We start from the raw sequence: 57671 nt of genomic DNA on the forward strand, positions 1-57671 counted from the left end.
CGATCGGCAACAGCTCCGGTACCTGGACGATACCCGCCGCGCCAAACATGGCCGTCAGGGCTGCAAGTACCGCATTGACGGTCAGCAGCGTGACCAGACTGGGTGACCCCGTGAGCCACAGGAACAGTGGGACGATCAGCAAGGTCAGCGCGACCCGAGGTAAAATGTTGGTCAGGCGCCGTCCGTAACGATCACTCAGATGCCCGCCAATCAGGGAAAAGACAAAGGTGACGATCCCGCCGATCAGCACACTGCTTTGCGCGACCGCTGCCGGCAGCTTCAGCACCTGTACCGCGTAGCTCACCATGTAGTTGCCGATCTGCGATGCGACCGCGATCGAGGCGAACAACATCATGCCCAGGATCAGAATCTTTTTGTGGTTGCGCAGCACTTCGCCGACTATCGCGCTACCGCTGCGTTCATCGGTGCCCTCGTGGGTCTCGGGCAGGGACTTGCGCATGTACACCACCAGAGGAATCAGCACCAGGCTCAGCAGGAACGGAATCCGCCAGCCCCAACTGGCCAGTTGCTCAGTGCTCAGACTCAGGGACAGCACCACCCCGAGCATGCCGCCAACGGCAACGGCCAAGCCTTGGCTGGCGACTTGCCAACTGGCGTAGAAGCCACGGCGGCCGGGAGGTGCAGCTTCAATCAGCAACGAGGTGGCAGGACCCAGTTCACCGCCCAGGGCCAGGCCCTGCAGCAGGCGGCAAAAAACCACGAAGATGGGGGCCGCGATACCAATTGACTCGTAGCTCGGCGTGATGGCCACGCCCAGCGTGCCAAGGGTGATCAGGGCCGCGGTCAGGATCATTGCCGGTTTGCGCCCGGCCTTGTCGGCAAAGGTGCCGATCAACACACCGCCCAGTGGCCGCGCGAGAAAGCCGACGCCAAAGGTCGCTGCCGCAGCCATCAGGCTGCCGTATTCGCCTGATACCGGAAAAAAGGCTTTGCCGATGTAGATGGCGAAATACGCGTAGATGACAAAGTCATAGAACTCGAGCGCATTACCTGCCACCGCGGCGGCGACTGATTTCTTGCTGATGGTGGGGTGTGGAATTGCCCCTTCAGGGCTTTCCTCACTTGGGTTTTCAGTGATCGACATTGTCGAGTAGTTCATGGATCAAGATCTCTGTATTTATTAGAATTTATCTTAAACAGGTCCCTGTTTTCCGAGGTATGCCCTTACCAGTTTTCCAGTCCTTGCAGTGCCTGAGCCACGACATGGCTGGCTTGCGTCCAAACGGGTGTTTTCCAGTCCGCGTGGTTGGGGTAGAACAAATCCTTGAGTCGCTGGGTGATCTCGCTGCTTTGCGCCGTGTTCTGCTTGCCGTGGCGGAAAACCCAGTGGTCGGCCCGCAGCGTCGTGATCACTTTCTCGATCGGGTACGTGCCGAACTCCAGGCAAATGCCAATGTGTTTGGCCGACGGGCATTCCTGCGAAATGGCCACCTGAATCGGGCCGCTCATCGGCACGCTGGTAGAGCTGCCGGCATGTACATCGGTGATCTCACCCCACCAATTCCTGGCTGTCTCCAGGGTGCAGATGTCACGGGTGGCGAAGATTTTTTCCCCGTAGCCGTAGGGGCCAAGTCCAGTATGGACGTCGACAGAAGCGATGACCGTAGCGTTTGCGGCATAGGTACGCAGGATCTGCCGGAAGGTGGTGTTGCTCCAGGTCGGCGTCTGTCCACCAAAGAACATGCCGTCCGGGTAGTGGTATTGGCCCAGGGAAATGGCGCACTGGAACTTCTTGTCACCATGGGTCATTCGGTATTGCTGCAATACCTGATCATCCTTGGGGGGCCATTGCGCAGGCAGCAGTGCCTCATGGATTTCGTGATAACCCTCGTTTTGAGGGAGCGGACCGTCGAACTGAATGAAGTTACGGTTCAGGTCGACGTTTTCCTGGGTCACTCGCCGCAGGTGGGAAAAGCCGTGCGGGTTGATCGCGTGAACATAGAGAATCGCCGTATCGTCCGGCTTCGGCGTATCGAGCCGCAGCGTGCCTGTCTGCACGGCCGAACCAGGAAAGCCTTCCACGCCATGCACGCCGCTGAGCACGATCAGCACTTTGGAAGCGTCCCTCGGACCGTCGAACACGACATCCGTTGCCAGCGTTTCGTCATTGGCACCTTTGAGATTCAGCTCATAGCTGTCGATCGACAGCCCTCGCTGGTGGGCAGCCGCAAAAAACTTTTCGCGTGCTTGTGCATACGAATCACTGAAAAGATCGTCGATGTGTTCTGCGTTCATCATGAAATCGAGGTCTCGGCGTCTGCAGCTTGTACGATCGAACGCAGGCGCGTTTCGCGGCGTCGTCGGCAGGCATCACCAAATGCCTTGAATATGACGCGGGACAACGGGTCATCGTGCACGCGCATCTCCGGATGCCACTGCACCGCGAGGGCGAAGCTGCTGGCGCCCGTGACTGAAAACGCCTCAATCAACCCGTCCGGTGCGGTGGCCTCGACCGTCAGGCCGGTCCCGAGCCTTGCGATGCCTTGATGGTGCAGGGAGTTGACTTGCGCATCATCCGTGCCTCGCAGCCGGGACAGCAGCCCACCCGCAGCAACCTTGATGCCGTGACTGTATTGGTACCACTCGACGATGGGGCGGGAATGGTCACCTTCGCGGTGGTCAATGGCCCCGGGGCGCTGATGAACGGCACTGTCCAGCGTGCCACCCCAGGCGACGTTCATCTCCTGGAAACCGCGGCATACCCCCAATACCGGGACCCCCGCTTCGACCAGCCTTCTGACGAGCGGTAGAACCGTTGCGTCTCTGGCCAGGTCCAGCGTCGAGACGTCCGGCGTGGCGGTGTCGCCGTAACGCAGCGGCGAAATATTTGACGGGCTGCCAGTGAGCACCAGCCCATCGATATTGGCCAGCAGGCTCTCGAAGTCGATGGCATCGGGGTCAGCGGGCAGCGCCAGGGGCAGTGCACATGCCGTGCTCGCCACTGCGTCCACGTAACCGTGCAGCAAGGTATGCGCGGGATGGCCATAGCGATCCACGCGATCGGTGGCGATGGCAACAAGGGGTCTGGCGCCGTCCGCTGACAGTGGCGATCTGGTCATGGTCAAGTCCCGTAGGGGTAAACGAAAACCCAGTCTATGAGATCGTTTAATCATGGTAAATTGCATAATAAATTCTAATTTCATGCATTAACTGCAAGTGAGAAATCCATGAACACTCGACAGTTGCAGCACTTTCTCGCCCTGATGAACACCGGATCGCTCAGCGCTGCGGCCGATGCGGTGCACCTGAGTCAACCGGCGCTCTCCAGAAGTATCAAGGCACTGGAAGACGAACTGCGGGTGTCGCTCTTTGACCGGACTAATCGTCGATTGCACCCCACGCCATTCGCGATGGAATACCTCGAGCGGGCAAAGCGCATCGTTTTCGAGGAGCGTGAAGGGGCGCGAACGCTAAGCCTGATGAAGAATGGGGCTTATGGCCCGCTCGTGTTCGGCCTGGGCTCGTCGGTGGCCCATGACTTCCTGGCCTCGCTGATCCGGCAGCTGCTTGCCACGGGCCCGGGCCTGAAGATCCAGGCCCAGGTGCACAGTACCGATGTGCTGCTAGATGCCCTGCAAAAGGAAAGGCTCGACTTCTTCATTGGTGACGTGGGTGCGGCCGCCCGCTACCCGGAGCTAATGGTCGAGCCTTTGTACACCTGCAGTTTTGGCTGGTTCGCCCGGGCCGGGCACCCGCTGGCCGGGCGCAAGGGCCTGACCATGGATGACCTGAAAGAGCACCCGTTGATTGGCTCCGGATACATCAATGAGATGTTGGCAATGAAAATGGCCCATCTCTATGGCATGCAAATGCCCATCGAGACCAACTTTGCCGCGAGCATCAATAACATCGAGACGGCGCACGACCTCATTCTGAGTACCAACGCGCTTTTCCCCACCACGTTCCTCGCCATGATCAAACTGCTGAGGGAAAAGTCCGTCGCGATCCTTGATGTCCAGCCACCCTTTGAGCTGGACCTGACCCTGGGCATCGTGACGATCCGGCATCGAACACAGACGCCCGCCGCGAAGCAGTCGTTCAACATCATCCGGTCGTATTTCCAGGAGGCGGAGCAGGAGATCGCGGCGTATCTATAGTCGTGCCTGACGGGGCGCATTACCCACCACGGGTCCATACTGGTTGATTGCATCGACCCAAAAAGTGACTCAGACAGTCACTCGATCAACTGGACAGGGAATGGGAAGCGCTACAGAAATACTGAGGAAACGAAAATGAAAAAGCCATTGTGTTTCGTCATGCTGTTGCTGACGACAGGTCCCGTGCTGACCGCCAGCGCGTCATCTGTCGCCGATACTCAGTACAAGTATGGGATGCACCTGGATATCGCCGAGGTGGTCTCGGTGACGGCAACGCCCGTTGAGGACGCAGTGTATCCGGCGACCATGGAGTACATCGACCATCAAGGCCAGACGCAACGGCTTGCGTACATCCTGACGGACACCACTTGGGGCGGTCAGTAGTTCTGGTCAGGTCGCGCGTCGCGATTGATGCGGGTGCATGGAGTTGACCGGCAAGGTCGCGGCCGCCTTTGCTGCGCCACCTGAATCAATGGGGAGTTGCGGTTACGCAACGCGACGTTGCGACCCGTATCAGAAATGAGCATCGAGAAAGTGAGTTTCAAGAAGGGTCAACACTCAGACCTTTGGCTATTCAGGCACCGCCCTCCAGAACTTTTCTCTGTTTATCGGTCTATGTGGATAGGCACATCCGCTCAGTCAGCACGCCCCCACAGGCTGACCTCTGTCAGATGGCCACATGCCCAATTGTCAATCAGAGGTTGTCTTCGCTCATGAAATTCCATGTCCCCCGGATGGTGCTCCTCGGCCTGTTCGCGTTCGCGGCAGTGGGCTCGGCATCAGCCACACAGTTGAAGACGTCAACCCCTGTTTTCGCCACTGAGGTCGCAGCCGTTCAGGCTCCGCTCCAGCCCGCCAGCAATCCTTGGCCGACCTTGGCCAGTATGGCTGGCACGCAACAAGCGCCTTTACTTGCCCATGACGACCGCCGGTACTGGCATGACGGCCACTGGCATGATCGCAGAGACGATTGGCGCCGGGACGACTGGCGTAGAGATAAATGGCGTAGAGAACAAGCCCGTCGAGAAGCCGAACGCCATCGTGATTGGGAGCGCCACCAGGATCGGGCCATGCGGCACCGTTACGAGGACGACCGCCGTTACTATCGCCGCTAGTGCAAAGTGCCGCTCTCTTTCCAAGCCGATGCTCAACTGCGAAAGGCCTTATCTAAGCAGGGTCTATTGCTGCTCTTCATGCAGGACAGCAATCGGCCAAAATGGCCGGTGGTCGTTGCATTACGATTGTCGCCGGTGTTTGGCTAAGCTTAATAAATCAGGGTGAAATCAAAACTTAATCAAGAGCGGCCATCAACGGATCTGGATTGGCATCCAGGCGGCACTCCAAAGGGAGACGGCTATGTATGCAGTGATAAGAACCTACCTGGGTACCGGAGCAAAAGAGCTTTTCCAGCGGTTGGAAGAGCGCCATGTCGACGTCGAAGCGACCCTGCGCACAGTGCCTGGCCTCGTCAGCTACACACTGTTGAATACGGGTGATGGCGGCACGTCGGTAACGGTTTGCACGGACAAGGCCGGCAGCGATGCGAGCCTGAAAGTCGCGCGTGAATGGGTTCAGAAAAATGCATCGAACATCCACGCAAACCCGCCGATCGTAACGGAAGGTCCGGTCATTGTGCAGATCAGCTAGCGGCCAATCCGCAGGGTGGTGAGTGCTATACTTTTTTCAGATTGCATGAGGTGTGCAACTACGTTCCCCACAGTACAGCTACCGACTGCTGCAGGACAGAGGAGGTCTACAGCAAACCCGAAACGGGAGGTGTGGCATGAACCGACACTATTACATCAGTGACAATCTCAACGATCTTGAAACCGTGGAATATGAACTGGAAGCCAGCGGCATCAATTCCGAACAGATCCATGTACTCAGTGAAAAAGTTGCTGATGTAGAAGACCATCACCTCCACGAGATCAGCTCTTTAATGGAACAGGATGCGGTTCACTCGGGTGAGATTGGTGCGGTGATCGGTGTTCCGCTCGCGGCGCTGGTCCTGGGTGGCGCCTATTGGATGGGCTGGACCGAATCCGCCGCAGGCTGGATGCCCTTTATCTTCCTTGCCATTGTTGTATTGGGCTTCTGCGTCTGGGAAGGCGGTTTTTTTGGCTTCCAGGTGCCGAACACTCACTTCCGCAATTTCAAACAGGCCGTAAAAGACGGCAAACATATCTTCTTCGTGGATGTTGAACCGTGTCAGGAATCGGTACTGGACCAAGTCATCAAACAGCATCCGAAGCTGAAGATCGCCGGCACCGGTACGGCTGCCCCCCACTGGACAGTGGCCTGGCAGCACAAATGGCATCAGTTCAAGCGAGTGATATCGGGTTAGCATCTGGAGACAAGGTCATCCGAACGTTGCTCACTGGCCAAAGAAAATGCCCCGGCTGAGGAAAATATAGTCTGCCTCGGTGGCCATCAGCCCGATGAGCACCAGTAAACACAACGGTGGCACCAGTATGGCGTAGACCAAGGCCAGGCGCTCCCATGCCATGTGCATGAAGATGGAGACAATCAAACCTGCCTTCAACAACATGAAAGTGATAATAAGGGACCACCGAAGGTAGCCTTGGAAGTGGAAGTAATCGACCAGGTACGACAGCGTACTGAGGACGAATAACAACCCCCAGATCTTGAGGTACAAACTGATTGGATGTTGCTGGCCCTGAGCAAGTGCCATCACTCGTGCTCCTCTACCATAAATAGAAGAATGCAAAAATAAATACCCACACCAAATCCACGAAGTGCCAGTAAAGCCCGGCTATCTCGACGTTCTGATAGTTTCCGGAGCGCTCATAATCTCCACGCCATACCTTCAGCGCCACAATGCTGAGGTAGAGAGCGCCGATTGACACATGCAGTCCGTGAAAACCGGTAATCATGAAAAAGCAGGCACCAAACTGCGCCGCGCCCATGGGGTTCCCCCAGGGACGCACCCCTTCTGCGATGAGCTTGGTCCATTCAAACGCCTGCATGCCGACGAAAGTCACCCCCAGGGCAGCGGTTGCCAGCATCAGCGCCGTGGTTTTCGCGCGATCACGCCGATAGGCGAAATTGACGGCCATGGCCATGGTGCCGCTGCTACTGATCAGCACAAAGGTCATGATGGCGATCAGAATAAGCGGGATTTCCTTGCCGCCGATCGTCAATGCGAACACTTCACTGGGGTTCGGCCAGGCGCTGGTGATGGTCATGCGTACCGACATGTAGCCGGTCAGAAAACAGGTAAATATAAACGTATCGCTGAGCAGGAATATCCACATCATCGCCTTGCCCCAAGACACCTGCTTGAAGGCCTCTTTATCCGAGGACCAATCGCTGGCGATGCCCTGCCATCCCGGTGCAGGCGGCGTACCTGATGGACTGGATGAACTGGACTCGGCTTGGGCTTGTGGGTGCAATGCCATGGCTGTTCACCTCAGGCCGCAGAATCTGGCGATGGCTTCATAGGTTTGCGGCGTGCTGGTCAGCAGCGCGAAGAGCACGAACCAAAGGCCCAGCAAGTAATGCCAATAGATGGCACAGAGCTCTACGCTGGCGCTGAGTTGTGCCAGTGGCACATGCCGCAAAAATTTAGCGACGGTCCAGCACCAGACGATCAGCCCGCCCAGCACATGGAGCCCATGCAGACCGGTCAACAGGTAGAAGAAACTGTTGGCCGGATTGCTGGCGACAACGTAGCCCCAGGCGACAAACTGCTGCCAGACCCAGAGTTGCCCCGCCAGAAAGGCAATGGCAAACACGCCCCCCAATGTAAAACCAATGACCGTTGCGCCCCGCCTTGCCTGTCGGGCGGCCACGCGCGAGCACTGCAGTGCGATGCAACTCAATACCAGGAAAGCCGAATTCAACCAGAGCGGCCACAGATCGCCTAACGGCGCCCAAGGCTCTGTCAGGGGGCGCCAGTCGGTCATTTGTGAACGGGCAATAAAGGCAATCAGGAAGAGGAAAAATAACGAACTCACCACCACCAGAAACAAGCGCAGGCCTACCTTCGCGGTTTGCCTTCTATCGGCAACCTCGGCGCCCTGAATACCCTCAGGGTCGCGACTCCAACTGGCGCCGGGATCAGCGCCGCCGATGTTTCTCAATAGCAGCCTGTTCATGTCTTGATGTCCGCTATTTTAGGTCCGGCACTGAGTTGCCGCATGTGCTCCAGCGCCTCGGCGGAGACCGTTTGCGGCACAAAATCCTGCTCGATCCCCGGCACACTGTAGTCATAGGCCCAGCGATGCACGACCGGCAATTTCTCTCCCCAGTTACCGTGTTTCGGCGGGGTGTCCGGTGTTTGCCATTCCAGGCTGGCCGCGCCCCAGGGATTACTGCCTGCGGGTTTGCCCTTGAATGCACTCCAGGTCAGGTTGAACAGAAACAGCAGCTGAGAAACGCCGACCGTCAATGCGACCACCGTAATGAAAGCATTCAAGTCTTGCGCGGACTGCGGGATGAAGGCGTAGTTTTCATAGGCGTAATAGCGACGTGGCATGCCCTGGAATCCCAGGTAGTGCATGGGGAAGAAGATGGCGTAGGTGCCCAGAAAGGTAATCCAGAAATGCAGCTTGCCCAGGGTGTCATTCCACATGCGCCCGGTGACTTTCGGGAACCAGTGATAAATGGCGCCGAACACCACCAGGACCGGGGCGACCCCCATGACCATATGAAAATGGGCCACGACGAAATAGGTGTCCGAGAGCGGGATGTCCACGATCACATTGCCGAGAAACAACCCGGTCAGACCACCGACCAGGAAGGTGACGATAAAGGCCAGGGCAAACAGCATCGGTACGGTCAGATGGATGTCGCCGCGCCACAAGGTCAGTACCCAGTTATAGACTTTCAGCGCGGTCGGCACTGCGATGATCAACGTGGTGACGGCGAAGAAGAAGCCAAAGTACGGGTTCATTCCGCTGACATACATATGGTGCGCCCAGACCACAAAGCTCAGTACGCCAATCGCAATAATGGCCCACACCATCATTCGGTAGCCGAAGATGTTTTTACGCGCATGGGTACTGATCAAGTCGGAGACCAGACCAAACGCAGGGAGCGCAACGATGTAGACCTCCGGGTGGCCGAAGAACCAGAACAGGTGCTGGAACAATATCGGGCTGCCACCCTGGTGATCGAGCTGCTGCCCCAGCGAAATCATCGCCGGCATGAAGAAACTGGTGCCCAACAGCTTGTCGAACAGCATCATCACCGCACTGACAAACAACGCCGGGAACGCCAGCAAGGCCATGATCGAGGCCATGAAGATGCCCCATACCGAGAGCGGCATGCGAAACAAGGTCATGCCGTGCGTGCGCGCCTGCAACACCGTGGTGACGTAGTTCAACCCGCCCATGGTGGCCGCGACAATGAAAATCGCCAGTGAGACAAGCATCAGGACAATGCCCCACTCCACCCCCGGTGTGCCCTGGGTAATGGACTGTGGCGGATAGAGCGTCCAACCGGAACCGGTCGGGCCGCCAGGGACAAAAAAACTGCTGAGCAACACCACTACCGCCACCAGGTAAAACCAGTAGCTGAGCATGTTGACGTAGGGGAAGACCATGTCGCGGGCGCCCACCATCAGCGGGATCAGGTAGTTGCCGAAGCCCCCCAGAAACAACGCCGTGAGCAAGTAAATGACCATGATCATGCCGTGCATGGTCATCGCCTGATAGTAAGTACTGGCATCCATGAACGCCAAACTGCCGGGGAAGCCAATCTGCATGCGCATCAAGCCGGACAACACCAGAGCGATGAGCCCCACGAAGATCGCCGTCAACGAATATTGAATGGCTATGACCTTGTGGTCCTGACTCCAGATGTACTTGGTCAGGAAACTCTTGGGCTCGTGCAGTGCTTCTGTTTCAGCTTGCTCCGCATAGGCCATCACGTCATCCTCCTGCCGAAGTTTCAGTGTATTTCTGGCTGCTTTACGGCTACTTCCCTGGCTCCGCCTTGTTTGCGTCAGCGTCAGCATTCGCTTTGGATTTGATAAAAATTATTAGGGCTTTCAGCTCCTAGTCACTCGGAGCCGCCGCACCCAGTGACTTGATCAGGGCGATGACAGCACCCAGTTCATCGTCTTTGAGAGTATAGGCCACCATGACCGGCGGGTAGCCCTGTACCAGTCGGGCTTTCGGATCGAGAATCGACTCTTTCAGGTAGGCCTCGTCGACCACCGCACGGGTGCCATCGGCAAACTGTTCAGTGCGGCCGTACAGCCCTTTCCATCCCGGGCCGAGACTGGCACTGCCATCCTGGCTATGGCAGGCCTTGCAGCCGAGTTGTTCGGCTAGCTGGCGGCCTTTTTCCAGCACGCTGTCGCGACCGGGTTTGGCCGCTGTCGTCAATGTCTGCGCAAAAGTCGGTTGGCCTTTGAGCCATTGATCGAAGTCGCCCTGCTCTTCCACGATCATATGGCCGCGCATGTTGTAGTGACCTACGCCACAGTATTCAGCGCAAAGGACTTCGTATTTTCCGGTTTTAGTCGGCGTAAACCAAAAGTACGACACCATCCCTGGCACCATATCCATCTTGCTGCGAATTTGCGGCACATAGAAATCGTGCAGGACATCTTTAGCGCGCAGCAAGACTTTCACCGACCGATCAAGCGGAAGGCGAACTTCATTATTCATGACAAGCACATCGTCCTGCCCTGCAGGATCCTTGGGATCAAGGCCGAAGGGATTGGCGGAATCAATAAACCTGATATCCGATTTGCCCAGCTTTGCGTCCTGGCCGGGAAAGCGAAAAGCCCACTGCCACTGCTGGGCGACCACTTCAAGTTCGTAAGCTTCTTTCGGCACACGGATGAAATCGTTGTAGACAACCAGGCCTGGCGCCAACATCCCGGCAATGCCGACCGAAGTAATGATAATCAACCATAATTCCAGCTTTTTACTTTCTGGCTGGTAGGCCGCTCTGGCGCCCTCCTTGTGTCGATACCGCATCACCGCGACCGCCATGAATACCGTGATGGCAATGAAAAATATTCCGCTGATGATCAGGGTGATGAACAGGGTGGTGTCTATGGATCCCCAGTTGGAAGCGGCCGGCGTCGCTTGCCAAGGCGCTAGTAGATGGAATAGCACTGATGCAATAACGATTAGTATCAGGACAATTGCTATTGCCATTTGCTCTTCATCCTATTCCTGTTGTTCATTGGTTATGCATAAGCATCGCCACTGACCTACAAGCAGGGCTGACAAACACCACCCATCCGGGCGGTAAAGTCAGTAAGAAGTATAGAGCCCATCGGGTTGGGCCGTGGGGTTGGCAAGCGAGGCGCGGCGACCGGCTATACTGAAATTCTGATGACGGACAGCAGAGATCGGCCAGAAGCGGCGCAAAAAATAGAACCCTGCCCTTGTGCAGTCATCCAACATACGCGATGGCGTTGAGCAGGAACGATAACGACAGATTCCAGCAATCCACATGGGAGGTTTCGTCATGAGTGCCCTGACGATCGAAGGCTGGTGCAAAACCAGCGGCGCCCAAAAGTCCACCCCGATGGGGGAAGTCCATTTCTATGTCGACGGACCGCTGCATGTTCGTCTGGAGCAGGCCGAAGAGCGCTTGCAGAAGTCCCACGAGCCGGAAGCCATGGTCGATGTCGACATGGACTCGATGGATTTGATCATGCCCGAGGGATACGCACCCTTGTCCGACTGCCAGATGCGTGTCTATCTGCAACACGAACGCGGACAGTTCCACCTGGTTGGACACCGAGCGAGTGACGGCAGCTTGATCTACACCAACGCGGTGTTGATTGATCAACTGCTTGAGTAGCGGCTACGTGAATTTGGTACCGAACAAACATCAATATCGGGTACTGCTTTTGATTCACCGGTATTAGCCACTGTAGCGGGTCGACGGCAGTGTTTTCGCGCACTGCCGTCTTCTTGTAACGGTGGTGTCGCTGAGTCAGCACCGTCGTGACCAGTAGAATATCGGCCGCGCACCTCGCTGCAGCGCCAGATATTTGCCCTGAGTGGGGGGCCGAGCATCCCGGATTAGCCAGAAATCAGGTTAGAGTGTTCATCAATCTCTGTTCATAGCACCCTCCTCTCGATTCGCGTCATTGCGCCAAGCAATTCCAGCGGACGAACCGGGCAAAAAAAACCGTATATCAATCGTTGTTTGAAGAATGAATCGTCCGCTGTTTGTTTCTCTAGATGGGCCCAAGGGAACCGGCAAAACCACACTGCTGGAGGCCATTACGAAAGTACTGAGGGCAGACAACAAAAAGGTGATCCGCCTTTGCGAGCAAAAAAGCGATCCCGATAGGGGCGAAACAATGGCCCTCGTGAACAGGCTCGTCAGAAATCCCACCCGGGATCTGGAGTTGAGGGTTTGTGAGCGCTTTGCTGATAGCCGTACCTGGATTTCCCAGCACGTGCTGACTAAACAGCCACCAGGCAGCATCATCCTGATCGATCGCTGGTACCCGTCTGACGCCGCGTTTCGCCGAATAGTCCCGTTTGCAGAGATTCTCCAGTTGAACATTGATCGAAACGTGCGAGTGCCAGACCTGCATGTCGGGGTTGTCACCGCCCCTGATATTTCATGGGCCAGGGCAACGGCACGACGGCGTGGGCTGAGCAGTACCGTGATCCATAAGCTGGAAGAACATGTCGCTTGTACCAAAGCATTCGAGCGAGCGATTGCAGATCACGGCTGGGTTCTATGCCGTAATGAAGGAACGATCGAAGACGCAACGATGCAGGTGACTTCTGAGATCTATAGAGTCCTCGATGCCCGTTAGGCGAAGTTCGCTGCGCCGGCCTGTTCCGGGTTATGCGCCCTACGGTACTAGCGCTGGTTGCGATAGCGCTCGGTCAAGGACTGCACGAGGGTGACGTAGGATTGCGTCTCGGCGTAGGGAGGCACCCCGTTGTACTCGACCACGGACGCTTCGCCAGCGTTGTAGCCTGCCAACGCCAGCATCTGGTTGCCGTTGAAGCGCTTGAGCAGCCAGGCCAGGTAGCGCACGCCGCCACGAATGTTCTGTCGTGCGTCGAACGGATCGTCCACGGCAAAGCGCTGGGCGGTGGCGGGCATCAACTGCATCAACCCCTGGGCACCGGCCTCGGAAATGGCGTTAGGCCGAAACGCCGATTCGGCATGTATCACTGCGCGGACCAGCGCCCTGTCGACACCATAATGACCCGAAGCGGCTTCGATCTCCCGCCGATAGGATTGGGTGTCCAGGCGCAGTGAGGCAACCTTGAAATTCTTCGGCGCCATGCACAGATAGCAGCCCTTGATGACATATAGCTCAAGGGCATCGACCCGTGCGGAGATCCCGACGGGGCGCCGGCTGACATATTGACGAACACCCCTGTGGATGAAGGTGAACACCCGAATCCGCACCGCGCCTGAGTCGTCGTCCCGCACAAGCGGCAGGGCCATTGCCTTGGCACCGGCGCCCGTCATGCCATTCAGGCGAGTGCAGCGGGCGCTGGCGATGGCTTGGCTGGTGTAGCTGATAGCGCCGTCCCTGGTTTGGCACTTGAACATGGCGCTGGCGCACAGTGGAGTGACCAGCAAGGCCAGTTCGATGCAGCCAAGAAGGCTCTTGCGAGCCCATCGCCGTGCTCTGGAACTCATCACATCGCTCCGCGCCGAATGCGCCGATCGGGCCTGGGGCGCCTGGCCCGGGTGCTGCCTTTGCAGGGCTCATTCTGGGTGAACCGCCCTTTGTTCTGTTATACCCCTTGTAACCGGCCTTGGAACTTGCGTTGACGTACGGGCTGCCGGCGTGGCCGTTATTTGCCCTTCACGACAGGCGGAAACCGACCAGTAGCCGACCTTGCAAACCTCCATCTGAAGTGGATGGCCGCATTAAGGTCGTTTCACTGTCGGTCGCAGATCTTGTTACACGATGCGAAGCAAATCTGATACGAAATGCGTCAGTCAGCAGAGTGATCCATTATCGATTCCTGCTGACTGAGCTTTAATTGACTGACTCTGTGTTCAACGCTGAATACATTACTGGACTTAGTGCCCCAGTATTTTCGACAGGAAGAGTTTTGCCCGCTCCGAAGATGTCCCGTTAAAGAATGCTTCAGAGGATGTGTCATCAATGATCATCCCCTCTTCCATGAACACCACCCGATCTGCCACCCGTCGAGCAAAGCCCATCTCATGGGTGACCACCATCATCGTCATGCCGTCCTTGGCTAGCGACACCATTACGTCCAGCACCTCGTTGATCATCTCAGGATCCAGCGCCGAGGTTGGCTCATCGAAGAGCATGATGACCGGATCCATCGATAACGCCCGGGCGATGGCAACACGCTGCTGCTGACCTCCAGAGAGCTGTGCCGGATACTTGTGGGCATGCGCGCTGAGGCCCACACGTTCAAGCAATGCCAGACCTTTGGCTTTCGCATCGTTTGTCGGACGATGGAGCACCTTCGTTTGTGGCAACGTCAGGTTCTCGATGATCGACATATGGGGGAACAGCTCGAAATGCTGAAACACCATACCCACTTGCTGGCGCAACTTTGGCAGATCCGTTTTTGCACTGCCGATCGATTGCCCATTCACCAGGATTTCGCCTTTCTGAAAAGACTCAAGTCCGTTGACCGTCTTGATCAATGTCGACTTGCCTGAACCTGAAGGCCCGCACACCACTACAATTTCGCCTTTACTCACGTGCGTCGAGCAGTCTTTGAGGACTTGCAAATTTCCGTACCATTTATTGATTCCGCGCATTCTGATGCAGTGTGGCTGAACATCTGCAGAGAAGCGGGAAACCGATGCCACTGCGGCGTTAGTCTGAATCATTTGTCGAAGTACCCCGCGCGAATAGAGGCGCCGATCAGATTGACAATCAAGCGTCCCGCCGTCACGCAGGTGAGGTTGCTTGCGTTGTCTTTACCCGGCTGGATTTCAACGATATCCATACCGACTACCCGTCCTTTTTTCACCAATCCGTGAATGAGTTTGCGTGCCTGTAAAAAAGTCACGCCACCTGGGGCCGGACCATCTACAGCGGGCATGATGGTTGGATCGAGGCCGTCGGCATCAATGGTCAAGTAGTAGTTCCCACCATCGGGAATTCGCGAAAGTACTGCGTCCATGCCGATCTCATGCAGTTCATAGGCACTGATTAACTCCGCACCATACTCGCGCGCGACCTCAAGATCTTCGGGGCGTGCGCTACCTTGGGCGCGCAGTCCGATCTGGAAGATTTGGCCGACATGGGCCATTTCGGAGGCTCGACGTATTGGGCTGGACAACCCTTCCCGAATCCCGTTCACGTCGTCGCGCCAGTCAAGGTGCGCATCGATATGGATGATGGTGATCGGGTCGAGACTGTCGTAGGCCCGTAAAACCGGCGTAGTAATTCCGTGGTCACCGCCAAGGATGACGGGTAGCGCTCCGGCTTTGAGAAGCTGGCGTACGGCCTGCTCGGCACGCTCATAGTGCTCACCCGGTTTGGCGACATCTGGCAAGACATCACCACAATCGATGAATCGGATATCGCTACGGCCTTGCAGCAACGGGCCATCGATATCGAAATCATAATGCCGTGGATCACGCACCATACGGTCAGTGAGCTGACGTATTGCTAGTGGTGCATTGGTCTGGTCGTTGGTATATGAGCGCGGGCCGTAAGGCGAACCAAAAGGCATGCCAAGCACCGCAATATCCGCCTGTTGAAGGTTGTCCAGATCGGTCATCAGTTCTGAATAAAGCAGGGTCTGATGGCTGGTACGTGGGGCGACGGTCAGGTTCTTCATAAAAACTCCTAAATGATGGGATTTTCTAGCGATGCCGCCAGTGTCTTTCACGGGCTTCCAGTGCTTGGCCAAGCGCATCGAGGACAATGCTCGACAGCCAATAGAGCAATGCAGCGGTGCCTAACACTTCGAGATAGGCGAAGGTGTCAGCGGTCATCAGGTTGCTCTGATAGGTCAGCTCAGGAAGACTGGTTACCGAGAAGATCGCGGTGTCCTTGAACATCATGATGATCAGGCTGGTCGTAGGCGGGATCAGGTAGCCGAAGCTTTGCGGTACGACCACGTAGCGCTGAACCTGCCAGACGGAAAACCCCAGCGACCGCGCTGCACGCGCCTGGCCGGCAGGCACGCTCTTCAAGGCGGCACGCAGGATTTCACTGAAATATCCGGCCGTGTAGAACGCCGTGGCACCAATGGCGATCGCAAACGATGAGGCTTGCACTCCTAGCTGCGGCAGGCCGAAAAACAGCAGGTACACCACGATCAGGAATGGAACATTTCGGACAAGTTCGACATAACAACGGGCAAACAGCCTTGGCAACCAATGCTGGGCATCGGCCATGTAAGCGAACAAAGCACCGATCAACATCCCCAGCGGAATTCCTATGGCACTGACCGTCGCGGTGATTTTCAGCCCCTGCAGCAACGCCGGGATTGCGTGGCTGATCACTTCAATATCAATGGGCATTTGGCATTACCTTGGCAATGCGGCGCTCGATGAGTCGCGAGATCGACGAAGCGCACAGCAGAATAAGGAAGTAAACGATCGCTGTTGCACTGAACACTTGCAGTGGCAGATCGCTTTGCAGCGTCGCGTTACGAGCCACGGTCGCAAGCTCACTGACAGCGATGACCGACAGCAGCGATGAGGCTTTGAGCAGTACGGTGTACTCGTTGGTCAGCGGCGGAATGGAACGATGGAACATCTGCGGCAACAGCACGTAACGCCACTTTTGATGAGCGCGCATTCCCAGTGCCTGGGCTGCAGCCACCTGACCTCCAGGAATCGAAGTCAAAGCGCCTCGCAGGATTTCACTGATGTAAGCCGCCGTGTTCAAAGACAGGGCGAGGATCCCCGCTTCGAGTGGTGTCAGCTCAATACCGATCAGGCTCGGCAAAACGAAATACGCGATAAGCAACTGGATCAACAACGGTGTGCCGCGGATGGCACTGACGTAGACCATCACTGCGTATCGGAAAATTGGTCCTGCTGCGACTCTAAGGAGAAGTAAAAGGACGCCGAGCCCGAGCCCTATCAGAAAAGCCAGGCTACTTGCGATAAGTGTTGTCGCTGCTCCTTGTAGTAGCCCATCGAAAAAGGGTCCCAGCGCGGTGTGTGTACTCAACCAGCTCGTCATTACCTGACCCTCCCTTTAGAGGGCCGCTTCAGGCAGATACCCTGAAGTCGGTAATGTCATCGTTTCGCCGAACCATTTTTTTTGCAGTTCCGCCAACTTGCCCGTCGCACGCATATCATCAAGGGTTTCGTTGATAAAGGTGCGTACTTCAGGATTTTTAGCATTGACTACCCAAGCCAACAGCTTGGCATCGCCGACTTCGCCAACCGTCTTATAAACGTCTGGCTGGCGACGCATTTGCACAGCCAATACGTTGCTGGGTAGAACACCCACATCGATCGAGCCATTGGCAATCGCCAAGCCGACATCGGGATAGCCCTGGAACAGTTTGAGGTCAGCGTAGCCCTGCCCTTTGCCGGCCTTGAGTGCTCGCTCGTATTCCTGCAGTGCTTGTTGGGCTGAAGAACCCATCTGGGTTCCCACCACTTTGCCTGCTACATCCTCGGGCTTGCTGATAGTGGTGTTGTCCGCCTTGACGACGAACAATGAGCGGACAATACCGATGGGCTGACTGAATGCGAACCGTTTGGCACGCTCCGGTGTGATCCCGACGGAAGTGGCCACGAAATCAAATTTGTTGCTCATCAATCCGGGAAGCAAACCGTTGAACGGCAAGTTCAACTGCTCCAGCTCGACGCCGAGTTTGGCGGCCATCAGTTCCAGAATATCGTGGCCGTAACCCACCACCTTGCCGTTTTCAACGAACTCATAAGGTTCGTAAGCGGCTTCGGTGCCCACTGTCAGCTTGCCACGCTGCTTGATGTCGGCCAGCGTACCTGCCTGGGCTAATGCGAAGCTTGATGTGCAGATAACCAGCGAGGTCAAGAGCACGGTTTTGACGATGCTTCGGCGACTGAGTGTTGTCATGATGCGGTCCCCCATTTCTTGGAGTGTTGTATTTGTGAAGGTTGCTGGAACCAAATTAGCCAGCGCGAAAGCACAAGTAAAATCACTTTATTGGCAATATGGTCTTGGAATCTGATACCTTTTTTCCCATGAACCGATTCGACCTGACCGAGCGTGACTTACGTTCTCTGCGTATTTTCTGTGCTGCCGCTGAAGCCGGTGGATTTGCTGCGGCTGAACGCCGGCTAAATATGACCAAAGCCTCCATCAGCAGGCATATCAAGGAGGTAGAGGAGCGCTTGGGTGTGCGCCTCTGCGAGCGAGGTCCGGCAGGTTTCAAGCTGAGCGCGGCAGGGAGGGTGGCGCTGGAGTTGACGACTAATGCCCTCAACTCTCTTGAACGAATCAAGCCTGAAATTGATGCGGTACGTGCTGTGATATCCGGCACCGTCTCGATTGGTACTGTCGAGCACATGCTCGCCGATCCGAATTGCCGACTGACCGAAGCGCTGAAAGAACTGAGACGACGGGCACCTAATGTTCAGGCAGAAGTCGCCGTGATGACCTTTGCCAATTTGAACCAGGCACTGCGCGAACGCCGGGTGCAGGTGGCCATTCGTGGGATGTACAGAAAAGAGCGAGTCTTTCATTACCAAAAGCTGTTCGTCGAAGAGCACCGCGTGTATGTGGCGAATCAAGCGCGGAGCGAGAAACAGCTTCGCCCTCAATTGGTTTATCGACCGCATCCCTTCGTCGAAGAAACGCTGGCTGCGCATGGTTTTGAACGTGGGCCCGAAGCCGCAGGACTGGAAGCGATCGCGATGCTTGTTGAAGGTGGAGGCTATGCCGGGCTGCTACCGGAGCATTATGTCGAACTCATTGCCCCGCGCTTCGACTTGCGGGAGTTACCGGACAGCCCCGTGTTCCATAACACCATCTGCGCAATAACCGAGGCTTCTCGCCCTCTGTCACGAAGCGCAGAGCTTTTTCTAGAGATCCTTGAAGAATTGCATGCAAGCGACTCCTCCATCTCGAATCGATATGGAGCCAGATAGAAAACGAATGGTTCAGTCAGTCGAGTTGTCACCCTTCGCGAAGAAGGTAGTGAACAGGTCAGTCAAGAATTCACCATGAGCCAGATCCTGCGGCGATCTTGGGCCTGATATTTCAAGTGTTGCTCCACGATTTTTTGCCCTTGCTATGCTCACAGCATCTGTTTCTACAGAGGCGAGCAGCATGGCCGCACAAGGCAAGCATGTCCCATTCACATTCAAGGCTATGGCTAGCTCGGCGGGTGGGTTCCTTATCGTTTGGGTTGCCATGAAGCTGCTCGACACCTGGTTCGACCTGACGTTGTTAGCCGAGACCAAGGGCTGGCTGCTACGTTTTCGGGATTGGCTTTTGCTGGAAACGCCAATGCCGAATTGGTCTGCGCTGATGCTTGTCGCGATTTTAATCAGCACGCTGTCTGTCGCGCTTTACTACGCCCGCTTCACTGACGGCGCTAACGGCGAGTTACATGAGATAGAACGAAAAGTTTACAAAATGAACAACCCTCAGTTTCCGCAATTGACGGATAACCAAACGCTACTGATGGAGGCGTTGGCCTACCATGCAAACTTCAGAAAAGTTGCAAATTTAGACTCGGTTTGCAAACTTGTTTCGCTCAGTACGTTAGAAGTTGAAACCGGTTTAAATCAACTTCAGGTTAAACGTCTAGTCAGGCGAAAAGTGACACGAGGGACGTTCGGCTCCACCGTCTTTGAACTTACCCTGGAGGGTAAGGATTATGCATTAGAGCGACTTGAGCTAACGTAATATCGACACATGGGTCGTGACCCAGGCTGCTTTTTTGAGTGGCATTGTTCACCCTATGGGCGACATGATTCGCCCGAACGTTCGGTGAGTCAGCCTATCTCTCGAGAAAAACCACAGGACGAGCCATCTACGACCACTGGTCGCATTCGCCGATCACAGGTAGCAAAAAATCAGAAACCCGCTATTACGTTAATAATTGCAATTTCATTCATTGCACATCGTCACAGGAACGCCCCAGGATGCGAAACGCACTCAAGCATTCGAGACTCCGTTTTGGCTTTTTACTTTCTGTTATCTCAATAGGGCTGATCGCTTGCAGCAGCAACGATAATATTAATACACCCAATAAAGAAATGACTCGACCACCTATCGATGATAGCGAGACTTCCTCTGTGCGTGTCACGACCAGCTGGATACGACACTCGCTTAGCCAGACTGACTGCCTGAAACACGCCCGAGCGGCACTTACAAAAGCGAGATACTTTGTTGATGCAGGAGAAAGATCAGTCTTTGGATTTCGTGAAGGCATGACTTTTTCGATCCGCTGCGACTACGAAGGCGTTGCTTTTTTAGCAGTGGCTTATCGCCAAAGGCCCAGTACTCAAATCCAGGATCGGATCTTGAATGAAATAACCAGGTTATTTTAAGGACTAAGGACAGAGGTAAAGGGGCTCGTCCACAGCAAGATCGAATGCAGGTCTGGACGGTACAAATGGCTCTATTTGACTTTGCCGCCTCAAGGATGAGGGCGAATGAGATACCGTGTTGAGCTGTCGATCTGTTCAACACCCAGGGAAATCAATGCTGAGCTCACTTGTATCGAATGGCCAGTCACTCACGCCGGCCCCATCAGAACGCTCGGTCCCATGGTGGAGCTTTACCAAAACAGTCCTGGCCGTGACGGCACTGTCTCTGGTGCGTGATGGGCTGGTGGGACTGGACGATCCGATCCTCGATCAACCTTTCACGTTGCGCCAGTTACTGCGGCATGAGGCCGGTCTCGCCGATTATGGCGAACTGGCGGAGTATCACACTGCCGTTGCGAACAATGAGCCAGCCTGGTCGGCAGATGAAATGATGCAGCGCCTTGAGGGTGCTCGACTTCGATACAGTCCCGGAACCGCTTGGCACTACTCGAATGTCGGTTACTGGCTGATTGGAAAACTGATCGAACGGGTGACTGATCTTGCGCTTGAAGAGGCCGTGAGTCGACGTGCACTAACGCCCTTAGGCTTGTCGAGCGTTCGCTTCGCTAAAACGCGAGCAGATTTAGCAGAAGCCTCTCCTGGAAACCCACCGAATTATGACCCCGCCTGGGTCTATCACGGCCTGCTGATCGGTCCTCTTTCACAAGCGGCGCTATTGCTGGATCGACTGCTCACCGGACACCTTCTCCCCACGGACTTGCTCCAGGCAATGCAGACCGCACGAACATTGGGCGGTCCGATTCCCGGACGTCCATGGGTTACACCGGGATATGGCCTTGGTGTAATGCAGGGCACAACTGAAGGCGGCTTGATCCTGTGCGGACACACAGGCTGCGGGCCTGGAAGTGTCATTGCTGTTTACCGCATCAGCGACGGCGACCCCTCGGCTTGTTGCGCAGCGTTTGGGACAAATGTCAGTGAAGGCGCCGTCGAAGCACACGTCGTCGACCAATTGAAACAAGCCTTGCGGAACTACGTTTGAGGCGTCCGCGCCCTCTTCGACTCCGCTCCCTTGATTCTCTCGACGTCAGTTTTTTGGGCCGATTGCCGTCCTTCGTGAAAGGGTTGAAAAAGATATGGCCTCCAAGGAATCGAACCGTCGCCCAGCGGTCCAACGCGGGTCTGGACAACGGCGCCACGCGCCCGAATGATCACCTGCCGACCGTCATTGCCCTTGGAGAGCCTTTTGTCAGCTGTCTTTTCGCGCCAATTTTTCCGGTGGGCGTTACTGCTCTTTTGCGGTGGCGCCACGTCGTCTGCACTCGCCTGCCCGACCGGGCAGTATCAAGTCTGCGTGGTCGCCTGCTTTTGTGCGCCAGGTTCCGAAGAGGACTTTGGGACGATCTTCAAAGACATGAACCAATTGGCGGCCTCGGGATTGGAGAACTGGATCGTGATGTCGCGCAACAACGCGGCAACGGGCGATGTTCTACCCATCCCGCTGAACATCCGGGCCCAACTCGAACCCTACTACGACATTCAAGTGCTCGACTCGGCTCGCTACAAGGTCGGTGATGAAACGGAGCTGAACGCTGCCAACACCCTGCTGCAGAATCCCGATATCAATGCCGTCACCCTGGTAGACATCATCGTCTTTCGCGACACTGAAGATGCACTCAACAATGTCGCGCTCTGGGCACATGAGTTGAAGCACGTGCAGCAATACCAGCAATGGGGCGTTCGCGAGTTTGCCACTCGCTACACCCGTGATTACTCAGCCGTCGAGGCGCCCGCCTACGAGATTCAAACCCAGGTGGGCAAAGCCTCGAGAGCCGCCGTCGAGCCGCAGACACCTCGAACACCATGAGTTCTGTCAGTGATCGTCAGAACCACCGAAGCGTAAATCAAAGGCTATGTAATCCGACTGGAAAATATCCTGATCGGGTTTGAAATGCGCTTTGTGCTGTTGCCTGCTCCCGTTGCACGGGCCGTCATCCTGGATGGCATCGAAGGCACTTACACCGGTCAGCTCGGCGTTAAGATCGCCTTTAAGTCGCTCTGCACTCATATTGTTATTTTCCTTACGACTGAAGGTCATTCGGCCGGGCAGCGCACGGCCGATCGAAGATCGAAATGGGGGATTGCCACGCAGTTCGTAGGGAGGAGTTTATCGACGCGCAGCATGTCAACCTTTCTATCGGCGACAACGCGTTAGCATTTCATGACAATTTGTTTCCGCTGATCCGGTCCGCACCGATCAGAGCATTTTCTCCAGACCGATTTTGTCGCTGAGCCAGGCTTTGAAACTGCGCCATGTTCCGCCGGGTTCCTCGTACAAGGTATGCAGTTGATCGTCGTCCTCCGTGACCCAGACGATTTCGCCTTTTTCCAGTCGGGCCTGATAACTCATCGCAGGCGCCATGCCCTCAAGCGCCAGCTCGCGCACGTAGCCGGCCAACTCGGCGCTGTCGACCAGCACCCCAACTTCGGTGTTCCAAAACACAGAACGCGGGTCGAAATTGAACGAGCCGATGAACACTTTTTGCAGGTCCATAATCATGGCCTTGGTGTGCAGGCTAGAGTCCGAGCCACCACTGAAGCCAAACGATGAAGCGCGACCGGGGTCGTCCGGCTGGCGCCGCAGCTCATAGAGCTTCACGCCGTGTTCGAGCAGGGTCTTGCGGTAAGGCGCATAGCCGCCATGCACCGCTGGCACGTCGGTAGCTTCCAGCGAGTTGGTCAACAGGCGTACCTCCACACCGGCATCGGCACGACCGAGCAAATAGTGCATGCCCGGCTGCTGCGGGACGAAATACGCCGAGATCATGATCAGTTCTTTATCGACGCTATCTAGCTCAGGCCGCAGTTGCGTGGCCATCAATAGCGAGCGGGCCGGCTCGTCGTCGGCCAGTACCTTGCTCGGGGCGTCCCACATTGCCTTGCCGTGGGCCCAGATCAGTTGCTTGCGCCAGGTGGCGAGTTGCGGCTTGGACCGGTAGGTCATGAGATGGTCGTACAAAGCCTTGTTCTCGGTACGCGAAGTCAGGAGCGATTGATCCAGACGCTGGCGGCTCTTGGCCAGGTCTTCGGCGGTTGGCTTGTTGATCAGGAAGTCGCTGATCGGCTGGCTCAGGGTGCTGTTCCAGTACTGATCAAAGCTCACGCCCAACTGCCCGGCAACCGGGCCGATGCACAGCAGGTCCATGTCGGTGAAGTTTAGGTCGGGCTTGGCGTCAAAATACTCATCGCCCAGGTTACGACCGCCGACGATGGCGACACTGTTGTCGGCCAGCCACAGTTTGTTGTGCATGCGCCGGTGCTGTTGGGAAAGATCGAGCAGACGGCCCATGGCTCGGGTCACCATGGTGCTGCGTCCCAGATGCAACGGGTTGAACACACGGATATGGATGTTCGGGTGCACGGACAATGTAGCGATGACTTCTTCCTGGCCGTCACTGGCGGTGTCATCGAGCAGGATGCGTACGCGTACACCGCGATCGGCGGCCAGCAGCATTTCACGCACCAGTGCCCGGGTGCTGAGACCGTTGTGCACGATGTAGTACTGCAGATCGACGCTTTTTTGCGCATTGCGGATCAACTCGGCGCGCGCCCGGAACGCTTCACTGCTGTTGGGCAGCAAGCGAAATCCGGAGCGCCCTTCCTGCGGTGCGGCTTGCGCCTGGATCGAGCGCCCGAAAGCCGATTCGCTGGCAGGCATCACCGAGCTGTAGTCATGGGGCAAACGCGTGGGGGTGGCACAGCCAGCGAGCACCAGTGCGACCAACACGGCGGGAATGAACCGGAAGATGGGCAAAGGCTCGTCCTCGCTGGATGTGTTCTGACCTCAGGAACCCGCCTATGGTTACGACCCCACGGCAATCTGCACGCCTGATTTCAGTAAAGCCCGGTTCAGCCAGCGTGTCGAAGTTTCCGACCATTCCCCCCAGAATGGATCAAGACAGGTTTTCGAGTAACTCCAGTGCCTGATCGAAATCGAAGCTCTCCGCTTGCTGAACAACCCGGTGCAACTGCTCGACGACCCGAGGGCCTGACGCCAGACCCTGCAGTTCGTGCAGGGCGGTCAGCGCCAGGGTGTCGCTCTCGGCCAGCAGATGCCGGACGTGGGCCAATTGCGCCTGCCATTCGCTGTTGAAGGGTGCGGTGACGGCGTCTATGGGCGCTGTCGGTTCGGTCAGCACCGATAATCCTTCCAGCACGATGGCCAGGCAGCGTTCGACCTCCACCAGCGAATCTGTCAGGTCCTGCCCTGCGCCACCGTTCAGGCACGCCTGTTCCAGGACGCCGGCGTCGTTCGCCAGTTCAATCGCACCGATGTTACCGGCCGTCCCGCGCAAGGTGTGGGCCAATCGGATTGCCACCTTCGGATCGCTGTCAGCTCGGGCCGCCAGGAACTCGGCGCTAAAAGACTGCTGGCTGGCGCAAAACTTGCGCAGCAGGCGCAAGTAGAGCTCAACCTTGCCCATACACGTGCTCAGGCCTGCACTCAAATCAATACCGGGAAGGCTGGCCGGCAGCACGTCTGTAGACTCCGTCGTCAGCGGCGAAATGACGGCAACAGGAGCGCCGCGACCCGCTCCCGGATGTATCCACCGGGCCAACGTGGCGAACATGTCTTCGACGTTCAAGGGTTTGGAGATGTGATCGTTCATGCCGCAGGCAAGCGCCCGTTCGCGGTCCCCCGCCATGGCGTCGGCGGTCATGGCGATCACCGGCAGATTCGCCCAACGAGGCTGCTCGCGTATTTTGCGGGTCGCGGTGTACCCGTCCATCACCGGCATCTGGCAGTCCATCAACACACCATCGAAGTCCGAGTCCCGCTCCAACTGGTCGAGCGCTTCCTTGCCATGATTGGCCAGCAACAACTCGATACCGGCGCTCTCCAGCAGTTCACACGCCAGTTCGCGGTTCAGCTCATTGTCTTCCACCAGCAACAGTCGCGCGCCACGCAGGCTGGCCATGGCGCTGGTGCTCTGGTCGGTGCGCTTGTTGGCCCGGGTGTCGACGTGGGGGATTTTTCCCAGCACGGTGCCCAGCGCCTCCAGCAACGTCGACGGCGTCACCGGTTTCGTCAGTACCACCGGCAATTGAATGCCGTGCCGGCTGGCTTCTTCGCGAGCCTCTTCGCGACCAAAAGCAGTGACCATGATCACTGACGGCGTTTTCACCAGTTTGGCGGCCTGCATCTGCCGCACCGTCTCCACGCCATCCATGCCGGGCATGCGCCAATCCATCAGCACCAGGTCATAGGGCAGCCCCTTGGTTTCGGCTTCCACCAACATGGCCAGTGCGGCTCGACCACTTTGCGCGACGTCCACTTCGACACCAAAACCGCGCGCCATGGTGGACAGAATCTCGCGCGCCGTGGCGTTGTCGTCGACAACCAGCACACGGCTACCCACCAACTCGTCGGCGGTCAACATGCGGCGTAGATAGGCGTCGCGCTGCACGCCCACGCTTACCTCGAAATGAAAAGTGGACCCTATGCCCGGCTCGCTCTCCACCCAGATGGTCCCGCCCATCAGCTCCACCAGATGCTTGGAGATGGCCAGGCCCAACCCGGTGCCGCCGTATTTACGCGTGGTGGAACTGTCGGCCTGGCTGAACGGTTGAAACATGCGCGAGCATTGCTCGGCGCTCATGCCGATCCCGCTGTCGCGCATCCAGAAATGCAGTTGCGCCTGCTCACCTTCGGCGCTTCGCAGTTCTGCACCGAGAACAATCTCGCCCTGCTCGGTGAACTTCGTCGCATTGTTGCCCAGGTTGATCAGCACCTGGCCCAGGCGCAACGGATCGCCGACTAACGCAGTCGGCAGTTCAGGTGCCGTGTTGAACAGCAATTCCAGACCTTTGTCCTCGGCTTTCAGGCCAATCATGCTGGCGAAGCCGTCGAGCACGTCCTCGAGATGGAAGGGAATGTGTTCGAGGTTCATCTTGCCGGCCTCGATTCTGGAGAAGTCGAGGATATCGTTGATGATGCCCAGCAGGCTTTCGGCCGAGCGATGGACCTTCTCGATGTAGTTACGCTGCCGGTGGTCGAGTTCGGTTCGCAACGCCAGGTGGCTCATGCCGATGATGGCATTCATCGGAGTGCGGATTTCGTGGCTCATGGTGGCCAGGAAGTCGCTTTTGGCCCGGGTCGCCTCCTCCGCGGCCTCGCGTGCGCGCTGCACCTCGGCCTCGGCGGTCTTGCGATCGGTGATGTCAAAGTACCAATTGGCATCCATGCCCCGCTCTCCCAGTGTCATCGAGACAGCCGACACCAGTACGTCAAAGCGTTCACCACCGGCGCGCTGCATCGTGGTCTCGAAATTCAGCACCTGACCTTGCGAGGCCGCAGCGAGAAAGCGCTGGCGTGCCTGCGGGTCGACCCAGAACTGCGCCGGATCCGTCCCCTCCAGTTCCGCCAGACGGGTTCCGAACAAACTGTTGAACTGCGGATTGCAGTAGCTCGGACGCCCATCGAAGTCTCTGATCACCATGGCCACCGGGCTGCTGTCGAGCACAGCGCGCAACTGGGACTCACTGGCTTTGAGCGCCGCTTGCAACTGACGGCGCTCACTGACATCGCGCACCGAAGCGCACACGCAGGTTTCACCCCCGTCCAGACTCGGCAGGTGCGACAGGCTGATCTCGGCCGAAAAGTGGCTACCGTCCTTGCGCACGCCTTGCAGGTCATCCAGATAGCTTCCCATCTGTCGAGTGTCGCCGTGGGCCACGAACTCCTTGCGCAGACCCACGTGGTGCTCTCGACTGGCGACGGGCACCAGACGTTCGATTTTCTCGCCAATCAACTCACCGGCCGCGTAACCGAACAGTTGATCCAGTTGGCGATTGGTTCGCAGGATCTTTCCGTCGGCATCCACCACCAGCATGCCGTCCGGGGCCGCTTCGATGATCCCGCGATACCAGGCCTCGGTCGCACGCAAGGCCGACTGCTGGGTTTCGAGCGCCTTGGCCTGTTCTTCCAGTTGCAGCGCCTGTTCCGCCATTTCATTGGCCTGGCGACGGGTTTCTGCCAACAGCGTCTTGACCGCCTGGTTACGCTCCAGAATCGCCATCGCGGCAGCCAGGCGTGGCGTGGCCTCATGCAACAGCTGTAATTCGCGCTCGCCCAACGGCTCCAGACCGGCCAGTTCGAGTACGCCCAGCAGCCGCTCGCCGCGCACGATGGGTTGCAGCAGCAAACAACTCGCTGTCATCTCGCCAAGCGGCGAGTGCAAACGCCATTGATGCTCCGGCAGCGCCTGAAACTGACGTGGCTGACGATCCACCGCGCACTGCCCCAACAGACCATCGCCGAACAGGACTTGTGCCTCAGGCGGTCGCTCGGCATCGGTCGCATAACGGCCCATCAGCGACAGCGTGCCGGCGTCCTCGTTCGCGCTGTAAAGCACCCCTTGGCAGATTCCCTGCAAGCCGGCCATGCACTGCAGAAACACCTGCGCCAACTCGGCGGGCGTTTCAGCCTGTTGCAGATCAACCTGCAACTGGGCGGTATGCGACTTGATCCAGCGCTGGTGCTCCAGCTGTTGGGACTCGCTCTGCAGTTTGGCGATGGCCCGTGCCAGGTCGCCCGTTTCGTTATTCATGTCGGTGTGAGGGATCGGCTGATCCAGCTGCCCGGCGGCCAATTGGTCCACGGCCACCCGCACCCGGTTGAGCGGATTGCGTATCGATTGGCTGACCAGCCAGGCCAGCAGCAGCGCCAGCGACAGGCCTCCGAACAACAATATGTAGGTCAGCAGGGTGCTGCGTTCGGCATAGTCGGCAATGTCCTTGGCCGTGTCGCGAATCGAGGCTTCCTTGATCTGGGCGATCGCGTACAAAAGGGTGTCGGCCTGCTGAGCCAGTTGCTGGAACTCACTGCTATTGAGCAGCACCAACGCCTGACTCTGCTGGCCCTGATCGATCAATTGAAAGGCGTGATCGCCTTGGCGCTGCAACTGTTGCAGCAACAGGTCGAACTCGGCGAGACGTGCCAGATTCTCCGCACGCCGCAGGGTCACTTTGGCCTGGGCCAGCGCGAGCTGCAGCCGATTCTGGATGTCACGCAACTGCTGCAGGGATTCGACGCGGATCGATGCGCTGTCGGTGCCTACCGCACGCTGCAGTGCTTGCATCATATGGGGCAGTTGAACCCGCGCTTCATGCAAGTACTCCATGCCCACCAGTTCCTGCAGGTAGAGTTTCTGCATGTCCTGCTCCAGCGAATGCTGGGTCCGCAGGCTTTGTACACCGAGCACCAGCACCAACAGCAGTAGCGCGGAAAACCCCAGAATCAGTTTGTGCAGAAGCGCAAGGCGCTCAAGCAGGGTGCGCAATCCGGCCATGGCCTGTCCTCGTGATCCTGATAAAAATACGGGTGAAGGGAGTGGAAAGTACCGGGTTCAAGGCGTCTGGCCGCTACGTTCCAGGGCGGCCTGTTTGGCTGCCATGTCCTGATTGGAGTCGGCGAAACGCTCGGCAATGGCCTGGAACTGTTCAACGCAGGCCAGGAAAGCGTCGCAGATGTCCGGATCAAAGTGGCTGCCTCGCCCCTGCCGAATAATCTCGACGGCCTGCTCGTGGGGCATTCCGGATTTATAGACCCGACGGCTGATCAGCGCGTCATAGACATCGGCCACCGCCATCAACCGGGCGCTGATGGGAATATCGTCAGCCGCCAGCCCCTGCGGGTACCCGCTGCCGTCCCATTTCTCCTGGTGACTGTAGGCAATCTCCTTGGCCAGAACGAGGAAGTCGACGCGAATGCCGAGCGCATCCTCGGCATGCTGGATGGCGTCACGCCCCAACGTTGTATGAGTCTTCATGATCTCGAACTCTTCCTCGGTGAAGCGTCCCGGCTTGAGGAGGATATGGTCGGGAATGCCGATCTTGCCGATGTCGTGCAGCGGCGCCGACTTGAAGAGCAGCTCGATGGTCTCCTCGCTGAGGAAGGGACTGAAACGCGGATGATCGCGCAGATGCTCGGCCAGCACCTTGATGTAATGCTGAGTCCGGCGGATATGGTTGCCGGTTTCGTTATCGCGCGTCTCGGCCAGTGAAGCCATGGCCTGGATCGCCACGTCCTGGATCGCAGTCACTTCACGGGTCCGGCGCTCGACTTCTTTTTCCAGATAGTCGTTGTGATCGCGCAGGAAGTCCTTCGCCGCCTTGAGTTTGAGTTGGGTATCCACCCGCGCCAGAACCAGCGCCGGTCTGATGGGTTTGGTGATGTAGTCGACGGCTCCGAGCTCCAGGCCATGGATCTCATCTTCGGTTCCGGCCATGGCCGTCAGAAAGATGATCGGAATATCACAGGTGCGCGGGTCGCGCTTGAGCCGCTCTGCCACTTCATGGCCGGACATTCCGGGCATCATGATGTCGAGCAGGATCAGGTCCGGTAGCGTATCGCCTTGCAATATCCGCAAAGCCTTTTCGCCACTATTGGCGGCCTTGACCCGGTATTTATCCTTGAGCAGATCGGTCATCAGCATCAGGTTATCGGGCGTGTCATCGACCACCAGGAGGGTAGGCGCACTGTAACGACTCTGTTCGACACTCATGGCCGGCGGCTCCCTGTCAGATATCGGCATCCCAAGGCGACATTTTCACCCCGGCGAAACAGAGTTTAGCTGCCATACTTGCGTATCGCCTACCCGCGTAGCACATGATTCAGGGAATCAATCGCTTGACGATCAGTATTTGATGTCCCGCGCTGTGCGACGTGTGTCCTGCTTGGTGCTGCGCTTTTCCTGACGACAATCGGCGTTGGTCTTGTCACTGCTCTTTCTGCAATCATCCTTGGTTTGTCGTGCCGTAGAGCGCCCGTCCTGACGGGTATCCCGTGCTTCACGCCGTTGCTCACCCTGCTCGGTCGCGTACGCCGGCAGTGACACCGACTGCACACCCGCGGCGACCAGGAACAGCGCCGCCAGAGTTTTCAAACATTGCTTGCGAATCATGATTCTTTCTCCAATTCGAAATCGCCCGGTTGCGTCTCAGGCCCACCGAGGATGTTCAGGGAAATGTGTCTGACGTTACCCACAAAATTGCTTCGTGGCACATGAGATCTGACGATAGGACCCCAAAGGCAGTCCCGCAAGGAGCGTATTCTGCAAAGATCGCAAAATGGCCATCGACAGCGACTAAGCTTTTGCAATGAAACATCGCCGCCGAGGAGATCTCCATGAGCGTCTCGCTGCCCGAACTCGATGCCGCTCTGCCCGGCCTGGCCTGCAAGATCCGCGTGCTGGACGCCCTGGCCTGGCCGGTTGGGGTCGAGGAAGACTTCCTGGAACATTGGCGCGGCGGTAAGGCACGATTACCCCGCGTCGAGCTGCGCCCGCGCGATCACAGTGCCGGGATCGTCGCCCTGGAAGATTTCGCTGGCCGTTGCGATGTGCAGCACCCCGCCGGGCATCACCTGGCCATGACGGCGCGCAGCTATGCCACGGCCGGACGGATGCTGGGCGCCATTGGCACCCCCGCGTTCACACAATATTCGTCAGCGTTGTATCGGCGCCCGGATTTTGAGTATCCGCGCCTGAAACTGACCATGGTGGACGCGGCCCGATTTTTCCTCGATACCACCGATGCCTTGCTCGGCGGCACCCGAATTCCGCCGAGCGAAGCGGATATCCCGGCCGAGGCCTTCGCCGCCTGGATGCAACCGGAACTGGACCAGTTCTTTGGTCCGGGTCGAATTACCGTCGCACTCGATCCCACCCTGGCGGCCAAGGCGATCGCCGGTTCAAGCCGCATCCGCCTGCGCGCCAGCGCGATGTTCTCGGAACTGGACAAGAACCAGTTATTGCAACACGAAGCCTTCGTGCATGTGGCAACGGCACAAAACGGTGCACGCCAACCCAACCTCAAAAGCCTGGGCCTGGGGGCGCCCCGCACGACCCAGACTCAAGAGGGCATCGCGACCCTCGCCGAACTGTTCACCGGCAGCATGGACATCAACCGCCTGCGGCGCCTGGCCCTGCGCGTACTTGGGGTTCAGCAGGCGCTGGACGGCGCCGATTTCATTCAGGTGTTCGAAGGATTTGTCGCGGCCGGTCAGTCGCAAGAGGAGTCCTTTCGCTCGACCCAGCGGATTTTCCGCGGCGCCGACCTGCGTGGTGGATCGGCGTTTACCAAGGATGCCGCGTACCTGACCGGTTTGCTCGGCGTCCACACCCTGCTGCGCATTGCGATCCGTGATAATCGACCGGAACTGGTCAGCCATCTGTTTGCGGGACGCATCAGCCTGGGGGACACCTTGCGACTGGCGCCACTGTTCGACTCCGGCTGGCTCCAGGGACCGATTCACGTTCCGGCCTGGGCCAGCGATTTACGTCGGCTCGCCGCCAACCTGGCGTTCTCTGCCTTCATTACCCGGATCCAGCTGGATGTACTCGATCTGGACGTGTTCATGGCCTTCGCCGACGAACACGAAGACGATGCCAGTGCCCTGTGATCAGGGCAGCATGAAGCCCGAAACCGTCCCAATTTGCGAAGAAACTGTCCTGCTACGCCAATAGCGTCCCATCCGGTCTACCTACTATAGGCCCCGGCACCTCTGCCCATCAGCAGGGGCCTGCTACCTATACCGGATGCTCAATATTGCGCACCGCCGTACAGCACGGATTGGAGACAACAATGACAACAGTCGCCGCAACCCAAGACACTCCTTCACCCCTCACTCCCTCGGCACCCGCGATAATTCGGTCGTCAGTGCGCCAGCATTCGATCAAGGTGGAGATCTGCTCCCCTGCCATCGGCGCTGAACTCAGCAACATCAACCTGGCCGATGCAACCCGGGACCCTGAGCTGATCGCACAAATCAGGGCGCTGTGGTTGAAGCACAAAGTGCTGTTCTTTCGCGATCAGGACCTCACCCCTCTGGAGCAACAGCAGTTCGCCGCGCAATTCGGTGAGCTGGAAGGTCATCCATTGGCGCCGAGCCATCCAGAGGCGGACAAGCTGTTGATGCTGTATCGCAACCTTGACCCAAGCAAGCCCAAGACCTATGTCGAAAAGGCCAGTCGCGAAAACCTCTGGCATGCCGATGTCACCTACAAGAAGGCACCGCCCCGTGGAGCGGTATTGCGCTGCGAAATGGGTCCGGAGTCGGGTGGCGACACGCTGTGGTCAAACATGGTGATGGCTTACGAAAACCTGCCACAGGCCATCAAGCAACGAATCGACGGTCTGTACGCCAAACACAGTGCCGAGCATACCTTTGGCGCCCAGTTGCCACGCGACGACCGCCATGCGATGGCCGCGAAAAACCCTGCCGCCGAACACCCGGTGGTACTTACCCATCCGGAAACGGGCGAAAAGGTCTTGTTCGTCAACTCCGCGTTCACCACCCATTTCTCGAACTTCTTCAACTTCGAAGACATCCGCTACGGCCAGGACTTCATGCCCGAGGCTCATCACCTGATGAACTACCTGACGTCTCAGGCCGCGATTCCGGAATATCAGGTACGTCTGAAGTGGCGAACCAACACGATTGCCATGTGGGACAACCTGCAAGTCCAGCACTACGCGGTGGCTGACTACGGCAATGCGCCAAGAAAGATGCTGCGCGCCACACTCGCTGGCACCCCGCTCAGCTGATTCGAACTGCTTCCAGATATATCCAGGGCACCCGACCATCAGAGATGGGTCGGGCGGCCGTGGCTGCCGACGAATACTCGATCTGATACGCCGTAATGGAGATAAACATGTTCTACGAACACGTCGACACCGCCGTCATCGATGGCGAATCACTGCCGTGGGTACCCTTTACGCCCTATGCCGAAAACGTTCTGTTGAAATACTTCAAGCTTGACCCGATTCGTGGTGAATGGATTGTCATGATGAAGTCGCCGATTGACATGCAACTGCCCAAGCACCACCACACGGGGACGGTGATGGTCTACACGATCGAAGGCCAGTGGAAATACAAGGAACATAACTGGATCGCCGGCCCTGGCAGCATCGTGTACGAGACTGCCGGATCGACTCACACGCCTGAAGTCGTCAGCACGGGCAGCACAGACGGCTATGTGCTCACCCTGGTTCAGGTGAATGGCGATCTCGCGTTCCTGGACGGCAACGACAACATCGTCGCGCTCGAAAACTGGAAATCAGGATTGCATCGCTATCTGGCTTACTGCGAGCAGCATGACATCGCCCCGAAAGACCTGACGGCATTCAACTGAGTAACAGGCATTACCGAGAAAAAACGCGAATGGGGGCGCCGGAGCGCCCCATCGTTAGAACTGCCCGAGAAACGTCAGGAGCAGTTCGTTGACTTGATCGGCGCTTTCTTCCGCGGCGCTATGGCCCACGCCGGACAGCAGAACCTTCATCTGTAATCCGGGTAGATAGCTGTCGAGCTGGTCATAAAGGCTGCGTATTTCGATCGGCTCTAGCGAAGGGTCGGCAGCACCACCGATGAACAGGCTCGGCTGGCGCACCACCGCACCGTCAAGAAACGCTGTGATTTCCCAGTTCCGGTCACGACAACGGTAGTAGTTCAGGGCGCCGGTGAACCCTGTACGTGTGTATTCAGCGACGTAGTAGTCGAGCGCCCGCGCGCTCAACCATGACGGGAACTCGCCCTTCGGCTCAGTGAACGCGTTGAGGATAGGCTCACCGGGCTCGACGAACAGACGCCAGCGTTCAGCCCCGACAGCGCTGCCGGAGATTGAGTAGAAAACGCTACGCAATGTTTTTCTCGGATCGCAGGCCAACTCGCGATCCGGCTTTTCGAGTTGCTGGAAATACAGGTGGTGATACACCCTGCCCTTTGCCATTGCCTGTAAACCTGCGGTCGGTTTGACCTTGCCGCGTGGAGGCACCGGCGTATTGAGCATCACGAGACCGCAGAACAGATCCGGCCTCAGCATCGCCGCGGCTTGGGCCACCCAGGCACCCAAGTCGTGTCCAATGATCACCGCGGACGTTTCGCCCAGAGCCGTCATCAACCCCACCATGTCGCCGACGGCCTGGCTCATGTCATAGGCTTCAATCGCATCGGGCCGATCGGTCTGGCCAAAACCCCGTTGATCGGGGACCACGACGCGATATCCCGACTCGGCCAATGCCACGATCTGTCGCCGCCACATGTACCAGAGATAGGGAAAACCGTGCAGCAGGATGACCAGCGGGCCCTGCCCCTCGTCGATGTAATGCAGGCGAATGCCGTTGAGTTCAGCAAAGCAGTGGTTGAATGCATCAGGATCGTCGGCGTCCACTTGCGTGATCGCCGCGAGCGGCTGGCCGATTCGTTTTGCAGTGCGTGTGTCCATGTCTACCTTCATCTTTTTGTCGTTATTGGCATGAAGGTAGCCGTGACAGGACATCCTGCACTAAGCTCCTCAGGACACAATCTTGTGAAATTGGGACATGTAGATCTATGTTCACCCTGACGCGAAGTGCCAGCCTTACCAACTATGAGCAGGTCTCGCGCTCAGTGGGGCTCGATCCATTTCGCATGTTGCGCCTGGCCAGGTTGCCGGCCAGCGTCCTCGACGATCCGAATATCATGATCAGCACCGACTCGGTGGGGTGGTTGCTGGAGGAGTCGGCCCGTCTGTCCGGCCAAGAGGCTTTCGGATTGTTGCTCGCGCAGACGCGACAACTGTCCAACTTCGGCATGCTGGCGCTGCTCATTCGCGAAGAGCCGACATTGCGCGCAGCCCTGCAATCGTGCGCACGCTACATGCGGCTGCATAACGCCGGAGTGGAGTTGCGACTTGAAGACATGGGCGACCTGGTGCTGCTGCATGTGGGTGTGAAGATGCAGGGTCATCACGGGGTCTGGCGCCAGGCTATCGAGCAGTCGACAGGTATCGGACTGCGCACGTTGAGCGTGCTGACACGCAATACGTTCCGCCCTGTGCGGGTCAGTTTTACGCACGAGCGACCTGCCAGCCTTGACGTGCACCATCGCGTGCTGGGAACAGCCATCGAATTTTCACAGGAATTCAATGCCATCGTTTGCCGCGCGCGTGACCTGGACATGCCCATTCCCGCAGCTGACCCCGCGTTGCACCGCGAGGTGAAGCGCTCGCTGGACCTGCAGTTGGCCAACCAGCGCGACGAGCCATCGCAGCGGGTACGCCAGATCGTCAAGATGCTGCTACCCAGCGGACTGTGCTCTGTCGATGGGGTTGCCCAGCACCTTGGCATGCATCGACGCACCCTTAATCGACACCTGGCGACCGAAGGCCAAAGTGTCACAACGATCATCAATGCGGTGCGCGCTGAACTCGCCGAAGAGTACCTGGCCAACAGCAAACGTCGATTGTATGAGGTCGCCGAACTCCTCGGCTTTTCCTCGGCCGGAGACTTTTCACGCTGGTTCCGCTGCCAGTTTGGCAAGACCCCCTCGGATTGGGCTGCCTGCTACAGAGTGAGCAAGGCGACGCGGTCGGTTTAGCCTTTTCGATCCTTTCGACGGTGTGCAAATTCTGCGTTTTCGGTCTTTCTGACTCGCTTCAATGCTTTTTTAATGTGAACTGAGCCTGACTGCCATGCGAACCTGTCCAGCACTTCTGTGACCCTCTGCTGGCCCCCGCGAAGCCCCCTAATTGTGCGGCGCGCGCAGTTTTGAGGCGTTTAGCCCGTACGGTCCGACTCATCCAGCTGTCAAAACTTTGTCTGTATTATTTTTTTCTTCAGAAAAAGTCATGAAACTGACGCTTTTCAATCCGTTGTTTCTATTTGACTTTTTATTCTGCTGACGGAAATTCAGTGTTTTTTTGCAGCGGCACTTTGCCACTTTTTCGGGTACCTCTTACTAATCTGGTCTGCTCCTTGCTTTGGAAGAGTCGTCGGTGCCGCCAAGGCATCGCCAAGATAGGGCGCTTCGAGAGAGACCTCTGTTGTACCTCCACGGACTGGGTATCTCCTCGACAGTGAAGCGCTTTTCCATCGGCTGACCACAGCCGTTTTCGATGTACCTGCCAAAAATCATTCTTCGACTTTCATAGACGAGTGTCAGGTTATGGCGGGCATCGATAAGGAACCATTGAACCCAGAATGGCCGCATCAGAAGAGGAAGAGTTCCTCGTTTGCGGCCCGTCTGTTCGATCGAACCAGTGCAGCCAAGTTTTTCGGTTGGATGCTCCTGTTCTGCACCCTGGCGTTGATCTGCGACAGCCTCGACCCCGAGCTCCTCGACCCAACCAATCAGAAGTTCATCCTGCTCGTCGGCGGGCTCGGTGCCTGGCGCTACGCCAATGCAGTGATGCACTACGTGCGCGGCATGTATTTCCTGCACTGGAAGTTTCCACTCATGCGACGGGCCGTGGAGCGAATGGGCGACTCCGCCCTGCCCTCACACTTGTTCATGGTGGTGACCAGCTTCCGTATACCGACCCATACCACTTACCGGGTCTATCAAGCGTTGTTTCAGGAGGTGCAACGCCTGCCGGTGCCCTGCACGGTGATCGCTTCAATCGTCGAGAAGGCCGACGAGGACTTCATCAAGCAGATTTTGCGCCGTGAAGTGCGAGACCTCAGTAGCATCCGTCTGGTGGTGGTGCGCGCCCGCGGTACTGGCAAGCGCCATGGCCTGGCCCATGCCTTCCGTGCCCTCTCGCGACAAATGCCGCTGGACGATGCCGTCGTCGGAGTGGTCGATGGGGACACGATGATGCTGCCCGGTTGCGTGGGGAACGCGGTGAAGTTCTTCGCCTACCTGCCCAGCGTCGGTGGTATCACCACCAACGAATTCTGCGAAGTGGAAGGCGGCAAACTGGTACGCGAATGGCATTCGCTGCGCTTCGTCCAGCGACACATCAACATGTGCTCGATGTCACTGTCGCGGCGAGTGCTGACCATGACCGGACGGCTATCGTTTTTCCGCGCCCGCGTGATGATCGATCCGGGCTTTATCCGTGACGTCGAATCCGACTTCCTCGACCACTGGCGGCTCGGCCGCTTCCAGTTCCTCACCGGCGATGACAAATCCTCCTGGTTCAGCCTGATGCGCGCGGGCTGGGACACCTTCTATGTACCCGACAGCAACACCGTGACGGTGGAGCATCCGCCAGACAGCAACTTCTTCCGCGCGTCGCGCCAGCTGATGTTCCGATGGTACGGCAATTCGCTGCGACAAAACTTTCGTACCACCAAGCTGTTGGGCTTGCGTCAGTTGGGAGTGTTCACCATGTATGTGCTCTACGACCAACGCATTGCCATGTGGACATCGCTACTCGGGCTGGCTGCCTCAGTCATCGCCGGGCTGGTACTCGGTATGCAGTTTTTTATCGCCTACCTGTTCTGGGTACTGCTGACCCGTACCCTGGCGACGCTGCTGTTCAGCTTCACACAGCACCCGGTCGATCCGCTCTATCCGCTGGTGCTCTATTACAACCAGATCGTCGGCTCGCTGATGAAGGTCTATTCGCTGTTCCATCTCGACCAGCAAAGCTGGACGCGGCAAAAGACCACCCTCAGCTCCACCGGTTCGTCCTTTGATGTCGCCCTTAACCGCTGGTCCTCGAAAACCATGCTGGTTTCTGCGGTTTCGCTGTTCCTTGGCACAGTCGTTCTCCTGCTTGAGATTACTCAACGTTAGCCCCGAGGCCATCGTCCTATGAGCATCGCCACCAGTCTGTCTGCGAACGTAGTCCATGAAGCCACCGACGAACGCCAGTTCGTGCGAATCAAGATCCCGGCCACGGTAATCTTGCAGAGCTGGGAGGGGCCGCTCGAATGCGAAATCCAGGATATCTCGCTGGGTGGCATCAGCCTGCTCTGCGGCAAAGAGCTGAAGATTGGCTCAATGTACTCCGCCAGCATTCGTCTGAATCTTTCGACGATCAATATCAACATTGACGCCAGGATTCGCGTGGTCTCCCAGCGCGCTGATGAAGTCGGCGCCGAGTTCATCGAGCTCGACGCGCAGAAGCGGGACATCCTGCGCTACATGATCGCCGCCTATATGTCAGGCGAGGTCGCCGACTTCAACGGTCTGTTCAACGTGATGCAACGGGAAAACTACATCAAGGAGAGAAAGAAGGTCACCAGCAGCTCGCGCACCGTCTTCGAACGCCTGCAGGCCATGCTCGGCAGCCTGCTGTTCCTTGCCCTCGGCCTGCTGGTGATGAGCCTGCTGGCATACAAAACCTACCTGTTCTTCTTCCGTGTCTCGGCCGCCCACGCACAGGTCAGCGCCGAAGCCTATCAGGTGAACATGCCGGAAAACGGCTACGTGAAGTTCATGGTCGGAGGCGATGCCGGTGAAGTGAAGGCTGGCGAACCAATCGCCACGGTGTCGACCCAACTGCTCACCAACTTCAACAGCCCTGCGGACCTGCAGGCGCTGGCCAGCTTGTCGCAGAGCGATCTGCAGACGCTGCTCGGACGTTCACTGATCGAGACGGTAATCGCCAGCCCCTGCGACTGCTACGTTTATTTTCCAGGACGCAAGCTGGATAGTTACGCCTACAAGACTGACCCGCTGCTGCACCTGATACCCAAGGATCAACCCCTGGTAGTCAAGGCCAGCTTCCCCTTTGACAAGCTCAAAGACATCAACCGCATCCAGCGCGTCAGCCTGCGCGTGTCCGGTATGCCCGGGGCATTCGGTGGCAAGGTGGTGGGCTCCGCGGTGGATAGCGTCAACCAGATGCTGGTGCTGAGCATCCTGCCAGAGACCACGCTGCCACTGTCGGCGTACCAGCATCCGGTGGCGGTCGATGTGTACCTTGACCTGCCCTTCGACCCAGGTTTCTAGGAGGCTGGTCATGCGCTTGAAGAACGCCTCTGCCTCCCTGATCTACTTGGCCCTGGCGCTATTGCCGGGGCTGCCGGTGGACGCCGCGAGTCTGCCGGAGATCCGCTACCGTCTGTTCAAGGACAGCCAGGCCGACGTCGAGGCCGATCTTCGTGAACTGGCGACCCGTGGCGACTCGGCATCGCAAATGCTGCTGGCAGACCGTCTCGCTGCTTCACCGGACGCAGGCCGCGTGCAAGAGGCCGTCGAACTGTATAAGCGTTCATTCGACGATGGCCTCGGGCAGCTCAACGCGCTGACGGGGCTGGCCCGATTGAGCGAACGCAACCCGCGGTACCGCAACCAGAACCAGGCGTTCTTCAAGCATGCCATCGGCCTCTATTCGCACGAGCGAGACTTCAACACGCTGTCTTCGACCCTGGAGGTCTTCCTGGCCTACCCGCAGGAGTTCCAGGGCGAGGAAGTGACGCGGCTGATCAACCTCTACGACCAGGCTTGCGTGGAGAACTGTTTCAGCTTGAGCTACCGTGCCGCGCTGGCGGAACTGCGCGGGCAGTACGCGCAGGCCGAAAGCTACTATCGCCGTGCCATGCTCGACGATGCCCGCGCGGTGGACCGTTACTATCGCTTCCTCGGCGAACGCCAGGAGGAAGTGTTCAGGGCCTATGCCAAGACTCTCGAAACCCGAATCCCGAACCTGCCTGTGGACGTGGTGCAGTCCATCGGCAACCACCTGAGCAGCCTCTCCGGCGAGAACGATCCCTCGGTGCTGCTCTGGCTCGACAACGCCATAGCCCGCGGTTCGGAGTCGGCATTGGTCACCAAGGCCAGCTACATGATGTCCTTCGCCGACAGCTACGGCTATGAGGACACCCTGGCCCTGATTGACCGCATCGAGGCCAGTCAGTCGCAGCAGGGCCGCGCTCTGCGCGCCTCCGCCTACATGGTGCGTAACTGGCGCATCCTCGATCCCCACAAAGCCTACGACATCATCCGCGGCCTGCTCGCCGAGGGGTACCAGAACGCCAACCTGAACCTCGGCGAACTCTACAGCATGGGCGGGCTCGATGAGGTCGACCAGCTCAAGGCCATCGAGACCTACGAACGCCTCGCCGATCAAGGCTCGGCCTCAGCCTTCTATCGCATCGCCACCATCTACGGACGCGGGCGCGGCATATGCAACGACAAGATTCGCGCCTATGCCTACGCAAAAATCGCCGTGGACTACGGCGAGCTCGGCGCGATCAAGTACCTGAATGAACTGCAAGCAGAGATCAGTCCGGCAGACATCAGCGCGGCCTTGCAGGCGCGGGTGAACATCATGAAACAGGTCAAGGTACAGCTATGACGAATGGACTCTCCAGCATCCTGTTTCTGTCACTGCTGACTGGCAGTCTGAGTTCGGTACACGCCGCCGACGAGGCGGACAACTCAGGCGCTGCGACTGGCGAATCCACTCGGGACGCCACCCAAATACCTCCCGCAGCGGGCACGGAAAACCTCGTCGTGCAGCAGAAACTCACCGTACAGGGTGGCTACGGACCGGATAACTCGACCCTCGGCGAGGATCGCAAGGGCTTCTACAGTCTGCGCTACGAGCCCTCGCTCACCTGGTACTCGCCGGATCGCCAGTTCCCCACATGGCAGGGTTTCGCACGCGCCTGGCTGAACTACGCCTCGGCGCAGACCACCTCGCCCCTCCAGGAGCCGAACGAGCAACAGCCCGAGTATTTCAGTTCCGAAATGCGCGAGTTCTACCTCAAGCGCAACCTGCTGGGCGGTGACCCGCGCTATTCGCTGAGCGTCGGCCGGCAGAAGTTCGCCGACCACTACGGCATCTGGTGGGACGATAGCATCGAAGCCCTGCGACTGGACTTCGTCGACACCTTCGCCACCGGCTTCGTAGCCGTGGCGCGCAAGTTCCATAACTACAACACCGACAACAACAGCCTGCGCGATAACGACCGTGACATCACCTACGGGATGGGCGAATACGCCCTGCGTTGGAGTGAAAGAAACTGGATCGGCACACGACTGATGATCGAGCAGGACAGCTCGGGGGACGACCCGGACGATCGCAGTGATTTTCGCGGAGGCCGCCTCGGTCTGTTCGCCTACGGAGACAACTTGCGCGTCTCGCCGCTGTTCAGCGATTACCGCCTCGAACTGGCGGCGCTCAAGGGTCGTCTCGACCTCACCGACAGCGCTGGCGCAACCAGCAATGAACACACCCATGGCTGGGCGCTGATCGGCAACATCGGCAAACGATTCGATGAAACGCCCTGGAAGCCACGGCTTTCCCTGCGTGCAGGACTGACCGACAAGCCGTCGAACGAGAACGAAGGTTTCTACCTCAATAACATCCAGTCAGACCGCGTCACCAACAAGGAGACCTACACCAACGGCTTGCTCAGCTCTTTTCTCAGCGTCGACCTGCACAACCTGGCGTTCTACAGCGTCGCAGTGGAAACCCAGCCCAAGCCGCGAAACAGCTTCGACGTGCGACTTTCCGACCTTTATCTGCGCGATGCCGACGGCGGCATCCCGATCAACGTCGCCGATGACCTGACCGCCACCGGCAGCAAGTCTCTCGGACAGATCCTCGACACCAATTACTACTGGCAGATGCTCCCGATAAACCTGCACGGCCAACAGCTGCATCTCAACCTGCTGGCCAGTGCGGGGTATTTCTGGAGCGGGAATGCCGTCAAGGGCCTGGACGATGACTTCCAGGTCAGTCTGGGCGTGGTGCTGCGCTACTAAACATCATGAGAGGAACACCAACATGGTCTTTACCTCGAACATCTTCCTGTACCTGTTCCTGCCACTGTTTTTGCTGGTCTATTACCTGGCCAGAAACTCCTGGCGCAACTACGTGATAGTCGTCGCAAGCTACAGCTTCTACGCGTGGTGGCGACCGGATTTCCTCCTGCTGTTCGTCGGCATCTCCTATTGGAATTATTGGTTCGGCCTGCGCATCAAGGCGCGGCTGGATGCCGACGACAAGTCCGGCGCCGAACGCCTGCTGTGGCTGGGTATCATCGGCAACCTGTGCACCCTGGGCTACTTCAAGTACGCCAACTTCGGCGTCGAAGTGATAGCTGCAGCCCTGGCGCCGCTGGGGATCAATACCTTCACGCTGGAAACCATCATCCTGCCGCTGGGTATCTCTTTCTACGTGTTCCACGCACTGAGCTACATCGTCGATATCTATCGCAAGGATGCCGAACCGACCAACCGCTTCGTTGACTTCGCTGCCTTCGTCGCTTTGTTTCCGCATCTGGTTGCCGGTCCGATCCTGCGTTACAGCCTGCTGGCCCCGCAGTTGCGAGAACGCACCCACTCGCTGGAGCTGTTTTCCCTCGGTGTTTGCCGCTTCATGCTCGGTTTCGTCAAGAAGGTACTGATCGCTGACTCGCTGGCGCCGATGAACACCCTGTTCATGGCCGAGGGTTCGCCGCAGTTCATTGACGCCTGGTTTGGCGTGTTCGTTTCGCTGGTTCAACTGTACTTTGACTTCTCCGGCTACAGCGACATGGCCATCGGCCTGGCGCTGATGATGGGCTTTCGCTTCGCCGAAAACTTCAACCAGCCGTTCCTGTGCAAAAGCCTCACCGAATTCTGGCGGCGTTGGCACCTGACCCTGGCCGACTTTCTACGCGACTACGTCTACCTGCCGCTTGTACGCTCGCGCAAGGTCGGCGGTGACACCGCACTGTTCATCACCATGCTGCTCTCCGGTTTCTGGCACGGCGCCAGCTTCGCCTTCATCTTCTTCGGCCTGTACTTCGCCGTGATCATGGTGCTGGAACGCCGCCTGGGCATCGCCACCAAGGTCAACACACCGTACAACTTCTGGCACAACATGCGCGCGCTGCTCTTGTTGCTGCTGTGCATGCCTCTGTTCATCACCGGCAATCTGAGGCACTCGCTGGAGATCTTCTCCGGCCTGTTTGGCCTCAACGGTCTGGGCAGCCTGGACATGTACTTCCTCGGCACCTCCAGCCTGAGCATGTCCTTCGTGCTGCTGGCGGTTGTCTGGCTGGTGGTTGCCGGGATGATCAACAACCGCTTCTACCTGCGCAACCAGGAGCCCTACTTCATGCAGAGCGTCAGCGGGTTGACTGCACTGATGCTCTGGGCCGGCTTCGGCATCTCGGTCACGCGGCTCGCCGCGAATTCCTTTTCCCCCTTCCTGTACTTCCAGTTCTGAGGAGATCGCCATGTTCCCCGTCATGAAGAGCGCAAGCAAAGTCAATGGCATCGCTTTCTGCATCCTGCTCGCAGTGATGCTGGTGTACTCCATTCCCAAGGTGGTGAGCTTCCTCAGGACGCAGCCCGATGCCCTCGCGCTGTTCCTTGACGGCCGCCTGCTGCGACAGCTGGAGATGACCTACGACCGCGAGTTCGTCCTTCGTGATACCGCCATCCGCACCTGGGCCGACCTTCAATACCTGGTCTTCGGCGAAGGCAGCAAGGGCGTGGTAATTGGCCGTAACGGTTGGCTGTTCACCAACGAGGAGTACATGATCCCCAATGACTATTCGCACGCAGTCGCCCAACATGTGCGGAACATCGCCGAGATCGAGGAGCAGCTACGCCAGCACAACAAACGGCTGATCCTGATGCCGGTGCCGATGAAGCTCGACATCTATGCCGAGTACGCACAGCGGCGCTTCGATGCGCGCACCGCGGGTATCTATGATGACTTCGTGGCGCGCCTCGCCGAGCAGAAAATCGAGACTGCACCGGTTCGTAGCGCGTTCCTCAGTGCCAAGGACAGCACGCAGCTGTTCCTGAAAACCGATACCCACTGGTCGCCCTATGGTGCCAACCTGGCGGCGCACGAAGTGGCGCGCCAGCATCCCGAACTGATCGGCAAGGCGCCCTACGCCACACAGCATGTGGCGCAAAAGGGCTATCACGGCGACCTCCTCAACTTCATCCAGGTCAGCGACTGGCTGGTCCCCTGGCCGTTGCTTGGCGACAACATCCCGGTGTTCGAAACCATAAGCCGCAACCAGTCGCTGGATGATGCCTTTCTGTTCGACGACCAGTCAGAGTCGATCATGCTGGTCGGCTCCAGCTACACCAAGATCGACGACTGGAACTTCCCCGGTTTCCTCAAGGAGTCGCTACAGAATGACCTGCTTACCACCGCCGTGGAGGCTCGCGGGCCCTTCCAGGCGATGGACGACTTCCTTGCTGGAAAGCAACTGAGGAACGACAGCATCAAGACCGTTATCTGGGAGTTCCCTGTGCGCACCCTGCTGGCGCAGAAGCCCAGTTCCAATAGTTGGCAGGCCACCATGAACCAGTTTTTCTAGGCACGGCCTTTTCGCCCCCCCCCCGAAACATGGAGATGACGACGATGAAAACCACGTTCCTTGGTAGCCTGCTCAGTTTGGTGCTGCTCGTCCCAAGCCCCGCCCATGCCGCCGACGGTAACGGTGGCCTCTATGCCAGCCCACCGCCGCCCGGTTCGGCCTTCGTGCGCGTGCTCAACCTGGCCGGCGCCCCAGTGGACGTTCATCTGAAGGGCAAGAGCAAGGCCCAGAAAGTCAGCGGCGGCCACCTGGGCGGCTACCTCTACATCACCCCCGGCAGCCAACAGTTGACGGTGGACAAGACCAGTCTGGACCTTGGCCTGAAATCCGATTCGGCAACCACTGTGATCTACGACGGCAAGGCGCTGAAGCCCATCGTCGACACCTATAGCATGGACCCGACAAAAGCTTTGGTGGCGTTCTACAACCTTACCGAGAAGCCATTGGCGCTCAAGACCCTCGATGGCAAGCATGCCATTGTCGACAACATCGCGCAGAACCAGATGGGTACGCGCCTGGTGAACGAGATCAAGATTGGCTTCGCCGCCTATAGCGGCGAGCAGAATGTAGCGAAGTTCGACGAGCAGTTTCTCAAGAAAGGCGGGTCCTACAGTTACGTGGCCATCGCTCAGGGCGGTCAGGTACGGACCCTGAGCCTGGCCAATTCGTTCGACTCTTTGCAGTGAAGCGACATGCCCGCCCGCCAACCCGAAGCCTGCGGTGACCTATGAAGCACACCTTCCGTACAGTCTGCACCTTACTGCTCGCCTGGATTGCCGTTGGCCTGCCGGCGAGCGCGCAGGAGAACTGCGACCTGCAGTGTCTGATTTGCCCCGCGCTGCACGATCCGCAGCAGTACGCCGAAGGAATCATGAAGTCGATGAAGGAAGTGACTCCGGGCAAAGACAAGTGGCTGTTCCGCTCGGAAGTCGACCTCTCCAACGACTTTTTCATCCCCAAGGAAATGCAGCCCGAATATGCCCGGCTGATGGCGACCTTCGCCGCCAGGCAGATCAAGGTTGTGTTCGCCGTGCAGCCGACCCGCGGGCTGATGCACCGCGACAAGATTCTGCCAGAGCGCAGCTTCGGCTTTTCCTACCCCACCGCCTCGCGCAACCTGGAAAACTTCCTCGGCCAACTACGTGCTCCAGGTGCCCTGGTGCCGGACGCCATGGTGCTGGTGCGCAACCCGCCCAAGGAAGAGTATTTCTTTCGCCGCGATCACCACTGGACACCCTCCGGTGCCCAGGCCACGGCAAAGATCGTCGCCGCAGAAATCAAGCGACAGCCCTTCTACGCCGGACTGGCCAAGAAGAGCTACCGCACCGAGGCCGGGATGATACTGCCCAAGGACGGTACCATGAGCCGGGCGCTGAAGAAGATCTGCGGCAACAACTACGGCTTCCAGTATGTCCGCGGCTTCCAGACCGTCCCCGCGGCCGACGATGCCAGCGCACTGTTCGAACAAGCCGCCGCCCCCGAAGTGATACTGGTCGGCACCAGCAATTCGGCAGCGCGCGACGACGAAATGAAGAACTACAACTTCGATGGCTACCTGAAAGAATTCCTCAACGTCGACATCCTCAACTTCGCCCTGGCCGGTGCCGGCCAGGACGGTTCGCTGCTGCAATACCTGCAGTCCGACAGCTACAAGCCGGATGCGCCACCCAAGATGATCATCTGGGAGCTGCCGGCCAGCTTCCACCTGGAGACGCCGCTGATGTACCGCCAACTGATCCCGGCGATCAACGGCGGCTGCGCCAAATCGCCGCAAGTGCTCACCAGTAACAAGCTCGAGCGTGCATCGCTGGTGCCCGGCCAGCGCATCGAACTGTTGAGTAATAGCGGCACACGGCGCCTGGCAATGACCGGAAAGTACGGCTTCCTGGACATCAAGCTGTCGGACAAGAGCGTCAAGGACTTCTACATCATCACCTACTACGACAACGGCGCCCGCGATAAAGCCTGGTTCCGTCGCGAGGCTATTGTCGACGGTGGTCAGTTCTACCTGGAACTGAGCTCCGCCGCAGAGTTCAGCAACGCAAACCTGCTGTCGGTGTTCCTCGAACCGGTGCAGCCCCTGGACACGCCGATCTCGATGGATGTGAAACTATGTCTCTGAGATGCCTCCCCCTGCTCCTGCTCGCAGCGCTGCTACCAGTGACCCAACCCTCCAACGCAACCGCAGGCGGCACCCGGTCGATCTGGAGCCTGCCGACGAGTGTCACGGCGCCCTCCGTGCTGCCCGACTATCACTCGCTGGTATGCCCCAAGCCGGTGATAGAGCCCTTCACTGGCGCCCTGCTGGTGGACAGCAAATACGACCAGAGCGACCCGACCAAGTCCACACTGGGCAAGGGCCAATCCCAGGAGTCCCAGCGTATCCACGACAGCGTGGCCAGCTATGGCAAGATGCTCAGCCTGTTCGCCGACTATTACGCCAAGGCGCAAGACCCGCCGCACGCCGCTATGGCTCTGGCGTGCATGGACCAATGGCTGGAGGCCTGGGCCGCCGCCGGAGCCCTGGAAAACCGCGAAGCGAACAAGACGGGTATCGCGGTGCGCAACTGGGCACTGGCGGCAATCGCCTCCAGCGTTCTCAAATTGCAAGCCCTTAGCGGCAACCAACTGCAACTCAGCGAGCGGCAGAAGCAGTGGCTGGACCGCCTGGCCGGCATCATCATCGAAGAGTACGATCCGCGCCTCGCCCCGTCCTTCGGCTATTTCAACAACCACGACTACTGGGCCGCCTGGTCCATCGGCTCCACCGGCATGCTGCTCGGCAAGCAGAGCCGCATCGACTGGAGCGCCAAGGTGTTTCGCCGCGCCATGCAGCAGATCACCCCGTCGGTCGGTGGCGACTATGCCTATCTGCCCAATGAACTGGCGCGCGGGACGCTCGCCGCCAACTACACCCACTACGCTCTGGTACCGCTGACCCTCGTCGCCGAAACCCTGCGGCTCAATGGCGCCAGCGTCACCGCCGAGGACAGCCGCAAGCTCGACCTGCTCGCCAACTTCGCTGCCCGGATCGTGCTCGCCCCCAATGGCCTTCCGGAGTTGCAAGGGCAAAAGCAGCAGAAGGTGCCGCCGTACAAGATGGCATGGCTGGTCCCCTTCCTGAGCCACAACCCGCAGCACGTTTTGGCACGCCAGTTGTACGGCGCCGAACACGGCGATGTGGACGGCTACCGGCAGATCGGCGGACACATCAAGCCTTTCTACCCTAATGTCGAATAACCCAGGCCCAGGTGAAGCCCATGCCCAGATCGCTCCCCCCATCCGCTGCCCATGCCCTGCTCTGCTTCCTGTGCTGCACACTGCTACCACTGGCACAGGCGCAGAGTCTTCTGCGCCACCAGCTCAGCGACGTACCGGCCACCGAGCAACAGCAGGAAATCGAGCGCGTGCTGCAGGCCGCCGACCAGGGCGTGGACGCTAATCAGGTGCGCGAGTCGCGCCCCGTCGGGCGCGCCTCGGTGAGCCTGAGCAGCCTGTTCTCCTCGCAAGAGGGCAGCTGGCCGTTCGAACCCTTCGTGCACAACGGTCTGTTTCGCGTCATCGCCAGCTACCAGACAAATCACCCGCTGGTGGTGGTGGTACGCGGCGGCGGCATCGGTCTGGCGCAGTTGCACCAGGCACTCGGCGACGAGCGCGTGATGAGTCGGCACAACGACGGCTACTTGCTCAGCTACCCACTGCTGATCGCCCCCGGTGCAGCACTCAACATCGTGGAGAGCACCCTCTACCTTCGCACCCAGTCCGGCACTGCACTGATCAACCAAGGCGATCTGACCCTAAAGCACGCCACCCTGACCAGCTGGAGCGACGGCCAGCCTGCCGAAATCAAGCAGCCGTTCCGTCCCTTCGTCATGGCCTGGGCCGGCAGCCGCACCCGCATCATCGACTCCAGTCTCAGCCGCCTCGGCTACAACGCCCACCTTGCCCGCGGCCTGACGCTCGCGCGCAGCACCGAGCAAGCTCTCGGCCTGGCGCCGGCAATCCTGTTGATGAGCGGCAGTCGGATCAGCGAGCTGTCCAGCGGTGTCGAATTGCAGAAGGCCGAGGCGCGCATCGAAAACAATCGTTTCGACGACCTGCAACAATACGCCCTCGACCTGTTGGACAGTCGCGCCAGCCTGGTTGGCAATCATATCGCCACCGTGAAAAACCAGAGCGCCATTCGACTGCGCGGCACCAGCAGCGGCGTGGTGGAACGCAACGTGATACTCGGCGCTGGCAAAGCTGGTATTGAGGTGCTGGACCAGCAGGGCGAACTGGTGCTGCGACAAAACATGATCGGCGCTACGCAAAACGGCATCTTTCTTCGCCAGCTTGTCGATAAAAAGGACACCCCTCTACTGCTCGCGCAGAACTACATCGCCAACACCGCCAGCAGCGGCATCGACGGCGAAGCGATCGGCACCGTCTATGTCATCGACAACCGCATCAGCACCACGCCGGAATACGCCATCAGCATGCGCAATCCGACAGGCCAGCCGTCGCGCCTGGTGCTGGTGGCTAACCGACTGGCCAATGCCGGCAAGGCGATGATCCGCACAGAGGGCATAGATCGAGTGGTGCTGGGGGACAACCACTACCAGATGGGACAGACTGATCAACAGTTGATGGCTGGCGACCTGATGCCCGTGCAGAGTCTGCTGGTGGAAGCCACGGTGATGAACCCTTGTATCGTCGAGGTATGGATCTGGGCCGAGGCCGGCACCAGCCCCCCCGCCAGTCTGCCCGGCAACTGCCTGCGCGGTAATGAAACCGGGGATCGAGGCGAGTTCCTGCGTCTGAGATCAAGCAGCGGAAACTGACGCAGGTCTGCCGAAAGGTAGGCAGTGCAGCAATGTATATCAGGCTGGATTCAATTTGGATTCAGCCTGATACGACCAAGGCAAGGTGCACAGGTCATCCTGTGCACCCTCGTTATCTAGCCTTTGACAAGCACCACGCCCCCTGGAGCAGCGGAAGGCTTGCCCCGAGATTCGTGTGTCCTCCCGTAGGCATCCTCCAATCGTTCGATATCGTCCTCGCCCAGATAACTGCCCGATTGAACTTCGATGATCTCCAGCGGGATTTTGCCGGGGTTGGCCAAACGATGCACCGAAGCGACCGGGATGTAAGTGGACTCATTTTCGGTGAGCAGGAAAACCCTGTCGCCGCAGGTTACCTGAGCGGTACCGGACACTACGACCCAGTGCTCCGCTCGATGGTGATGCATCTGCAGGGAAAGTTGGGCGCCCGGCTTCACGGTAATGTGCTTGACCTGATGACGGGTGCCGCTGTCAACCGAGTCATAGGCACCCCATGGACGATACACAGAGCTGTGGTTCTGAGTTTCCTGACGGCCATTGGCATCCAGGATACCGACCAGCTTTTTCACACTTTGCACGGCACTCTTGTGCGCGATCATCACCGCATCCTTGGTTTCTACCACCACCACATCGTCCAGTCCCAGCAGCGTCACCAGCTTGCCGCTGCTATGGACGAAACAGTTGTGACTGTTGTGGCTGACCACGTCACCCTTGAGCACATTGCCGTCTACGTCTTTCGCATGCACGTCCCACAAACTCGACCAACAACCCACGTCGCTCCATCCAGCGGCCAGCGGCACTACGCAGGCACTCTTGGTACGCTCCATCACCGCATAGTCAATCGAATTGTCCGGACAGCACTCGAAGGTCCCTGCATCAATGCTGATGGCCGCATCGCTACTGCGGCTTCGCTCCAGGGCCAGTACGCAGGTCTCATGAATATCCGGCTCATGTACGCGCAGCTCTTCGAGATACCGGCTGGCGCGGAACAGGAACATGCCGCTGTTCCAAAAATATTCACCGGACTGCACATACTCGCCGGCTTTTTGCAGATCCGGCTTCTCCACGAAGTGTTCGACCCGAAAAACGCCTTCGGGCAGATCGGGGCAAGGCTCTGCGAACGCCCCCTTTATGTAACCAAAACCGGTCTCCGGGCGTGTCGCGGGTATGCCAAATAACACCATGCCACCCTTTTCAGCGGCGGCCTGCGCCTGCTGAAGTCCAGAATGCAAGGCCGCCCCATCCGTGATCACGTGATCGGCTGGCAATACCAGCAGCAGTTCGTCACGCCCCTCGGCGAGCAGTTTAAGGGCCACCAGAGCGACTGCCGGAGCAGTGTTGCGGCCGAAGGGCTCCAGCAACATCGCCTGGGCTGTGCAACCGATGGCAGCGAGCTGCTCGTTGACGATGAAACGATGTTCCTGGTTGCAGACAATGATCGGCTTTTCCATGCCATCGAAAGTCAACCGCTGCAAGGTCTGCTGAAAGAGCGTGCGCTCACTGGTCAATGCCAGAAACTGCTTGGGATACAACTTTCGCGACAGGGGCCAGAGCCGCGAGCCGCTGCCGCCGGACAAAATCACTGGAATCATTTTTGTTTCCTCCGAATCTTTCATTGTCGATCGATATGAAAGCTCCGCTGGGATCGCATCCCGAAAACCGGAGGACTGCCCTTCTCTGTTTTCATCTGCAAAAACGTCCGACGGCGCTATCGCTCGAACGTCTGGATGGCGTTGTCGTGGTCCCCGTTACCAGCAGATACCTTCCGACTCGTGGTCGCTCGAATGGTCCATGAAGCCCACCAGATCGACGACTTTCTTGCCGGGTGGTACCTGTCGCGCCACGGCATCGAACATCTCGTCGCCGTTACCCAGGACGATGATGTCCGCATCCTCCACTATCTGAGTCAGGTCGGAGCGCAAGAGTGAGGAAACGTGGGGGATCTTCGACTGGATATACTCTTTGTTCGCACCGTGGACACGGGCGTACTCGACGTTGCGATCGAATATCTGCAGGTCATAGCCCTTGCCGATCAACATCTCGGCCAATTCCACCAGCGGGCTTTCGCGCAGATCATCGGTTCCAGCCTTGAAACTCAGGCCAAGCAGGGCGATCCGGCGTTTTCCATAACCGGCAATGAGGTTGAACGCCGTCTGCACCTGCACCGCATTGCTGCGCATGATCGCAGCCAGAAGCGGGTGTTCTACGTCCAGTTGACCGGCACGGTAGGTTAGCGCACGCACATCCTTGGGCAAACATGATCCCCCGAAGGCAAACCCCGGGCGCATGTAATAACGCGACAGGTTCAGCTTATTGTCCAGGCAGACGACGTCCATCACTTCACGCCCATCCACCCCGACAGCCTTGGAGATATTGCCGATCTCGTTGGCGAAGCTCACCTTGATGGCGTGCCAGACGTTGCAGGTGTACTTGATCATTTCCGCCACCTCGATGCTCTTGCGCACGATGGGCGCTTCCAGCTCTTTGTAGAGCGCTTCGAGCATGTCCGCGGTACGTTGGTCAAGTTCACCGATAACAGTCATTGGCGGGTGGTCGTAATCCTTTATTGCCGTGCTTTCCCGGAGGAACTCCGGGTTGACGGCAACGCCGAAATCAATCCCCGCCCTCTTGCCCGAACAGCTCTCCAGAAGCGGGATCACCACGTTTTTCACCGTGCCGGGTAGCACCGTACTGCGCACGACCACCGAGTGCCAGGCGCTCTTGCTGCGCAAGGTCTCTCCTATTTCCCGGCATACCGACTCGATATAATTGAGTTCAAGGTCGCCATTCTTCTTGCTTGGCGTGCCAACGCAGATAAACGAGATTTCCGTATCCATGACGACGGACTCTACATCGGTAGCACCTCGCAGGCGCCCCGAACGCGCGCCCAATTCAAGCAAGTGCTCTAGGCCCGGCTCGACAATGGGCGACTTACCCTGATTGATCAGATCGATTTTCACCGCAGAGATATCCGCCCCGACCACGTCATGGCCGCGGGCAGAGAGACAACCAGCGCATACAGCGCCCACGTACCCAAGACCAAAAATGCTAATGCGCATTTGTACCTACTCCTCTCACGCCCCTAACAAAGAGCGGACTCTCGAGCATGGGAAACATGCTTGAAGTTCGCCCGCCACAGCAAGACAGTCAGGTACGGCTCGGTCCTGAGCCCACATTCGAAAGCGTCACGAATGCTGTACGGCATACTTCACATGGGCGCTGTCCCTGTAATTAACGGTGTTGCATCGGGTTAAACTCGACCCTTCAGCAGAAGCAAAGTAAATGCCAACAAAATAAATGCAGCCTATTTGTACAACATCGAAAAAAGTTATCCATAGAAAACAAGCAATTATAAACACCCCCCACACCATCAATTTAATTACGCCACTTGACGACAGCACTAAAAAGAAGCAATAGATTTTCATGACGCATTCTAAGCGCGCACAAGAACAATCAAATATCAGCACAAGCAGACAATCTAATTAGATACGCAAGCAATTGATAAACAAGTATATTTATTAACAAACAGAAACACGCCAACATTCAGACGCCAATATAATGATGCGCGACCTGATCGGCTCGCTTATCGACATCGACAATAATCCTGAAATCACCCGTGCATTGAGTTTTCTGCAGTGTCCAGGTCGCTTCAAGAGGCAAACTGACGGAGTCGTCGAAGGACGTGGAGTTGGCAGACGTCAAACGGTCAGGCCCGGCAAAAGGTCTCGCTCTGCGCCTGCGCCATGCGTTGTATCGCAATGAGCAAAGTGCAGCCTCGACATTCAGAAGCGACAACGAAAAACGGATCAACATCAACTGCACGTTTAAGGTCTGGTGACCGACGGAAGAAACCCAAGGCTCATGACCAGGTCACCCGACAGCGACATCCATGTAACAGGATGTCGGTGTCCGGTTTTTCCTGCTGCAAGGGTCACATTTCAGCGCGCCGGGTACTGGCGAACGCACTCGTGCCGAGCCAGCGCCACAAATTTTCCGCATCCTGCACGGCGCCATCTACACGCAGCTCTCGCGACTGAAGAACCTCCTTGGGTGTGCGGTCGCCCGCCCACACCTCGGTCAACGCGCGCACGCTGGAGTCCACGACGAGCGTCAGTTCGCGTCCGGGGTCGTCGCGGCACAGATCTGCCACCCCCTCCTCGACCACCAGCCACCACGCTTGCTCGCCGGAGCGGGCGTCGCGGAACCTGAAGTGGATGATCACCGGCCGGGACGGGAACATCTCGATGCGCGCGAACCGGCGCACGTCCCACATCAACAGGCCCGCATCGAGTTCGTCATCGCGCAGGCGACTGCCGATCCAGCGTGCGCCCCAATGCCCCAGCGCCATGATGATGGGGCGCAAATCCTCGCCCGCCTCGGTCAGGCTGTACTCCCAGACTTTGCCGACGGCCTTGCGATGGACAACGCCGATATCTTCCAGATGGCGCAGCCGCTGCGCCAGCAGACTGGTGGACATCCGGGGTACGCCGCGGTGCAGCTCATTGAAGCGCTTGCTGCCGCAGAGCAATTCGCGAACGACCAACGGTGTCCAGCGCTCACACAACGCTTCAGCACCGCGGGCGACCGTGCAGAACTGACCGTAACTTTCGTCCATCGCCTGTCCTCCGAACCTGCAACGCTTCAGATTCTGCACTAGTCTCGCGACTTCTCCACGCGCACGCTGAAGCCTTCGAAAGCCAACCGCCACAGGAGAACGCCATGACCAAGATAGCCATTATCCAGCGCCCGCCCGTGCTGCTCGATCGCAGCGCGACGATTGCCCGGGCCGTGCAGTCGGTCGCTGAGGCCGCGGCGGCGGGCGCCTCGCTGATCGTTTTGCCCGAACAGTTCATTCCAGGTTACCCGTCATGGATCTGGCGGCTGGCGGCGGGAAGGGACGGGGCTTTAATGGGACAGTTGCATGCGCGGCTGCTGGCCAATGCCGTTGATATCGCGAATGGTGACCTGAGCGAATTGTGCGAGGCCTCCCGGGTTCATGCCGTGACGATCGTGTGCGGCATCAATGAATGCGACCGGCGCCATGGCGGCGGCACGCTCTACAACAGCGTAGTCGTTATCGGCGCGAACGGCGAAGTGCTCAACCGACACCGCAAGCTTATGCCAACGAACCCCGAGCGCATGGTCCATGGTGTCGGTGATGCGTCAGGGTTGCGTACGGTCGATACACCGGTCGGCCGCATTGGTGCGCTAATTTGCTGGGAGAGCTATATGCCGCTGGCACGCTATGCACTGTATGCCCAAGGAGTGGAGATCTACATCGCCCCCACGTACGACAGTGGCGATGACTGGATCTGCACGATGCGCCACATTGCACTTGAAGGCCGTTGCTGGGTGCTCGGCAGTGGCACCTTGCTGCGCGGCAGCGACATCCCCGATGACTTTCCGGCTCGCATGCAAATGTTTCCGGATCCGCAAGAGTGGATCAACGACGGCGACTCGGTGGTGGTCAGCCCCCAAGGCCGGGTCACCGCCGGCCCACTGCACCGGGAGGCAGGCATTCTGTATGCGGACATTGACGTCTCACTCGTGGCCCCCGCGCGACGGGCGCTCGACGTCACCGGGCACTATGCGCGCCCGGACATTTTCGAACTGCAGGTTCGGCGCACGCCGGCGACAGCGGTGCACTACATCGACAAGTGAAACCAGACAACGTTGAGGCGATGCCTCCCATCGGCGGCGGTATCGCGTAATCCCTGATCAAGGAGTCATCTCATGAGCGCTCAAAGGTCCTACACAGGCAGTTGTTTCTGCGGTGCCGTCGAGTTCACCGTCAGCGGGGAGCCCGCCGCGATGGGCTATTGCCATTGCGAGTCGTGTCGGCATTGGTCGGCAGGACCGGTCAATGCCTTCACGCTGTGGAAACCCGAGGCGGTGCAGGTCACTCGGGGAGCTGACAGCATCGGCACCTACAACAAGACCGAGCAGAGTTACCGCAAATGGTGCAAACATTGCGGAGGCCACCTCTTCACCGAACATCCGGGGATGGGGCTGATTGATGTGTATGCCGCCGTTATCCCGGACCTCGCGTTTTTGCCAGGCGTTCACGTCCACTATCAGGAGACCGTGCTGCACATCAAAGATGGATTGCCCAAGCTCAAAGACGTCCCCAGCGAAATGGGAGGGTCGGGCGTCGGCGTGGAGGAATAGCGCATTATCAATCGGCGTACCTGGCATGAAAAAGAGGGATTTACTTAAACCCTCAAGACAAATAGCCAAGTGACTGCCCCATCAGATCGAATGGGGTTTGTTTAGAGTGCACTTAGTTGAAAATCAACTAAGTGCGCCGAACATCTACTTATGCACCGAAACAAAATAGGCCTCATACTCAACCCTCGAGTTACTTGAGCAATACGCTCACCGCAGAGCAACTCGATCAAACGCCAGGATCTGGGTATCTACGTGGGTGGGGCCTGTGTGCGGACGCATTACATTGCAACCAGGCGAAACACTTAAGGCGGCAGACGTCCTCGAGTTCTGAGTGCCTGCAGCGCAATCGGCCTGAAGTAACGTAGTAACTTCGGCGTCGAGTGTATCGGCGGCGTTACAACTTATACCAATATAGTTGCAATCGCAGTAGCGTGCCAGTTTTGGCCAGTTCGATTTCAAGCACAATCAAACTGGCCAATACGCGCTCACATCGGCCGCGAGTGCCCGCAACCCCCATGAAGAAACTGTACTCAGCGCAGGAAGACACTCATGCACACCATTCGTAATACGTTGGTGGTAGTGGATTCGCAGCAGTCCAGGGATCTGATCTTGAACAGGGCAAAAATGATTGCCGGCGCTACCCGGTCGCACTTGCATCTGCTGGCGTGCGTAAAGGGAAATCACCACGGTGCCTACCTGAGCGACATACAAGACGAATTGCTACAGGAGGGTTATAGCGTCAGCGCTCAACAAGCCTGGTACGGGAGTTTTCACAAGACCATCATCGCGACCCAACATGAGGAAGGATGTGGTCTGGTGATCAAGCAGCACCTTCCCCAGACGCTGATGAAGTCCTTTCTCACCCCCGACGACTGGAAGTTGTTGCGATACTGCCCCAGCCCGGTACTGATCGTAAAAACCGCCAGACCCTGGACCGGAGGCAACATTCTTGCGGCCATTGATGCCGGTAACGGTGACGTCGAGCACCGCGTGCTGCATTCCGGCATTGTCAGCCACAGTTACGACATCGCCGCACTGGCTGGCGGCACGCTCCACATGATGAGCGCCCATCCCTATCCCCTGTACTCGGCAGCCGACCCCGTGCTCCAACTCAAGGAGAGCATTCAGGCGCTGTATCACGAACTGTGCAAAACCCTCCAGGACGAATTCGACATCAGCGACGACCGCCTGCATATAGAAGAGGGCTCAGCCGACGTGCTGATCCCATACGTCGCGCACAAACTTGAAGCCGCGCTCACGGTGATCGGCAGCGTGGCCCGTACCGGGCTGTCGGGAGCATTGATCGGCAACACCGCCGAGATGATTCTGGACACGCTCGACAGCGACGTACTGGTGCTCAAGCCGGACGACATCATCACTCACCTGGAAGAGCTGGCCGCCCCACCCCACAGCTCACCGGACAATGACGGTAGCGCGATATCCGCTTGGCCGTATAACCATCACAATCATCGACCACACTCTTAGGAGCACGTTAAATGCCTCCCGGAAAATCAATGGCCTTGCCCCCATCAGGCCATTCATGCAGACGCACTTCGTGAGTGCGATCGGCTGTCCATTAGCCGCTTTCGGCGAGCGGAAACACCTAAGACACATTTACTTACAAATGCGACCTTTGCTAAAAACCTGCTTTCTAACTATAGGTGATAGGTTACGCGCCTCGAATGGGCCAAGAGATGCCTAGCCTTAAGATGCGCATCAAATTCCCCAGTATTCCTGCCCTCGGTGCTTACCTTGCATTGACCTCCCTTTTTGCGGCCGCATGGTTCCTCAATCCTGGCCACACGCACTCTTCCTTTGCGTTGATGAATCCAGTGAAGGCCGTGGCCGACCAAGTGGCCAAGCCCATTTATACCAGCCGTTTCGCCTCTTCCGGGCTGGTGGACTTCGTGCATTCTTCGGCGGTAACCGCCCTGCCTGACGGTTCCTTGATGACCGTCTGGTTTGCCGGCTCTCGCGAAGGCGCCGCCGATGTGCAGGTACGTTCCGCCCGTTTCGACGTGAAAACCGGCGAGTGGGGGTCTGAACAAGTCCTGGCGACGCGGGATTCGACCCAACAAGGAACCCA

General features: G+C 58.1%; 52 protein-coding genes and 1 pseudogene (2 of these 53 cut by a window edge). 30 read left to right on the plus strand and 23 right to left on the minus strand.

Annotated elements, in window-relative coordinates:
- The 3 genes from CKW15_RS01775 to CKW15_RS01785 form a co-directional block, all read right to left on the minus strand.
- Positions 1-1120, minus strand: partial view of an MFS transporter gene (locus CKW15_RS01775; protein WP_095056790.1) — the 5' portion only. 203 nt of this gene lie to the left of the window's left edge; 1120 of the gene's 1323 nt are visible here — the first part of the coding sequence; it begins with the start codon at positions 1118-1120; its stop codon lies off the left edge, out of view.
- Between the two features lie 65 nt (positions 1121-1185).
- Positions 1186-2256, minus strand: a complete 1071-nt coding sequence (locus tag CKW15_RS01780; RefSeq protein WP_095056791.1) for a M14 family metallopeptidase — start codon at positions 2254-2256, stop codon at positions 1186-1188.
- On the minus strand, positions 2256-3080 hold the full coding sequence (locus CKW15_RS01785; protein WP_095151411.1) for a gamma-glutamyl-gamma-aminobutyrate hydrolase family protein: 825 nt from the start codon (positions 3078-3080) through the stop codon (positions 2256-2258). The genes CKW15_RS01780 and CKW15_RS01785 overlap by 1 nt, the downstream gene beginning before the upstream one ends.
- A 108-nt stretch (positions 3081-3188) precedes the next feature.
- Here CKW15_RS01785 and CKW15_RS01790 point away from each other — a divergent pair, with 108 nt between their 5' ends.
- From CKW15_RS01790 to CKW15_RS01810, 5 genes are all read left to right on the plus strand, one after another.
- Positions 3189-4118 carry a LysR family transcriptional regulator gene (locus tag CKW15_RS01790; RefSeq protein WP_095056793.1) on the plus strand — a complete coding sequence of 310 codons (930 nt, stop codon included), beginning with the start codon at positions 3189-3191 and terminating at the stop codon, positions 4116-4118.
- A gap of 135 nt (positions 4119-4253) precedes the next feature.
- Positions 4254-4502 carry a DUF2790 domain-containing protein gene (locus tag CKW15_RS01795; protein WP_256583035.1) on the plus strand — a complete coding sequence of 83 codons (249 nt, stop codon included), beginning with the start codon at positions 4254-4256 and terminating at the stop codon, positions 4500-4502.
- A 329-nt stretch (positions 4503-4831) separates the two neighbouring features.
- Complete coding sequence (locus CKW15_RS28620; RefSeq protein WP_095056934.1) at positions 4832-5233, plus strand: hypothetical protein; 402 nt, start codon at positions 4832-4834, stop codon at positions 5231-5233.
- Between the two features lie 241 nt (positions 5234-5474).
- Positions 5475-5765 (plus strand): hypothetical protein, encoded by a 291-nt coding sequence (locus CKW15_RS01805; RefSeq protein ID WP_095056794.1) that lies wholly within the window; start codon positions 5475-5477, stop codon positions 5763-5765.
- 136 nt (positions 5766-5901) lie between these two features.
- Positions 5902-6462 (plus strand): hypothetical protein, encoded by a 561-nt coding sequence (locus tag CKW15_RS01810; protein ID WP_095151412.1) that lies wholly within the window; start codon positions 5902-5904, stop codon positions 6460-6462.
- 30 nt (positions 6463-6492) lie between these two features.
- Here CKW15_RS01810 and CKW15_RS01815 read toward each other — a convergent pair whose 3' ends face one another.
- From CKW15_RS01815 to CKW15_RS01835, 5 genes and pseudogenes are all read right to left on the minus strand, one after another.
- Entirely contained in the window at positions 6493-6810 is a 318-nt protein-coding gene (locus tag CKW15_RS01815) for a cytochrome C oxidase subunit IV family protein (protein WP_095056796.1), read from the minus strand.
- Between the two features lie 13 nt (positions 6811-6823).
- Positions 6824-7537 carry a heme-copper oxidase subunit III family protein gene (locus CKW15_RS01820; protein WP_095151413.1) on the minus strand — a complete coding sequence of 238 codons (714 nt, stop codon included), beginning with the start codon at positions 7535-7537 and terminating at the stop codon, positions 6824-6826.
- A gap of 6 nt (positions 7538-7543) precedes the next feature.
- Positions 7544-8236: a cytochrome c oxidase subunit 3 gene (locus CKW15_RS01825; protein WP_095151414.1), complete on the minus strand. Its 693-nt coding sequence runs from the start codon at positions 8234-8236 to the stop codon at positions 7544-7546.
- Positions 8233-10008: a cytochrome c oxidase subunit I gene (ctaD, locus tag CKW15_RS01830; protein ID WP_095151415.1), complete on the minus strand. Its 1776-nt coding sequence runs from the start codon at positions 10006-10008 to the stop codon at positions 8233-8235. Before ctaD ends, CKW15_RS01825 begins: the two co-directional genes overlap by 4 nt.
- A gap of 133 nt (positions 10009-10141) precedes the next feature.
- Positions 10142-11254 (minus strand): annotated as a pseudogene (locus CKW15_RS01835) (c-type cytochrome); the annotation flags it as partial.
- A gap of 316 nt (positions 11255-11570) precedes the next feature.
- Between CKW15_RS01835 and CKW15_RS01840 the strand changes: the two are divergent.
- Positions 11571-11909 carry a hypothetical protein gene (locus CKW15_RS01840; protein WP_095056935.1) on the plus strand — a complete coding sequence of 113 codons (339 nt, stop codon included), beginning with the start codon at positions 11571-11573 and terminating at the stop codon, positions 11907-11909.
- Between the two features lie 358 nt (positions 11910-12267).
- The gene (locus tag CKW15_RS01845; RefSeq protein ID WP_095151416.1) at positions 12268-12885 is read left to right on the plus strand and encodes a dTMP kinase; all 618 of its coding nucleotides are present in this window, start codon (positions 12268-12270) and stop codon (positions 12883-12885) included.
- Between the two features lie 47 nt (positions 12886-12932).
- Here CKW15_RS01845 and CKW15_RS01850 read toward each other — a convergent pair whose 3' ends face one another.
- The 6 genes from CKW15_RS01850 to CKW15_RS01875 form a co-directional block, all read right to left on the minus strand.
- Positions 12933-13730, minus strand: coding sequence for a lytic transglycosylase domain-containing protein (locus CKW15_RS01850; RefSeq protein WP_095151417.1), 798 nt, complete (start codon positions 13728-13730; stop codon positions 12933-12935).
- Positions 13731-14120: 390 nt separating this feature from the next.
- Positions 14121-14840 (minus strand): amino acid ABC transporter ATP-binding protein, encoded by a 720-nt coding sequence (locus CKW15_RS01855; RefSeq protein ID WP_223530247.1) that lies wholly within the window; start codon positions 14838-14840, stop codon positions 14121-14123.
- Positions 14841-14908: 68 nt separating this feature from the next.
- Positions 14909-15871 carry an agmatinase gene (locus tag CKW15_RS01860; protein WP_095056803.1) on the minus strand — a complete coding sequence of 321 codons (963 nt, stop codon included), beginning with the start codon at positions 15869-15871 and terminating at the stop codon, positions 14909-14911.
- Positions 15872-15896: 25 nt separating this feature from the next.
- Positions 15897-16559, minus strand: coding sequence for an amino acid ABC transporter permease (locus CKW15_RS01865; RefSeq protein WP_095056804.1), 663 nt, complete (start codon positions 16557-16559; stop codon positions 15897-15899).
- The gene (locus tag CKW15_RS01870; RefSeq protein ID WP_095151419.1) at positions 16549-17229 is read right to left on the minus strand and encodes an amino acid ABC transporter permease; all 681 of its coding nucleotides are present in this window, start codon (positions 17227-17229) and stop codon (positions 16549-16551) included. Before CKW15_RS01870 ends, CKW15_RS01865 begins: the two co-directional genes overlap by 11 nt.
- A gap of 15 nt (positions 17230-17244) precedes the next feature.
- Entirely contained in the window at positions 17245-18096 is an 852-nt protein-coding gene (locus CKW15_RS01875; RefSeq protein WP_095151469.1) for a transporter substrate-binding domain-containing protein, read from the minus strand.
- A gap of 104 nt (positions 18097-18200) precedes the next feature.
- On the opposite strand from CKW15_RS01875, the gene CKW15_RS01880 reads away from it, so the two are divergent.
- The 5 genes from CKW15_RS01880 to CKW15_RS01895 all read left to right on the plus strand — a co-directional run bounded on the left by CKW15_RS01880 (position 18201) and on the right by CKW15_RS01895 (position 22407).
- Complete coding sequence (locus CKW15_RS01880) at positions 18201-19130, plus strand: LysR family transcriptional regulator (protein WP_218232046.1); 930 nt, start codon at positions 18201-18203, stop codon at positions 19128-19130.
- A gap of 181 nt (positions 19131-19311) precedes the next feature.
- On the plus strand, positions 19312-19893 hold the full coding sequence (locus CKW15_RS01885; protein WP_095151420.1) for a hypothetical protein: 582 nt from the start codon (positions 19312-19314) through the stop codon (positions 19891-19893).
- Positions 19894-20132: 239 nt separating this feature from the next.
- Positions 20133-20540 (plus strand): hypothetical protein, encoded by a 408-nt coding sequence (locus tag CKW15_RS27845; protein WP_143498332.1) that lies wholly within the window; start codon positions 20133-20135, stop codon positions 20538-20540.
- 154 nt (positions 20541-20694) lie between these two features.
- Positions 20695-21582: a serine hydrolase gene (locus CKW15_RS01890; RefSeq protein WP_095151421.1), complete on the plus strand. Its 888-nt coding sequence runs from the start codon at positions 20695-20697 to the stop codon at positions 21580-21582.
- 204 nt (positions 21583-21786) lie between these two features.
- Positions 21787-22407: a DUF4157 domain-containing protein gene (locus tag CKW15_RS01895; protein ID WP_256583038.1), complete on the plus strand. Its 621-nt coding sequence runs from the start codon at positions 21787-21789 to the stop codon at positions 22405-22407.
- 6 nt (positions 22408-22413) lie between these two features.
- Here CKW15_RS01895 and CKW15_RS01900 read toward each other — a convergent pair whose 3' ends face one another.
- The 5 genes from CKW15_RS01900 to CKW15_RS01920 form a co-directional block, all read right to left on the minus strand.
- Positions 22414-22608, minus strand: coding sequence for a hypothetical protein (locus CKW15_RS01900; RefSeq protein WP_095056809.1), 195 nt, complete (start codon positions 22606-22608; stop codon positions 22414-22416).
- Positions 22609-22797: 189 nt separating this feature from the next.
- A complete protein-coding gene (locus CKW15_RS01905) occupies positions 22798-24354 on the minus strand; it encodes a phospholipase D-like domain-containing protein (protein ID WP_371856277.1) in 1557 nt (518 codons plus the stop codon).
- 139 nt (positions 24355-24493) lie between these two features.
- Positions 24494-28891: a response regulator gene (locus tag CKW15_RS01910; RefSeq protein WP_095151423.1), complete on the minus strand. Its 4398-nt coding sequence runs from the start codon at positions 28889-28891 to the stop codon at positions 24494-24496.
- A 57-nt stretch (positions 28892-28948) separates the two neighbouring features.
- Complete coding sequence (locus tag CKW15_RS01915) at positions 28949-30106, minus strand: two-component system response regulator (protein WP_095151424.1); 1158 nt, start codon at positions 30104-30106, stop codon at positions 28949-28951.
- A 132-nt stretch (positions 30107-30238) separates the two neighbouring features.
- Entirely contained in the window at positions 30239-30505 is a 267-nt protein-coding gene (locus CKW15_RS01920; protein WP_095056812.1) for a hypothetical protein, read from the minus strand.
- Between the two features lie 224 nt (positions 30506-30729).
- Here CKW15_RS01920 and CKW15_RS01925 point away from each other — a divergent pair, with 224 nt between their 5' ends.
- The 3 genes from CKW15_RS01925 (at position 30730) to CKW15_RS01935 (ending at position 33736) form a co-directional block, all read left to right on the plus strand.
- Entirely contained in the window at positions 30730-32004 is a 1275-nt protein-coding gene (locus CKW15_RS01925) for a flavohemoglobin expression-modulating QEGLA motif protein (protein WP_095151425.1), read from the plus strand.
- A gap of 272 nt (positions 32005-32276) precedes the next feature.
- The gene (locus tag CKW15_RS01930) at positions 32277-33149 is read left to right on the plus strand and encodes a TauD/TfdA family dioxygenase (protein ID WP_218232047.1); all 873 of its coding nucleotides are present in this window, start codon (positions 32277-32279) and stop codon (positions 33147-33149) included.
- A gap of 107 nt (positions 33150-33256) precedes the next feature.
- Positions 33257-33736, plus strand: coding sequence for a 2,4'-dihydroxyacetophenone dioxygenase family protein (locus CKW15_RS01935; protein WP_095151427.1), 480 nt, complete (start codon positions 33257-33259; stop codon positions 33734-33736).
- A gap of 54 nt (positions 33737-33790) precedes the next feature.
- Here the strand turns inward: CKW15_RS01935 and CKW15_RS01940 are convergent, their stop codons facing one another.
- Positions 33791-34828: an alpha/beta fold hydrolase gene (locus CKW15_RS01940; RefSeq protein ID WP_218239560.1), complete on the minus strand. Its 1038-nt coding sequence runs from the start codon at positions 34826-34828 to the stop codon at positions 33791-33793.
- Between the two features lie 107 nt (positions 34829-34935).
- On the opposite strand from CKW15_RS01940, the gene CKW15_RS01945 reads away from it, so the two are divergent.
- From CKW15_RS01945 to CKW15_RS01995, 11 genes are all read left to right on the plus strand, one after another.
- Positions 34936-35961 carry an AraC family transcriptional regulator gene (locus CKW15_RS01945; RefSeq protein WP_095151428.1) on the plus strand — a complete coding sequence of 342 codons (1026 nt, stop codon included), beginning with the start codon at positions 34936-34938 and terminating at the stop codon, positions 35959-35961.
- Positions 35962-36645: 684 nt separating this feature from the next.
- Positions 36646-38106 (plus strand): glycosyltransferase, encoded by a 1461-nt coding sequence (locus CKW15_RS01950; protein WP_095056940.1) that lies wholly within the window; start codon positions 36646-36648, stop codon positions 38104-38106.
- A gap of 18 nt (positions 38107-38124) precedes the next feature.
- Positions 38125-39267 carry a PilZ domain-containing protein gene (locus CKW15_RS01955; RefSeq protein ID WP_095056816.1) on the plus strand — a complete coding sequence of 381 codons (1143 nt, stop codon included), beginning with the start codon at positions 38125-38127 and terminating at the stop codon, positions 39265-39267.
- Between the two features lie 10 nt (positions 39268-39277).
- Positions 39278-40615 (plus strand): tetratricopeptide repeat protein, encoded by a 1338-nt coding sequence (locus CKW15_RS01960; RefSeq protein ID WP_095151429.1) that lies wholly within the window; start codon positions 39278-39280, stop codon positions 40613-40615.
- The gene (locus CKW15_RS01965) at positions 40612-42030 is read left to right on the plus strand and encodes an alginate export family protein (protein ID WP_095151430.1); all 1419 of its coding nucleotides are present in this window, start codon (positions 40612-40614) and stop codon (positions 42028-42030) included. Before CKW15_RS01960 ends, CKW15_RS01965 begins: the two co-directional genes overlap by 4 nt.
- Complete coding sequence (locus CKW15_RS01970; protein WP_095151431.1) at positions 41990-43480, plus strand: MBOAT family O-acyltransferase; 1491 nt, start codon at positions 41990-41992, stop codon at positions 43478-43480. Before CKW15_RS01965 ends, CKW15_RS01970 begins: the two co-directional genes overlap by 41 nt.
- A gap of 10 nt (positions 43481-43490) precedes the next feature.
- Positions 43491-44594: an alginate O-acetyltransferase gene (locus CKW15_RS01975; RefSeq protein ID WP_095056820.1), complete on the plus strand. Its 1104-nt coding sequence runs from the start codon at positions 43491-43493 to the stop codon at positions 44592-44594.
- Between the two features lie 44 nt (positions 44595-44638).
- Positions 44639-45280 (plus strand): alginate O-acetyltransferase AlgF, encoded by a 642-nt coding sequence (locus tag CKW15_RS01980; protein ID WP_095056821.1) that lies wholly within the window; start codon positions 44639-44641, stop codon positions 45278-45280.
- 41 nt (positions 45281-45321) lie between these two features.
- Positions 45322-46716: an alginate biosynthesis protein AlgX gene (locus CKW15_RS01985; RefSeq protein ID WP_095151432.1), complete on the plus strand. Its 1395-nt coding sequence runs from the start codon at positions 45322-45324 to the stop codon at positions 46714-46716.
- The gene (locus CKW15_RS01990; protein ID WP_095056823.1) at positions 46707-47834 is read left to right on the plus strand and encodes an alginate lyase family protein; all 1128 of its coding nucleotides are present in this window, start codon (positions 46707-46709) and stop codon (positions 47832-47834) included. The genes CKW15_RS01985 and CKW15_RS01990 overlap by 10 nt, the downstream gene beginning before the upstream one ends.
- A gap of 20 nt (positions 47835-47854) precedes the next feature.
- A complete protein-coding gene (locus CKW15_RS01995) occupies positions 47855-49417 on the plus strand; it encodes a right-handed parallel beta-helix repeat-containing protein (RefSeq protein ID WP_095151433.1) in 1563 nt (520 codons plus the stop codon).
- A 116-nt stretch (positions 49418-49533) separates the two neighbouring features.
- Here the strand turns inward: CKW15_RS01995 and CKW15_RS02000 are convergent, their stop codons facing one another.
- The 3 genes from CKW15_RS02000 to CKW15_RS02015 form a co-directional block, all read right to left on the minus strand.
- Complete coding sequence (locus tag CKW15_RS02000; RefSeq protein WP_095056825.1) at positions 49534-51009, minus strand: mannose-1-phosphate guanylyltransferase/mannose-6-phosphate isomerase; 1476 nt, start codon at positions 51007-51009, stop codon at positions 49534-49536.
- 156 nt (positions 51010-51165) lie between these two features.
- The gene (locus CKW15_RS02005) at positions 51166-52476 is read right to left on the minus strand and encodes a nucleotide sugar dehydrogenase (RefSeq protein WP_095151434.1); all 1311 of its coding nucleotides are present in this window, start codon (positions 52474-52476) and stop codon (positions 51166-51168) included.
- An 872-nt stretch (positions 52477-53348) separates the two neighbouring features.
- Positions 53349-54032, minus strand: coding sequence for a helix-turn-helix domain-containing protein (locus CKW15_RS02015; RefSeq protein WP_095151435.1), 684 nt, complete (start codon positions 54030-54032; stop codon positions 53349-53351).
- 104 nt (positions 54033-54136) lie between these two features.
- On the opposite strand from CKW15_RS02015, the gene CKW15_RS02020 reads away from it, so the two are divergent.
- The 4 genes from CKW15_RS02020 to CKW15_RS02035 all read left to right on the plus strand — a co-directional run.
- On the plus strand, positions 54137-55078 hold the full coding sequence (locus CKW15_RS02020; protein ID WP_095056828.1) for a carbon-nitrogen hydrolase family protein: 942 nt from the start codon (positions 54137-54139) through the stop codon (positions 55076-55078).
- A gap of 72 nt (positions 55079-55150) precedes the next feature.
- Positions 55151-55585: a GFA family protein gene (locus CKW15_RS02025; RefSeq protein WP_095151436.1), complete on the plus strand. Its 435-nt coding sequence runs from the start codon at positions 55151-55153 to the stop codon at positions 55583-55585.
- Between the two features lie 549 nt (positions 55586-56134).
- Positions 56135-57070, plus strand: coding sequence for a universal stress protein (locus tag CKW15_RS02030; protein ID WP_095151437.1), 936 nt, complete (start codon positions 56135-56137; stop codon positions 57068-57070).
- Positions 57071-57294: 224 nt separating this feature from the next.
- On the plus strand, positions 57295-57671 hold the 5' portion of the coding sequence (locus CKW15_RS02035) for an exo-alpha-sialidase (protein WP_095056831.1). The gene runs 922 nt beyond the window's last position; only the first 377 of its 1299 coding nucleotides appear in the window; its start codon is at positions 57295-57297; its stop codon lies beyond the right edge, outside the window.

Source organism: Pseudomonas sp. Irchel s3b5 (assembly GCF_900187435.1).
Lineage (GTDB): Bacteria > Pseudomonadota > Gammaproteobacteria > Pseudomonadales > Pseudomonadaceae > Aquipseudomonas.

Bases quoted from the DNA above. Each gene is read 5' to 3' on its own strand.
- CKW15_RS01780 (WP_095056791.1), bottom strand. From the start codon at position 2,256: ATGAACGCAGAACACATCGACGATCTTTTCAGTGATTCGTATGCACAA.
- CKW15_RS01785 (WP_095151411.1), bottom strand. From the start codon at position 3,080: ATGACCAGATCGCCACTGTCAGCGGACGGCGCCAGACCCCTTGTTGCC.
- CKW15_RS01790 (WP_095056793.1), top strand. From the start codon at position 3,189: ATGAACACTCGACAGTTGCAGCACTTTCTCGCCCTGATGAACACCGGA.
- CKW15_RS01795 (WP_256583035.1), top strand. From the start codon at position 4,254: ATGAAAAAGCCATTGTGTTTCGTCATGCTGTTGCTGACGACAGGTCCC.
- CKW15_RS28620 (WP_095056934.1), top strand. From the start codon at position 4,832: ATGAAATTCCATGTCCCCCGGATGGTGCTCCTCGGCCTGTTCGCGTTC.
- CKW15_RS01805 (WP_095056794.1), top strand. From the start codon at position 5,475: ATGTATGCAGTGATAAGAACCTACCTGGGTACCGGAGCAAAAGAGCTT.
- CKW15_RS01810 (WP_095151412.1), top strand. From the start codon at position 5,902: ATGAACCGACACTATTACATCAGTGACAATCTCAACGATCTTGAAACC.
- CKW15_RS01815 (WP_095056796.1), bottom strand. From the start codon at position 6,810: ATGGCACTTGCTCAGGGCCAGCAACATCCAATCAGTTTGTACCTCAAG.
- CKW15_RS01820 (WP_095151413.1), bottom strand. From the start codon at position 7,537: ATGGCATTGCACCCACAAGCCCAAGCCGAGTCCAGTTCATCCAGTCCA.
- CKW15_RS01825 (WP_095151414.1), bottom strand. From the start codon at position 8,236: ATGAACAGGCTGCTATTGAGAAACATCGGCGGCGCTGATCCCGGCGCC.
- ctaD (WP_095151415.1), bottom strand. From the start codon at position 10,008: ATGGCCTATGCGGAGCAAGCTGAAACAGAAGCACTGCACGAGCCCAAG.
- CKW15_RS01840 (WP_095056935.1), top strand. From the start codon at position 11,571: ATGAGTGCCCTGACGATCGAAGGCTGGTGCAAAACCAGCGGCGCCCAA.
- CKW15_RS01845 (WP_095151416.1), top strand. From the start codon at position 12,268: ATGAATCGTCCGCTGTTTGTTTCTCTAGATGGGCCCAAGGGAACCGGC.
- CKW15_RS01850 (WP_095151417.1), bottom strand. From the start codon at position 13,730: ATGAGTTCCAGAGCACGGCGATGGGCTCGCAAGAGCCTTCTTGGCTGC.
- CKW15_RS01855 (WP_223530247.1), bottom strand. From the start codon at position 14,840: ATGCGCGGAATCAATAAATGGTACGGAAATTTGCAAGTCCTCAAAGAC.
- CKW15_RS01860 (WP_095056803.1), bottom strand. From the start codon at position 15,871: ATGAAGAACCTGACCGTCGCCCCACGTACCAGCCATCAGACCCTGCTT.
- CKW15_RS01865 (WP_095056804.1), bottom strand. From the start codon at position 16,559: ATGCCCATTGATATTGAAGTGATCAGCCACGCAATCCCGGCGTTGCTG.
- CKW15_RS01870 (WP_095151419.1), bottom strand. From the start codon at position 17,229: ATGACGAGCTGGTTGAGTACACACACCGCGCTGGGACCCTTTTTCGAT.
- CKW15_RS01875 (WP_095151469.1), bottom strand. From the start codon at position 18,096: ATGACAACACTCAGTCGCCGAAGCATCGTCAAAACCGTGCTCTTGACC.
- CKW15_RS01885 (WP_095151420.1), top strand. From the start codon at position 19,312: ATGGCCGCACAAGGCAAGCATGTCCCATTCACATTCAAGGCTATGGCT.
- CKW15_RS27845 (WP_143498332.1), top strand. From the start codon at position 20,133: ATGCGAAACGCACTCAAGCATTCGAGACTCCGTTTTGGCTTTTTACTT.
- CKW15_RS01890 (WP_095151421.1), top strand. From the start codon at position 20,695: ATGCTGAGCTCACTTGTATCGAATGGCCAGTCACTCACGCCGGCCCCA.
- CKW15_RS01900 (WP_095056809.1), bottom strand. From the start codon at position 22,608: ATGAGTGCAGAGCGACTTAAAGGCGATCTTAACGCCGAGCTGACCGGT.
- CKW15_RS01910 (WP_095151423.1), bottom strand. From the start codon at position 28,891: ATGGCCGGATTGCGCACCCTGCTTGAGCGCCTTGCGCTTCTGCACAAA.
- CKW15_RS01915 (WP_095151424.1), bottom strand. From the start codon at position 30,106: ATGAGTGTCGAACAGAGTCGTTACAGTGCGCCTACCCTCCTGGTGGTC.
- CKW15_RS01920 (WP_095056812.1), bottom strand. From the start codon at position 30,505: ATGATTCGCAAGCAATGTTTGAAAACTCTGGCGGCGCTGTTCCTGGTC.
- CKW15_RS01925 (WP_095151425.1), top strand. From the start codon at position 30,730: ATGAGCGTCTCGCTGCCCGAACTCGATGCCGCTCTGCCCGGCCTGGCC.
- CKW15_RS01935 (WP_095151427.1), top strand. From the start codon at position 33,257: ATGTTCTACGAACACGTCGACACCGCCGTCATCGATGGCGAATCACTG.
- CKW15_RS01940 (WP_218239560.1), bottom strand. From the start codon at position 34,828: ATGGACACACGCACTGCAAAACGAATCGGCCAGCCGCTCGCGGCGATC.
- CKW15_RS01945 (WP_095151428.1), top strand. From the start codon at position 34,936: ATGTTCACCCTGACGCGAAGTGCCAGCCTTACCAACTATGAGCAGGTC.
- CKW15_RS01950 (WP_095056940.1), top strand. From the start codon at position 36,646: ATGCTCCTGTTCTGCACCCTGGCGTTGATCTGCGACAGCCTCGACCCC.
- CKW15_RS01955 (WP_095056816.1), top strand. From the start codon at position 38,125: ATGAGCATCGCCACCAGTCTGTCTGCGAACGTAGTCCATGAAGCCACC.
- CKW15_RS01960 (WP_095151429.1), top strand. From the start codon at position 39,278: ATGCGCTTGAAGAACGCCTCTGCCTCCCTGATCTACTTGGCCCTGGCG.
- CKW15_RS01965 (WP_095151430.1), top strand. From the start codon at position 40,612: ATGACGAATGGACTCTCCAGCATCCTGTTTCTGTCACTGCTGACTGGC.
- CKW15_RS01970 (WP_095151431.1), top strand. From the start codon at position 41,990: ATGACTTCCAGGTCAGTCTGGGCGTGGTGCTGCGCTACTAAACATCAT.
- CKW15_RS01975 (WP_095056820.1), top strand. From the start codon at position 43,491: ATGTTCCCCGTCATGAAGAGCGCAAGCAAAGTCAATGGCATCGCTTTC.
- CKW15_RS01980 (WP_095056821.1), top strand. From the start codon at position 44,639: ATGAAAACCACGTTCCTTGGTAGCCTGCTCAGTTTGGTGCTGCTCGTC.
- CKW15_RS01985 (WP_095151432.1), top strand. From the start codon at position 45,322: ATGAAGCACACCTTCCGTACAGTCTGCACCTTACTGCTCGCCTGGATT.
- CKW15_RS01990 (WP_095056823.1), top strand. From the start codon at position 46,707: ATGTCTCTGAGATGCCTCCCCCTGCTCCTGCTCGCAGCGCTGCTACCA.
- CKW15_RS01995 (WP_095151433.1), top strand. From the start codon at position 47,855: ATGCCCAGATCGCTCCCCCCATCCGCTGCCCATGCCCTGCTCTGCTTC.
- CKW15_RS02000 (WP_095056825.1), bottom strand. From the start codon at position 51,009: ATGATTCCAGTGATTTTGTCCGGCGGCAGCGGCTCGCGGCTCTGGCCC.
- CKW15_RS02005 (WP_095151434.1), bottom strand. From the start codon at position 52,476: ATGCGCATTAGCATTTTTGGTCTTGGGTACGTGGGCGCTGTATGCGCT.
- CKW15_RS02015 (WP_095151435.1), bottom strand. From the start codon at position 54,032: ATGGACGAAAGTTACGGTCAGTTCTGCACGGTCGCCCGCGGTGCTGAA.
- CKW15_RS02020 (WP_095056828.1), top strand. From the start codon at position 54,137: ATGACCAAGATAGCCATTATCCAGCGCCCGCCCGTGCTGCTCGATCGC.
- CKW15_RS02025 (WP_095151436.1), top strand. From the start codon at position 55,151: ATGAGCGCTCAAAGGTCCTACACAGGCAGTTGTTTCTGCGGTGCCGTC.
- CKW15_RS02030 (WP_095151437.1), top strand. From the start codon at position 56,135: ATGCACACCATTCGTAATACGTTGGTGGTAGTGGATTCGCAGCAGTCC.